Source organism: Streptomyces sp. NPDC005181, assembly GCF_040608395.1.
GTDB lineage: Bacteria > Actinomycetota > Actinomycetes > Streptomycetales > Streptomycetaceae > Streptomyces.
Window position 1 is genome coordinate 111,583 of sequence record NZ_JBEXID010000004.1, and the last position, 56,137, is coordinate 167,719.

Annotated in this window: 50 protein-coding genes and 10 pseudogenes (2 of these 60 running past the window's edge); 17 read left to right on the plus strand and 43 right to left on the minus strand. The window is 69.9% G+C overall.

The features are described 5' to 3' along the window. The 4 genes and pseudogenes from ABZV38_RS04580 to ABZV38_RS04595 form a co-directional block, all read right to left on the minus strand. Nucleotides 1-1,035, minus strand: partial view of a S28 family serine protease gene (locus ABZV38_RS04580; RefSeq protein WP_356324475.1) — the 5' portion only. 306 nt of this gene lie to the left of the window's left edge; only the first 1,035 of its 1,341 coding nucleotides appear in the window; it begins with the start codon at nt 1,033-1,035; its stop codon lies off the left edge, out of view. A 148-nt stretch (nt 1,036-1,183) separates the two neighbouring features. Next, a pseudogene (locus ABZV38_RS04585) lies at nt 1,184-1,519 on the minus strand (pectate lyase); the annotation flags it as partial. Between the two features lies 1 nt (nt 1,520). Next, nucleotides 1,521-2,090, minus strand: a pseudogene (locus ABZV38_RS04590) (family 43 glycosylhydrolase); the annotation flags it as partial. Then, nucleotides 2,087-2,683 (minus strand): annotated as a pseudogene (locus ABZV38_RS04595) (DUF6807 family protein); the annotation flags it as partial. The pseudogenes ABZV38_RS04595 and ABZV38_RS04590, both read right to left, overlap by 4 nt. 171 nt (nt 2,684-2,854) lie before the next feature. Here ABZV38_RS04595 and ABZV38_RS04600 point away from each other — a divergent pair. Further along, nucleotides 2,855-4,517, plus strand: a pseudogene (locus ABZV38_RS04600) (IS200/IS605 family accessory protein TnpB-related protein). Nucleotides 4,518-4,522: 5 nt separating this feature from the next. Here ABZV38_RS04600 and ABZV38_RS04605 read toward each other — a convergent pair. From ABZV38_RS04605 to ABZV38_RS04615, 3 genes and pseudogenes are all read right to left on the minus strand, one after another. After that, a pseudogene (locus ABZV38_RS04605) lies at nt 4,523-4,699 on the minus strand (dihydroxy-acid dehydratase); the annotation flags it as partial. Continuing rightward, nucleotides 4,696-5,598 carry a dihydrodipicolinate synthase family protein gene (locus ABZV38_RS04610; RefSeq protein ID WP_356324655.1) on the minus strand — a complete coding sequence of 301 codons (903 nt, stop codon included), beginning with the start codon at nt 5,596-5,598 and terminating at the stop codon, nt 4,696-4,698. The pseudogene ABZV38_RS04605 and the gene ABZV38_RS04610, both read right to left, overlap by 4 nt. Nucleotides 5,599-5,630: 32 nt before the next feature. Beyond that, nucleotides 5,631-6,290, minus strand: coding sequence for a GntR family transcriptional regulator (locus ABZV38_RS04615; RefSeq protein WP_356324477.1), 660 nt, complete (start codon nt 6,288-6,290; stop codon nt 5,631-5,633). Nucleotides 6,291-6,509: 219 nt separating this feature from the next. On the opposite strand from ABZV38_RS04615, the gene ABZV38_RS04620 reads away from it, so the two are divergent. Continuing rightward, complete coding sequence (locus tag ABZV38_RS04620) at nt 6,510-7,742, plus strand: MFS transporter (protein ID WP_356324479.1); 1,233 nt, start codon at nt 6,510-6,512, stop codon at nt 7,740-7,742. Here ABZV38_RS04620 and ABZV38_RS04625 read toward each other — a convergent pair. Together ABZV38_RS04625 and ABZV38_RS04630 are read right to left on the minus strand one after the other, a co-directional pair. After that, the gene (locus tag ABZV38_RS04625; RefSeq protein ID WP_356324482.1) at nt 7,725-8,906 is read right to left on the minus strand and encodes a hypothetical protein; all 1,182 of its coding nucleotides are present in this window, start codon (nt 8,904-8,906) and stop codon (nt 7,725-7,727) included. The two genes, ABZV38_RS04620 and ABZV38_RS04625, sit on opposite strands and share 18 nt — an antisense overlap. After that, nucleotides 8,903-9,880: a 5-dehydro-4-deoxyglucarate dehydratase gene (locus tag ABZV38_RS04630; protein WP_356324484.1), complete on the minus strand. Its 978-nt coding sequence runs from the start codon at nt 9,878-9,880 to the stop codon at nt 8,903-8,905. The genes ABZV38_RS04625 and ABZV38_RS04630 overlap by 4 nt, the downstream gene beginning before the upstream one ends. A gap of 261 nt (nt 9,881-10,141) precedes the next feature. On the opposite strand from ABZV38_RS04630, the gene ABZV38_RS04635 reads away from it, so the two are divergent. Next, nucleotides 10,142-10,951, plus strand: coding sequence for an NAD(P)-dependent oxidoreductase (locus ABZV38_RS04635; protein ID WP_356324486.1), 810 nt, complete (start codon nt 10,142-10,144; stop codon nt 10,949-10,951). A gap of 141 nt (nt 10,952-11,092) precedes the next feature. Next, nucleotides 11,093-12,301, plus strand: a complete 1,209-nt coding sequence (locus ABZV38_RS04640) for a TerD family protein (RefSeq protein ID WP_356324488.1) — start codon at nt 11,093-11,095, stop codon at nt 12,299-12,301. 121 nt (nt 12,302-12,422) lie between these two features. Here ABZV38_RS04640 and ABZV38_RS04645 read toward each other — a convergent pair whose 3' ends face one another. The 6 genes and pseudogenes from ABZV38_RS04645 to ABZV38_RS04670 form a co-directional block, all read right to left on the minus strand. Next, a complete protein-coding gene (locus tag ABZV38_RS04645; protein WP_014156926.1) occupies nt 12,423-12,653 on the minus strand; it encodes a hypothetical protein in 231 nt (76 codons plus the stop codon). A gap of 78 nt (nt 12,654-12,731) precedes the next feature. After that, nucleotides 12,732-12,912: pseudogene (locus ABZV38_RS04650) on the minus strand (TROVE domain-containing protein); the annotation flags it as partial. Nucleotides 12,913-12,961: 49 nt separating this feature from the next. After that, nucleotides 12,962-13,567: pseudogene (locus ABZV38_RS04655) on the minus strand (transposase); the annotation flags it as partial. 151 nt (nt 13,568-13,718) lie between these two features. Continuing rightward, a complete protein-coding gene (locus tag ABZV38_RS04660; RefSeq protein WP_356324490.1) occupies nt 13,719-15,188 on the minus strand; it encodes an alkaline phosphatase PhoX in 1,470 nt (489 codons plus the stop codon). A 178-nt stretch (nt 15,189-15,366) separates the two neighbouring features. Continuing rightward, nucleotides 15,367-16,824, minus strand: coding sequence for a hypothetical protein (locus ABZV38_RS04665; protein ID WP_356324492.1), 1,458 nt, complete (start codon nt 16,822-16,824; stop codon nt 15,367-15,369). A 310-nt stretch (nt 16,825-17,134) separates the two neighbouring features. Beyond that, a pseudogene (locus ABZV38_RS04670) lies at nt 17,135-17,275 on the minus strand (antibiotic biosynthesis monooxygenase); the annotation flags it as partial. 203 nt (nt 17,276-17,478) lie between these two features. Between ABZV38_RS04670 and ABZV38_RS04675 the strand changes: the two are divergent. Further along, on the plus strand, nt 17,479-17,922 hold the full coding sequence (locus tag ABZV38_RS04675) for a GNAT family N-acetyltransferase (RefSeq protein WP_356324494.1): 444 nt from the start codon (nt 17,479-17,481) through the stop codon (nt 17,920-17,922). A gap of 15 nt (nt 17,923-17,937) precedes the next feature. Here ABZV38_RS04675 and ABZV38_RS04680 read toward each other — a convergent pair whose 3' ends face one another. After that, nucleotides 17,938-18,645, minus strand: a complete 708-nt coding sequence (locus ABZV38_RS04680) for a DUF4232 domain-containing protein (RefSeq protein WP_356324496.1) — start codon at nt 18,643-18,645, stop codon at nt 17,938-17,940. Between the two features lie 146 nt (nt 18,646-18,791). Between ABZV38_RS04680 and dapA the strand changes: the two genes are divergently transcribed. Continuing rightward, nucleotides 18,792-19,676 (plus strand): 4-hydroxy-tetrahydrodipicolinate synthase, encoded by an 885-nt coding sequence (dapA, locus tag ABZV38_RS04685; RefSeq protein WP_356324499.1) that lies wholly within the window; start codon nt 18,792-18,794, stop codon nt 19,674-19,676. On the opposite strand, the gene dapD is transcribed toward dapA, so the two are convergent. Both dapD and ABZV38_RS04695 read right to left on the minus strand, forming a co-directional pair. After that, entirely contained in the window at nt 19,673-20,659 is a 987-nt protein-coding gene (dapD, locus tag ABZV38_RS04690) for a 2,3,4,5-tetrahydropyridine-2,6-dicarboxylate N-succinyltransferase (protein ID WP_356324501.1), read from the minus strand. The genes dapA and dapD overlap by 4 nt on opposite strands. Before the next feature lie 88 nt (nt 20,660-20,747). Further along, nucleotides 20,748-21,995: an MFS transporter gene (locus tag ABZV38_RS04695; RefSeq protein ID WP_356324503.1), complete on the minus strand. Its 1,248-nt coding sequence runs from the start codon at nt 21,993-21,995 to the stop codon at nt 20,748-20,750. Nucleotides 21,996-22,105: 110 nt separating this feature from the next. On the opposite strand from ABZV38_RS04695, the gene ABZV38_RS04700 reads away from it, so the two are divergent. Further along, nucleotides 22,106-22,975 (plus strand): winged helix-turn-helix transcriptional regulator, encoded by an 870-nt coding sequence (locus ABZV38_RS04700; RefSeq protein WP_356324505.1) that lies wholly within the window; start codon nt 22,106-22,108, stop codon nt 22,973-22,975. Nucleotides 22,976-23,068: 93 nt separating this feature from the next. On the opposite strand, the gene ABZV38_RS04705 is transcribed toward ABZV38_RS04700, so the two are convergent. Both ABZV38_RS04705 and ABZV38_RS04710 read right to left on the minus strand, forming a co-directional pair. Continuing rightward, nucleotides 23,069-23,605, minus strand: a complete 537-nt coding sequence (locus tag ABZV38_RS04705; RefSeq protein ID WP_356324507.1) for a TetR family transcriptional regulator — start codon at nt 23,603-23,605, stop codon at nt 23,069-23,071. Beyond that, nucleotides 23,605-23,925: a multidrug efflux SMR transporter gene (locus ABZV38_RS04710; RefSeq protein ID WP_356324509.1), complete on the minus strand. Its 321-nt coding sequence runs from the start codon at nt 23,923-23,925 to the stop codon at nt 23,605-23,607. The genes ABZV38_RS04705 and ABZV38_RS04710 overlap by 1 nt, the downstream gene beginning before the upstream one ends. Before the next feature lie 275 nt (nt 23,926-24,200). Here ABZV38_RS04710 and ABZV38_RS04715 point away from each other — a divergent pair, with 275 nt between their 5' ends. Then, nucleotides 24,201-25,223, plus strand: coding sequence for a hypothetical protein (locus tag ABZV38_RS04715; protein WP_356324511.1), 1,023 nt, complete (start codon nt 24,201-24,203; stop codon nt 25,221-25,223). 55 nt (nt 25,224-25,278) lie between these two features. Here ABZV38_RS04715 and ABZV38_RS04720 read toward each other — a convergent pair whose 3' ends face one another. The 10 genes from ABZV38_RS04720 to ABZV38_RS04765 all read right to left on the minus strand — a co-directional run bounded on the left by ABZV38_RS04720 (nt 25,279) and on the right by ABZV38_RS04765 (nt 33,788). Beyond that, on the minus strand, nt 25,279-25,644 hold the full coding sequence (locus ABZV38_RS04720) for a VOC family protein (RefSeq protein WP_356324513.1): 366 nt from the start codon (nt 25,642-25,644) through the stop codon (nt 25,279-25,281). A gap of 65 nt (nt 25,645-25,709) precedes the next feature. Further along, nucleotides 25,710-27,104: a DUF3616 domain-containing protein gene (locus ABZV38_RS04725; RefSeq protein ID WP_356324515.1), complete on the minus strand. Its 1,395-nt coding sequence runs from the start codon at nt 27,102-27,104 to the stop codon at nt 25,710-25,712. 141 nt (nt 27,105-27,245) lie between these two features. Then, nucleotides 27,246-27,584, minus strand: a complete 339-nt coding sequence (locus tag ABZV38_RS04730; protein WP_030974666.1) for a metal-sulfur cluster assembly factor — start codon at nt 27,582-27,584, stop codon at nt 27,246-27,248. Then, the gene (gene sufU / locus ABZV38_RS04735; protein WP_356324518.1) at nt 27,581-28,036 is read right to left on the minus strand and encodes a Fe-S cluster assembly sulfur transfer protein SufU; all 456 of its coding nucleotides are present in this window, start codon (nt 28,034-28,036) and stop codon (nt 27,581-27,583) included. Before sufU ends, ABZV38_RS04730 begins: the two co-directional genes overlap by 4 nt. 10 nt (nt 28,037-28,046) lie before the next feature. After that, nucleotides 28,047-29,303 (minus strand): cysteine desulfurase, encoded by a 1,257-nt coding sequence (locus ABZV38_RS04740; protein WP_356324520.1) that lies wholly within the window; start codon nt 29,301-29,303, stop codon nt 28,047-28,049. After that, complete coding sequence (sufC, locus tag ABZV38_RS04745; RefSeq protein ID WP_356324522.1) at nt 29,300-30,064, minus strand: Fe-S cluster assembly ATPase SufC; 765 nt, start codon at nt 30,062-30,064, stop codon at nt 29,300-29,302. The genes ABZV38_RS04740 and sufC overlap by 4 nt, the downstream gene beginning before the upstream one ends. A gap of 7 nt (nt 30,065-30,071) precedes the next feature. Beyond that, a complete protein-coding gene (locus ABZV38_RS04750; protein WP_030919832.1) occupies nt 30,072-30,389 on the minus strand; it encodes a bifunctional 3-phenylpropionate/cinnamic acid dioxygenase ferredoxin subunit in 318 nt (105 codons plus the stop codon). Next, a complete protein-coding gene (gene sufD, locus ABZV38_RS04755; protein WP_356324525.1) occupies nt 30,389-31,570 on the minus strand; it encodes a Fe-S cluster assembly protein SufD in 1,182 nt (393 codons plus the stop codon). The genes ABZV38_RS04750 and sufD overlap by 1 nt, the downstream gene beginning before the upstream one ends. Nucleotides 31,571-31,629: 59 nt before the next feature. Further along, nucleotides 31,630-33,051 carry a Fe-S cluster assembly protein SufB gene (gene sufB / locus ABZV38_RS04760; protein WP_356324527.1) on the minus strand — a complete coding sequence of 474 codons (1,422 nt, stop codon included), beginning with the start codon at nt 33,049-33,051 and terminating at the stop codon, nt 31,630-31,632. Continuing rightward, complete coding sequence (locus ABZV38_RS04765) at nt 33,048-33,788, minus strand: metalloregulator ArsR/SmtB family transcription factor (protein ID WP_356324529.1); 741 nt, start codon at nt 33,786-33,788, stop codon at nt 33,048-33,050. The genes sufB and ABZV38_RS04765 overlap by 4 nt, the downstream gene beginning before the upstream one ends. A 136-nt stretch (nt 33,789-33,924) precedes the next feature. Here ABZV38_RS04765 and ABZV38_RS04770 point away from each other — a divergent pair, with 136 nt between their 5' ends. The 3 genes from ABZV38_RS04770 to ABZV38_RS04780 all read left to right on the plus strand — a co-directional run bounded on the left by ABZV38_RS04770 (nt 33,925) and on the right by ABZV38_RS04780 (nt 36,708). Next, entirely contained in the window at nt 33,925-34,851 is a 927-nt protein-coding gene (locus ABZV38_RS04770; protein ID WP_356324531.1) for an ABC transporter ATP-binding protein, read from the plus strand. Beyond that, nucleotides 34,848-35,615: an ABC transporter permease gene (locus ABZV38_RS04775; protein ID WP_356324533.1), complete on the plus strand. Its 768-nt coding sequence runs from the start codon at nt 34,848-34,850 to the stop codon at nt 35,613-35,615. The genes ABZV38_RS04770 and ABZV38_RS04775 overlap by 4 nt, the downstream gene beginning before the upstream one ends. A gap of 79 nt (nt 35,616-35,694) precedes the next feature. Then, nucleotides 35,695-36,708, plus strand: coding sequence for a COX15/CtaA family protein (locus tag ABZV38_RS04780; RefSeq protein ID WP_356324535.1), 1,014 nt, complete (start codon nt 35,695-35,697; stop codon nt 36,706-36,708). A gap of 2 nt (nt 36,709-36,710) precedes the next feature. Here the strand turns inward: ABZV38_RS04780 and ABZV38_RS04785 are convergent. The 3 genes and pseudogenes from ABZV38_RS04785 to ABZV38_RS04795 form a co-directional block, all read right to left on the minus strand. Continuing rightward, nucleotides 36,711-36,958 (minus strand): annotated as a pseudogene (locus ABZV38_RS04785) (amidohydrolase); the annotation flags it as partial. 120 nt (nt 36,959-37,078) lie between these two features. Continuing rightward, nucleotides 37,079-37,438 (minus strand): hypothetical protein, encoded by a 360-nt coding sequence (locus ABZV38_RS04790; protein WP_356324537.1) that lies wholly within the window; start codon nt 37,436-37,438, stop codon nt 37,079-37,081. Nucleotides 37,439-37,533: 95 nt separating this feature from the next. Beyond that, nucleotides 37,534-38,487, minus strand: a complete 954-nt coding sequence (locus tag ABZV38_RS04795; RefSeq protein ID WP_356324539.1) for a heme o synthase — start codon at nt 38,485-38,487, stop codon at nt 37,534-37,536. A gap of 400 nt (nt 38,488-38,887) precedes the next feature. On the opposite strand from ABZV38_RS04795, the gene tkt reads away from it, so the two are divergent. From tkt to ABZV38_RS04825, 6 genes and pseudogenes are all read left to right on the plus strand, one after another. Further along, the gene (tkt, locus tag ABZV38_RS04800; RefSeq protein ID WP_356324540.1) at nt 38,888-40,990 is read left to right on the plus strand and encodes a transketolase; all 2,103 of its coding nucleotides are present in this window, start codon (nt 38,888-38,890) and stop codon (nt 40,988-40,990) included. Nucleotides 40,991-41,024: 34 nt separating this feature from the next. Continuing rightward, a complete protein-coding gene (gene tal / locus ABZV38_RS04805) occupies nt 41,025-42,143 on the plus strand; it encodes a transaldolase (RefSeq protein WP_356324543.1) in 1,119 nt (372 codons plus the stop codon). A gap of 5 nt (nt 42,144-42,148) precedes the next feature. Continuing rightward, nucleotides 42,149-43,681 carry a glucose-6-phosphate dehydrogenase gene (gene zwf / locus ABZV38_RS04810; RefSeq protein ID WP_356324545.1) on the plus strand — a complete coding sequence of 511 codons (1,533 nt, stop codon included), beginning with the start codon at nt 42,149-42,151 and terminating at the stop codon, nt 43,679-43,681. Further along, a complete protein-coding gene (gene opcA / locus ABZV38_RS04815; protein ID WP_356324547.1) occupies nt 43,678-44,700 on the plus strand; it encodes a glucose-6-phosphate dehydrogenase assembly protein OpcA in 1,023 nt (340 codons plus the stop codon). Before zwf ends, opcA begins: the two co-directional genes overlap by 4 nt. Next, complete coding sequence (pgl, locus tag ABZV38_RS04820; RefSeq protein WP_356324549.1) at nt 44,697-45,479, plus strand: 6-phosphogluconolactonase; 783 nt, start codon at nt 44,697-44,699, stop codon at nt 45,477-45,479. Before opcA ends, pgl begins: the two co-directional genes overlap by 4 nt. An 80-nt stretch (nt 45,480-45,559) precedes the next feature. After that, a pseudogene (locus ABZV38_RS04825) lies at nt 45,560-45,920 on the plus strand (VOC family protein). Nucleotides 45,921-46,182: 262 nt separating this feature from the next. Here the strand turns inward: ABZV38_RS04825 and pgi are convergent. From pgi to uvrC, 10 genes are all read right to left on the minus strand, one after another. Continuing rightward, a complete protein-coding gene (gene pgi, locus ABZV38_RS04830; protein ID WP_356324551.1) occupies nt 46,183-47,859 on the minus strand; it encodes a glucose-6-phosphate isomerase in 1,677 nt (558 codons plus the stop codon). A gap of 155 nt (nt 47,860-48,014) precedes the next feature. Continuing rightward, nucleotides 48,015-48,350: an RNA polymerase-binding protein RbpA gene (locus tag ABZV38_RS04835; protein ID WP_078852825.1), complete on the minus strand. Its 336-nt coding sequence runs from the start codon at nt 48,348-48,350 to the stop codon at nt 48,015-48,017. A gap of 109 nt (nt 48,351-48,459) precedes the next feature. Continuing rightward, nucleotides 48,460-48,696, minus strand: coding sequence for a preprotein translocase subunit SecG (gene secG, locus ABZV38_RS04840; RefSeq protein ID WP_356324553.1), 237 nt, complete (start codon nt 48,694-48,696; stop codon nt 48,460-48,462). A gap of 123 nt (nt 48,697-48,819) precedes the next feature. After that, a complete protein-coding gene (tpiA, locus tag ABZV38_RS04845) occupies nt 48,820-49,596 on the minus strand; it encodes a triose-phosphate isomerase (protein ID WP_356324555.1) in 777 nt (258 codons plus the stop codon). A 6-nt stretch (nt 49,597-49,602) separates the two neighbouring features. Further along, a complete protein-coding gene (locus ABZV38_RS04850) occupies nt 49,603-50,814 on the minus strand; it encodes a phosphoglycerate kinase (protein ID WP_356324557.1) in 1,212 nt (403 codons plus the stop codon). Nucleotides 50,815-50,922: 108 nt separating this feature from the next. After that, nucleotides 50,923-51,930, minus strand: coding sequence for a type I glyceraldehyde-3-phosphate dehydrogenase (gene gap, locus ABZV38_RS04855; protein ID WP_356324559.1), 1,008 nt, complete (start codon nt 51,928-51,930; stop codon nt 50,923-50,925). A gap of 261 nt (nt 51,931-52,191) precedes the next feature. Next, complete coding sequence (whiA, locus tag ABZV38_RS04860) at nt 52,192-53,181, minus strand: DNA-binding protein WhiA (RefSeq protein WP_030919772.1); 990 nt, start codon at nt 53,179-53,181, stop codon at nt 52,192-52,194. Continuing rightward, nucleotides 53,172-54,209, minus strand: a complete 1,038-nt coding sequence (yvcK, locus tag ABZV38_RS04865; RefSeq protein WP_356324561.1) for a uridine diphosphate-N-acetylglucosamine-binding protein YvcK — start codon at nt 54,207-54,209, stop codon at nt 53,172-53,174. The genes whiA and yvcK overlap by 10 nt, the downstream gene beginning before the upstream one ends. Further along, nucleotides 54,206-55,210: an RNase adapter RapZ gene (rapZ, locus tag ABZV38_RS04870; RefSeq protein ID WP_356324563.1), complete on the minus strand. Its 1,005-nt coding sequence runs from the start codon at nt 55,208-55,210 to the stop codon at nt 54,206-54,208. Before rapZ ends, yvcK begins: the two co-directional genes overlap by 4 nt. Then, on the minus strand, nt 55,207-56,137 hold the 3' end of the coding sequence (gene uvrC, locus ABZV38_RS04875) for an excinuclease ABC subunit UvrC (protein ID WP_356324565.1). Its footprint extends 1,106 nt past the window's final position; 931 of the gene's 2,037 nt are visible here — the last part of the coding sequence; its start codon lies off the right edge, out of view; it ends in the stop codon at nt 55,207-55,209. The genes rapZ and uvrC overlap by 4 nt, the downstream gene beginning before the upstream one ends.

Genomic DNA, 56,137 nt, shown 5'->3' on the forward strand with positions numbered 1-56,137 from the left:
ATGCTTGAACTTCAGGTCGGCCCAGCCGAGTTGGGCGGCTGCCTGCCGGTAGTAGGGTCCGCTGCCCTCGGCGCCGTTGCCCTGGTCGGCGTACGGGCTCAGTCCGTGCCCCAGCGACCAGGTGTACAGCTCGTCGTCCGTGGCGGTCTTCGCGTCGGGGATCGTCGGGCAGTCGGTGTACGTACCGCTCTGCCAGAAGTTCCACACCTGGTCCAGCACGGAGAACTCGTAGGCCCGGTCGGCCGATCCGAGGTAGTGGAAGGTGAGGCCCTGCTCCTTGGCGGTGGCCTCGAAGCGCGGCAGCATCTGCTCGCGGCGGACCAGCATCTCGCGCTGTACGGCGTTCAGGGCGGCCCGGCATTCGGGCGTGCCGACGGTCATGAAGAACTTCTCGTAGCCGCTGTCGTCGTTGTTGTTCGCGTCGTTCGGTGCGACGTACGCGACGACGGCGTCCAGGTCTTCCGGGTAGAAGCGCTCGTGGTACACCTGCGTCATCCCGCCCTTCGACGCCCCCGTGCCCAGCCATTTGGCGCCGTAGACCGTCTTCAGGGCCTGGACGACGGCGTGTTCGTCGCTCGCCTCCTGCCAGACGTTCAGGTCGCTCCAGTCGACCGTCGCGGGGCGGGACTGACTGAAGTAGCGGTGCTCGATGCTGACCTGGTTGGCGCCGAGCAGCGTGGTGATCTCACGGGTGGAGGTGGCGAGCGAGTAGCCGCCCGTGTAGAGCACCATCGGCGCGGTCTCGGACTTGTGCCAGAGCGTGAAGCGCTGCTCGAACGTGCCGCGGGCCGGGTGCCGGTGGTCGATCGGCTGGGTCAGGGTGAGCGTGTAGTAGGGGAAGCCCTCCTTGGTGGTCTGCGAGACGACCGTGACACCCGGTATGCGGTCCAGCCGCTCACGTATGTCCGTGACTTCGGCCGACGCCCCGGCGGCCGAAGAGGTGGTGCCGGCCGCGGTGGCGGCCGTGCCGGTGAGCAGGCTGGTGGCGGCTACGAGACCGGTGCAGAACAGGGCGGGAAGCAGTTTGTGGCGCAACGCGGAGTCCCCTCGTGCAGGTGTGGTGCGATGGACACGACGGCGGCATGGTAATCGCTTTCCGTGTCGTGCGACCGCTCCTGCCGAGGGGATCCGTGTACTGCCTCGTCGAGTTGACTGATCGTAAGCCCACGTAAGCTCCGTGCCGTCAGCAGGCCTTTCCGGCTCCGGCGCCGTGGTCGACGATGGCCGGGACTGCGCGCGGGTTGTCGATCCTGGTGCGCAGGACCGGGGTCCAGCCGGCGCCCGGGGTGAGCTGCTCCGCGGGAACTCCCGCGTTGTGGACGGCGATCAGGTCGGTTCTGCGGCCGTTGACGTAGTTGTCCTCGGCCGTGATCGGGGACTCCTTCCACTTCTTCAGGATGGTCGCCGGGTCGACCTGCGACGCGAGGGTGAAGGCGTTGTGCTCGGCGACGATCCGGGACTCCATGCCCACGCCGTAGCTGTAGCCGTAGGCGGCACCCGCGGCGACGACGAAGTGGTGACCAGCCGGGGATCAGATCGGCGTCGATCAGGGTCTTGCCCTCGTCGAGGAGTTCGCGTCCGTCGGGGCTCATCCGGTGGCCGGTGATCCGGTTCTTGATACCGGAGCGCGACTTCGCCCAGGCGTGCACGAGGTAGGCCTCGCCGGTCTCCTCGTCCCACAGCGGGCAGGGGTCGATCAATCCCTTTCCCGCCTTGACGAGATGCGGGGTGTTCCACAGGCCGCGCACCGACTCGGCGTTGATCTGCTGGATGCCGTGGTCGGGATCGCCCCAGAAAATCCAGAACCGGCCGGCGTGGTGCCGGATGGACGGCGCCCACACCCCGCAGTCGTGGCGCGGTACGGCGAAGTCGGCGGCGGGTTCGAGGCGGTCGAGGGCATGACCTACGAGTGACCAGTTGACCAGGTCGCGGGAGTGCAGCAGAGGCAGTCCGGGGACCCGGCCGAAGCTGGACGCGGTGAGGTAGTAGTCGTCGCCGACCCGGACGACGTCGAGGTCGGACCAGTCGGCGTTCAGGACCGGGTTGCGGTAGGTGCCGTCGCCGAGGTCGGCGGTCCAGGGACGGCTCACGCGGTCACCGCCCGGCGGACGTACGCGGCCGCCGTCTCCCGGTCGAGCCGGCCGTCGGCGATGACGGTGATCACGCGGCGGACGACGGTGGCACCGGCCGGGGCCGGCAGCCGCTCTGCGGCGGCGAGGGAGGAGCCGACGCCCGGGTACTGGGTGGTCCGGACGAACCACGGGTCGCGCCGGTCTCGTCGGTCGCGCCGGCGAAGAACTCCGGTGCGGTGCGGCGGTACGAGAAGTGCGGCGCGGCCCGCGAGGTGGTCGACGAGGTTCTCCAGGAGATCGGTCCGCCCGTGCACGGCCTCCTCGGGGCCGTGTCCGGCACGCTGGATCAGGACCCGGTCCTGCTTGTACCAGAAGGTGATCCGGCCGCGGTCGCCGTGGACGATGACGTAGGGCTCGCCGGCCTGTTCGGCGCACAGGGTGACGGCGGCGGTGACGGGCAGCCCGCGCGTGGTGGTGATGCGTACGCAGGAGGTGTCGTCGGCCTCGATGTCATGGGCGCGGAACAGCTCGGTCTCGATGGACACCACGTCGTCGGCTGTCCCGCTGCCGGCGAGTTCGAGTGCGGTGGCGACGGCGTGGGCGAGGGGGTTGTGAGCTGCTGTCGGATTGCTGAGCTGAAGTGAGTGGTGGTGAGCGGGAGTGAGTTCTGTCGGTGGGTTTGTGGGGGTGGGAACGGGGGTTCTGGGGTCGAATGGGTGACCTTGGTGGCTGTTGCTCGTTGGGCTGGGTGGCAGGGGTGCGGCCTTGAGGGGGGTGATGTGGTGGGTGGTGTGCGGGAGTTGGCCGTGTCCTTCGTGGTGCCCGCGCCTGCCGGGGTGGCGATACGGGACCGTCTCAAACACCTGACCGTCGAGGACGAGAGGGTGCTGCGTGCGGTCGGTGAGCATCAGGGTGCGCTTGCTTCCCGTGATCTCAAGGCCCGCTGTGCAGATGGTCTGGAGCACGGTGCGGACACGTGGGCGGCGCGTAAGCGGGACCTGACCGGGGTGTCGTCGTCGCGGATCGCGGGTGCGATCACCAAGGCCACGCACGATCAGTGGGCGCTGGCTCGCCGTTGCCAGGCGGCGCACATCCGCAAGCTGGATGCCGGGATCAAGACGTTGCGGCACCGCCTGTCCCTCCCGCTCGGGGCGCCCGGAACGAAGCGGACCGCGGGCGGCTACCAGTCGAAGAACGAGTGGTTCCGCAAATCCCGCCGCCTCGCGATGCTAGAAGCGCGGCACGCTGCTGCTGTCGCTGACTGGCAGGCCGGACGGGTGCGGGTAGTGCGGGGCGGTAAACGTCTCCTCAACACCCGCCACAACCTCACCCAGGCCGGTCTCACCGAGGAGCAGTGGCGGGAGCGGTGGGAGGCGGGACGCTGGTTTCTTGCTGCTGATGGTGAGTCGGGGAAGCGGTTCGGGAACGAGACGATCCGCGTCACCCCGGACGGCGAAGTGTCCATCAAGCTGCCCGTTCCGCTCGCGCATCTGGCCAATGCCCGGTACGGCCGGTACACCCTCACCGATCGGGTTCGCGCACCGGGGTGCGGAGTGGGCCGACCGCATCGAAGCGAACCGGGCGGTGGCCTACCGCATCCATCTCGACGTGGAGCGCGGCCGCTGGTACCTGACCGCATCCTGGCAACGCCCCGTCGTGCGGACCATCCCGTTGGAGACCGCCCGCGCCCGGGGGATGATCGGCGTCGACACCAACGCCGATCACTTCGCCGCCTACCGGCTCGACCGGCACGGCAACCCGGTCGGTGAGCCGCACCGCTTCGGCTTCGACCTGTCCGGAGCCGCCGGCCACCGCGACGCACAGATCCGCCACGCGCTGACCCGGTTGATCAGCTGGGCGGTGCGGGTCGGTGTCGCCGCGGTCGGCATCGAAGACCTCGACTTCACGCCTGAGAAGACCCGCGAGAAGCACGGCCGCCGCAAGCGGTTCCGGCAGCTCATCTCCGGTATGCCGACCGGCAAGCTCAAGGCCCGGCTGGTATCGATGGCCGCCGAACAGGGTCTTGCGATCGTTGCGGTCGACCCGGCCTACACCAGCATGTGGGGTGCCCAGCACTGGCAGAAGCCGCTGACCACCCCACGCCGAAGGATGTCCCGTCACGATGCCGCGGGTATCGCGATCGGACGACGCGCCCTCGGGCACCCGATCCGGGATGGGGTATCCCCTGCTCGAACGGAGTTGAGAGCTTGGGGAAGGACGGCACCGCCCCCACACGACCGGAGTGATCGTGCGGGGCATCGGACCGCCCAGGCCGGACCAGGTGACCGGGGGCGTGAGGGAACCCGTCCACCCGCAACGGACCGGCCCCCTGGAGGGCCAGCGCCGAGCGGGAAGCGAAAGCGGGGGACCAGCGCATCCAAAACCGTTCGGGATGCGCCCAATACGCAGCAGTGGGTCCAGGACTCACTCATGCGCACTGGCTAGGAACGGTTGATGTCGGACCAGGTGTTGAGGATCGCGACGACCGGCTTGCCGAGGTGTTCCTCGGGGAGGTAGCCGAGCTGGCGGGTGCGGGCCCGGTGGCTGAACGACCTCAGCCCGTCCGTCCCGTACCACTGGTGGCTGCGCAGTTCCTCGGAGCCGATCCTTCCGTCCTGGCCCGTCATATCGACCACCCGGCAACCTCGTCGGCGACCTCGGCGCGCCGCTCCTCGGGCAGCGCCCGGCTGGGCGGGCGGACATCGCGGCGGCAGAGGCCGAGCGAGGCGAGGGCCTCCTTGACGACCGTCACGTTGTTGGCGGACTGGTGGTCGGCGCGCAGTTCCTCGAACCGGCGGATCTGCTCCCAGACCTTCATCGCCGACGGGTGGTCGCCGGCCCGCAGTGCCTCCAGCATGGCGAGCGAGACGCCTGGGGCGACATTGACGAGTCCGGAGGTGAAGCCGCTGGCCCCGGCGGAGAAGTAGGCGGGGGCGTACAGCTCGGCGAGACCGGCGATCCAGACGAACCGGTCCAGGCCCGCGTCCCGGGCGAAGGCGGCGAACCGCGCGGCGTCCGGGAGTGCGTACTTCACGCCGATGACATTGGGGCAGCTGTCGGCGAGCGCGGCGAGGTGCTCCCCGTCGAGCTGCGGGTTACGGATGTACGGCACGACGCCGAGCCCGGGGACGGCTTCGGCGATCGCCCGGTGATAGTCGACCCAGCCGTCCTGTGAGACATACGGATGCACGGGCTGATGGACCATCACCATCTCGGCGCCGGCGTCGCGTGCGTGCTCGGCGGCGGCCACCGCGGTCGGCACATCGTGCCCGACGCCGACCAGGACCGTGGCGCGTCCGCCCACCTCGTCGATGGTCAGTTCGGTGACGGTGCGCCGCTCCTCGGGGGTGAGCGCGTAGAACTCCCCGGTGTTGCCGTTCGGGGTGAGGATGCGTACGCCGCCGTCGAGGAGCCGCCGCAGCAGTCCGCGGTGAGCCGCCACGTCGATGGTCCCGTCCTCGGCGAACGGGGTCACCGGGATCGCCACGACATCTGCGAGGGCCGCCTTCAGCGGTGTGAGGTCCATGCGGACAGGCCTTTCGTCGGTGAGCTGGTGGTTCACGCCCCGCCCTCCTCGGTCTGTGCTTCCTCGGGGAAGGCGCGGCGGACGAACGACCCGATGTGGTCGTGCAGGGCGCCGGCCGCGGCGTCCGCGTCGTCGGCGAGCGCGAGCCGCAGGATCTCCCGGTGCTCGGCCGCCTCCCGCTCCCAGGACGGGATGGTCGCCCAGGCGACGGTCGACACGAGTGCGGCCTGGTCGCGGACCTCGTCGAGCATCCGGGCCAGCAGCGGGTTGCCGCAGGGCAGGTACAGCGCCCGGTGGAAGTCCCGGTTGGCGAGCGACCGGTCGGCCGTGTCACCGGCCGAGTCGGCCCGCTCCAGGGCTTCCTGGGCCTCGTCGAGCGAGGCCCTGCGGGTGATGGAGCGGCGCAGCGCCTCCGGCTCGAGGAGCAGTCGCACGTCGTACACCTCGCGGGCCATCGCCGCGTCGACCAGCCGCACGGTGGCGCCCTTGTACTGGCTCATGACGACGAGTCCGGTACCGGCGAGGGTCTTGAGCGCCTCGCGCACCGGGGTCTTGGAGACCCCGAACTGTGCGGCGAGTTCGGTCTCGACGAGGGCCTGCCCCGGTCTCAGCTGCGCCGTGAGGATCGCGTGCTTGATCGCCTCCAGCACGTACTGGGTGCGGGACGGAATCGGGGTGGGCGCAAAGGTCATGAGTGAAGGGCTCCCGCATCTCGCGTATCGCGTCTCATATATGACGTACGAAGTACGACGCGTTGAAGCTAGAGGCGGTCCAAATGTTTCGTCAACGCTTCTGACGGAAGAACTTCCGGCAACTCGGTGTAAGGCATCTGCCCGATGTCCGGATACGTCCTTAGTCGCCAGCATGAGTCCCCCACACACGTGCAGTTCGACGAGGTTTCGGGGAGTGCCATGGCAGGGTCGGCGGCGGGCAGGGTGCTGCGGGATCGCAACGCCGGTCTGTATCTGACGGCAGTCGTCGTCACGAGGTTCGGGACGTCCGCGATGTGGCTCACGGCGGGGATCTGGGTCAAGTCCCTGACCGGGTCGGACAGCCTGGCGGCGCTCGCCGTGTTCGCCATGTGGCTTCCCTCGCTGGCCGGGCCCGCGCTCGGCGCCCTCGCCGACCGGGTACGCCGCAGACCCCTGCTGATCCGGGCGAACCTCGCCATGGCGGGGCTGCTCACCGTCCTGCTCACGGTCGATTCGGCGGAGCGGATCTGGATCCTCTTCGCCGTCCTCGTGCTCTACGGGGTGAGCGGTGTCGTGCTGGACGCGGCCGAGGCGGCGCTCGTCGCGCACACCGTCGACGCCGGGCTGCTCGGCGACTTCAACGGGCTCCGGATGATCGCGACCGAGGGCATGAAGCTCCTCGCGCCGCTGACCGGCGCCGGCTTGTACGCCCGGTTCGGGGGCGGCGCGGTGGCGCTGCTCGATGCGGTGTCGTTCGCACTGGCCGCGGGGGTCTGCGCGCTGCTGCGGGTGAGCGAACCGGCCCGGCCGGACCGCACGGACCGGCGTGGCGAACTGGCCGCGGGGATCCGGCAGGTGTGGCACTCGCCGGTGCTGCGGCCACTGGTGCTGGCGGGTTCGGCGACGATGCTCTGTGCCGGGCTCAGCGGGGCGGCGGTCTACGCCCTCGTGGACGAGGGGCTCGGGCACTCCCCCACGTACGCGGGTGTGCTGTACGCGGTGCAGGGCGCCGGGTCCGTCGCGATCGGGCTGCTGACCGGTCCGTTGCTGCGGCGGCTGCCGGAGCGGGTGTTCACCGCGGCCGGGATCGCGCTGTTCGCGGTGGCGGTGGGGGTGCGGGCGCTGCCGTACGACGCGGTGGCGCTGGCCGCGAGCGCCGCGATCGGGGCGGGGCTGCCGTGCGTGCTGATCGCCGCGATGACGGCGGTGCAGCGGGAGACGCCGGACGCCGTGCTGGGCCGTACGACGGCGACCGCCAACGCGCTGATGATGGTGCCGAACGCGGTGGCGTTGGCGCTCGGCGCGGGGCTGATCGCGGTGCTGGACATCCGGGTGCTGCTGCCGCTGATCGGGGCGGCGGGGCTGCTGACCGCGGCCCTGCTGGTCACAGATCGGTGGGGCCGGCCGACGGCCGCCCCCACCGATCCGGTGCCGTCATCGACCGAGGCGTGACAGCGCTTCGGCTACCGTCCTCAGGTCCGGGTCAGAAGCCAGCCCGGCGTGGTACAGGCGCAGTTGGTTCGCGCCGAGCGAGGCCGCGTGCGCGGCGTCGCGTTCCAGCGTGGCGGGGCTGCCGCCCATGCCGCCGACCACGGTGAAGTTGGCGGCGACCACCCGGTCGGACCGGCCCGCGAACGGTCCGAGGACCGACTCGCGCGCCGCGTCACCGCCGGTGCAGGGCAGCACCACCCCTTCGGCCACGGAGAGGATGTGCTGCGGATCGACGCCCACGTTCGCACCGGAGCGGTACAAGGCGGGGTCGGCGTGCAGCAGCACCTGGAAGTTCTCCGCGGCCGCCGCCCGCACAGCGGCGACCACGGACTCCTGAAGCGTGCGGGCGGCCTGGCCGCGGAACTCCAGGGTGGCGGCGGCGAGATCGGCGCCGAGGAGTTTCTCGACGCCGGACCAGCCGGCCTCCGACGATCCGGACCCTGCCCAGACCGGCTCCAGGGCCGCGCACACGGCCCGGCTCAACTCATCTGCCTCCACGTCGTGTTCGCCGTATCCGGTCCGGCAGCCGGGACAGAAGCAGAGCGACATCAGGTACTGCGCCGCGTCCCCGAGGCCGACGCCCGCGATCTTGTCGTGGGCGTGCAGATGCGCGAAGCCGTACCAGCCGCAGGACTCCAGTTCGGTGCCGTGCGTACCGCCGCGCACCGCCGCTTCGCCCGCCAGCTCCACCAGGTACGCGCGGACCGCGGGCTGTGCGATGCAGGGCGCCCACGGGTAGCGGTCGCCGTACGCGTTGACCACCGAGGTCTCCGGATGGTCGGCGCCCAGCCGGGAGTTGTGCGCGAGCACCACCCAGCTGTGCACCTCCAGACCCGCGTCCGTCAGCGCCTGCGCGGCCTCGTCGTACGGATCGTCCGAGGCCACCCAGGACTGCGCGTACGGGCGCAGTGCGCGCCCCGCCCACCGGCCGGCGTCCGCCGGGTACAGCACCGCGGCGTGTTCGGCGGTGACGATCCGGCGGCCGGGGTGACGCGGGGTCAGTGCCCGGGTCGAGTGGTAGGCGGCGGCGAGCGTCACCTGCCCGACACCGAGGTCCGCGACGCGGGCGGCCGCGTCCGGGTCCCCGATGATGTCCCACGGGTACAGGAAGGCGGAGGCCTTCACGCTGCGGGCCCCTCGGGTGCGGTCCTGGCCTGTCCGTACTTCTCCAGCAGGGCGCGGCCGCGCTCGATGATCCCGGCCAGCTCCCCGATGTGCGCGGCGGGCGGCTCGGTGAGCGGGGTACGGACCTCGCCGACCTCCAGGCCCTCCAACCGGACCGCAGCCTTGACCAGCGAGACGGCGTAGCCGCGGCCCTTGGCACGCAGTTCGACGAGCGGCCGGTAGAACTGGTCGAGCAGCGCGTTGGCGAACTCGTCGTCACCGGAGTCCAGCGCCCGGTAGAAGGCGAGGGCGATGTCCGGCGCGAAGGCGAACACGGCGGAGGAGTAGAGCGTGACGCCGATGCCACGGTAGGCGAGCCCGGTGAGCTCGGCGGTGGGCAGCCCGTTGAAGTACAGGAAGTCCTGGCCGGGCAGCTCGGTGCGGACGGCGCTGACAATGCGCTGCATCAGGTCGAGGTCGCCGTAGCCGTCCTTGAGACCGATGATCCCGGGCGTCCTGGCCAGGGCGACGACGGTCTCCGGGGTGAAGACGGCGTTGTCGCGCTGGTAGACGATCGTCTCCAGAGAGGTGGCCGCGGCCAGCGCCGTGTAGTGGGCGAGCAGCCCTTCCTGATCGGCGAAGACCAGGTACGGCGGCATGGCGAGGAGCCCGTCCGCGCCCGCTTCCTCGGCGAGCTTCGCGTACTGGATCGCGAGCGCCGTGCCGTACCCGGCGCCCGCGACGACGGGCACCTCCCCGGCGGTCTCCTCGACCGCCGCGGCGACGACGAGACGGAACTCCTCCGGCGTCAGCGCGTGGAACTCGCCCGTGCCGCAGCAGGCGAAGACGGCGGCCGCACCGGCATCGATGCCGCTGCGCACATGCGCGCGGAAGGCATCGAGGTCCACGGCGCCGTCCGGCCCATAGGCGGTCACGGGGAAGAAGAGCGGCCCGGCGACATGGGTGAGTCGGGCGGCAAGGGGGGCTGAGGTCACGGGCGCTCCCTGAGCGGATTCAGGCGTGCACAATTCTGATCGGTGTCCATATTCATGAACGCCACCAAGTTAAGGCAGCCGCGCGGGGCAGGTCAAGACGAGTACCTGCACCATGGAGGAGCGTCGGGACGGAGCCGGCACCCCTGCACCCGAGGTGCGCACCACTTGACGCGCCACACCCTCACTTCTTAGTTTGTCCATGCATGTGAATGTCGTCCATGGATTTGATGTGTCGCGCGTATGTACCGAGGAGATCAGCGAATGCCCGCTCCCCGCACCGTCCTGCTCACCGGCGCCGCCGGCGGCCTCGGCACCCTGATGCGCGGCCTGCTGCCCGCGTACGGCTACGAGCTCCGCCTCTTCGACGTCACCCCCATCGAGGGTGAGCCGGACGCGATCACGGCCGACCTCGGCGACAAGGGGGCGCTGCGCGAGGCCGTGCGCGGCGTCGACGCGATCATCCACCTCGCGGGCATCTCACTGGAAGCCTCCTTCGACAAGATCCTGCGGTCCAACATCGAGGGGACGTACAACCTCTACGAGGCCGCGCGCGAGGAGGGCGTCCGGCGCATCGTGTTCGCCTCCTCCAACCACGCCCTCGGCTACACCCCGCGCCCCCTCCCCGGCGACCCGCTGATCCCGATCGGCACACCGCGCCGCCCCGACACCTTCTACGGCCTCTCCAAGTCGTTCGGCGAGGACCTCGCCCAGCTCTACTGGGACAAGCACGCCCTGGAGACCGTCTCCGTGCGCATCGGCTCCTGCTTCATGGAACCGACGTCCGTACGGATGCTGTCGGTCTGGATGAGCCCCGGCGACGGCGCCCGGCTCTTCCACGCGGCGCTCACCGCCGACGAGGTAGGCCACACGGTGGTCTACGGCTCCTCCGACAACACCCGCCTGTGGTGGGACCTGACCACGGCCCGGTCGCTCGGGTACGAGCCGCAGGACGACTCCGAGCAGTACGCGGAGAGGCTCGTCGCGGACCAGGGTGAACTCGACCCGGACAACCCGGACCACGCCCACCTCGGCGGCCACTTCGTCACCGATCCGCCGACCTGGCCGTACTGACGGGACACGTACCGGCCCGACCAGGCGCATGCCGACCGGGGCGCGTCCCGGCTCGGCGCGTCCTGACGGGGCGCGCCCGAGGTATCCGAAGGCGGCCGAAGGTAAGGGAACGGCAAAGCGGGGTCGTTCGTTACCCCGAGCATGACCGCTATGACCCCCGGCTCGAACATCCCTCTCTCCGCCGCCCGCGTGGCGGTGGACGTCGCCGCCCCGGTGCGGCTCGACGTCTCGGGCCTGCTGCTCACCGCCGACGGCAAGGTGCGTTCCGACGACGACTTCATCTTCTACAACCAGCCCACCGGCCCCGGCGTGACCTACCGCTCCGGCGGCGGCACCGCGCCGGACGCGATCGTGGTGGACACCGCCGCAGTGCCACCCGGCATCGAGAAGATCGTTGTCACGGCGAGCCCGGACGCGGCGGGCCAGACATTCCAGGGCATCGAGCCCACCGCCACCGTGCGCAACGCGGACGACGGCAGTGTGCTCGCCACCTTCACCCCGCCCGGTCTCGGCGCCGAGACGGCGCTCGTGGTCATCGAGGTCTATCTGCGCAATGGCGCCTGGAAGGCCCGAGCGGTCGGCCAGGGCTACGCCAATGGGCTGTCGGGCATCGCCACGGACTTCGGCGTCTCGGTCGAGGAGCCCGCCGCGCCGCCCGCCCCGGTCGCACCCCCGATGCCCGCCGCCCCTGTGGACGCGCGGATCGCCGCTCCCCCCGCCCCGGCCGCTCCGCCGGCCCCGCCCGTCGCCGCTCCGGCGCCCGCCGGTACCGGCAAGATCAACCTCGACAAGGGCCGGGTCAACCTCCAGAAGAACCAGACAGTGTCCCTGGTCAAGGGCGGCCGCCCGCTGCTCTCCCAGGTCAAGATGGGTCTGGGCTGGGAGCCCGCGTTCCGCGGCAAGGACATCGACCTCGACGCCTCGGTGATCGCCTACGGCCCCAACCGGAACCACCTGGACAGCTGCTACTTCGGCAAGCTCTCCATCCTGAACGGCGCGATCAAGCACTCCGGCGACAACCTCACGGGCGAGGGCGCGGGGGACGACGAGGTGATCGTCGTGGACCTCGGCCGGATCCCCCCGGAGGCGACGGGGCTGGTCTTCACGGTCAACTCGTTCACCGGCCAGAAGTTCACCGAGGTCGCCAAGGCCTACTGCCGGCTGATCGACGCGGCCTCCGGCGAGGAGCTGGTCCGCTTCGACCTGACCGGCGCCGAACCGCAGACCGGCGTGATGATGGCGAAGCTGGTCAAGCAGTTCTCCGGCGAGTGGGAGATGACAGCCATGGGCGACTTCGTGAAGTCGCGCACCGTCCGCGGCATGGTCAAGCCCGCAGCCCAGGCGCTGTAGAAGGCCGCTCCGTACACTCCTGGAGCCCGGCTCCTGAAATGGCTTCCGGGGCACCTGCTGGATCTGCAGGTGCCCCGGAAGGGGAGTGCGGGACGGACGCTTCGTACGCTCGTCGTCCCTCTCAGAGCTTGGTCAGCTTGGAGTACGGGCTCAGGATCCTCCCCTGTCGCCCCGAGAAGTCGATGAGCACTGCGTCGTTGTCGCCCTCGACAGCAAGGACTCGACCGAGTCCGAACTGGTCGTGCGACACCCTGTCGCCCACATCGAAGCATTCGACCGGTGGGGCCGCCTGGGCCGGGCGGTTGAAGGGACTGGAAGGCAGGTGACGCCGGGATCCGGCTGACTGTTTCATTACCTTGAGTATGCGCCTCCGGGGCGCCCGACGCCATGCCCGACCGCTTCTGGGCGCCCACTGATGCCGTATTCGTAATCAGCTTTTCCAGGGCCAGTCGGCGTCCCGCCCCGCCTCCAGCAGGGGCACCATGCGGAATGCGACGTCTGAAAGCCCCCCCGAAGGTGTGGCGGTTCTCGCTTCCGGACGGGGCGTGCCCGACCCGGTATCCGGCCAGATTCCAGGTGTACACGGGCACACTCGCCGGGACGGCCTCGGTGGCCGGTGGCATCCCCGTAGTACTTGAATGGTCCCCTCCCTTCAGAGGGGGTGCAGGTGTATATGCGCTCACCCAGCGGCAGTGCGTGCTTGGCTCTCGCTCCACAGTGCGCGCAGTCCATCGTGGTGTGCGCGGGGTGTACCAGGTGTACCGTCCGTCCGTGCTTGCGGCCCATCTCGATCAAGGCCGCCTTGGTGGCGCCGATGGCGGCGTCGGTGGCCTTGCGGGCCATGGTGGTCTTGGCGAGGAACTTCGGCTTGAAGTCCTCCACAGCCAGGGCGTCGTGGTCTGTCACAACCTTCTTGGCCCACTTGCGGCCGGTGTCCTGCCGCTGCCGGGCGACCTTCTTGTATGCCTTGGCGCGGAGCTTCTTCGCTTCGCGGTAGCCCTTCGATCCAGACTGTCCCTTGCCGGGTTTGCGGCGGGCCATCATCCGGTCGTATCGGGTCAACTTCTCCTTGGCTTTCCTGCCGTGCCCGGCGTGCGGGAGGTCGTGGCCTTCGCTGGTGGTGGTCGCCGTTTCCTTCACGCCCCAGTCGATGCCGATCACGCGGCCGGTGGCGGGCAGCGGCTCGGCTTGGGCGGGAACGACGAACGAGCAGTACCAGTGCCCGACACTGTCCTGATACACACGCACCGAGGAGGGGCAGCTGGGAGTTCCCGGCCGTGTCCGGGCGGGACTCGAACCCGCGACATCCCCATGAAAGTGGAAGTAGGTCCTGCCTGCGCACCTGGGCACAGACAGGACCTTGGAAGACCGGCCTCCGGACGCGCGACGGGTTTTCCCGCGGTGTCCGGACGGTACGTCAGTGCCGGTTCGGCTGGCGCTTCCACGGGCCGGTGATGGCGAGCATGATGCCGGGCGTCTGGATGTTGGCGAACAGCGTCTTCCCGTCGGGCGAGAAGGTGACACCGGTGAACTCGCTGTACTCCGGCTCCTCGGCCGTGCCCGCGTTCAGCTCGTTGCGCGCGATCGGGTAAGTGCGGCCGCTCTCCGTCGCCCCGAAGAGGTGCTGGACGCCCTCGCCGTCCTCGGCGATGACCAGACCGCCGTACGGCGAGACGGTGATGTTGTCCGGGCCGTCGAAGGCACCGTCCTTCGACGGGTCGGCGTTCACGCCGAGGAGCACCTTCAGCGTCAGCGTGCGGCGCTTCGGGTCGTAGAACCAGACCTGGCCGTCGTGCTGGACGGGGCTCTCCCCACGGGCGAACGAGGAGACGATGTAGACGCCGCCGTCGCCCCACCACATGCCTTCGAGCTTGCGGGCGCGGGTGACGTCCTGGTCGCCGAACTGCTTGCGCACGGAGACGGTCTTGGCGTCCCGGTCGACGACGTCGACCCAGTCCACGCCGTACACCGTGCCGATCTTCGTGGCGCGGGACAGGTCGTCGACGAACTTGCCGCTCCTGTCGAAGCACTTGGTGGCCTGGAGGACACCGGCGTCGTCGGCGAGCGTGCGCAGCTTGCCGCGGCCGTGCTTGAAGTCGTGCGGCGGAACCCAGCGGTAGAGCAGCCCGTTGGGGCCGGCCGCGTCCTCGGTCAGGTAGGCGTGGCCGAGCTTGGGGTCGATGACGACAGCCTCGTGGGCGTACCGGCCGAACGCCTTGATCGGGCGCGGGTCGCGGTTGGCGCGCTCGTCGTACGGGTCGACCTCGAAGACGTAGCCGTGGTCCTTGAGCAGACCGTTCTTGCCGGCCTTGTCCTCGGTCTCCTCGCAGGTGAGCCAGGTGCCCCACGGGGAGGCGCCACCGGCGCAGTTGGTGGACGTACCGGCGATACCGACCCACTCGGCGGTGCGGCCGTCGCGGCGGGTCTCGACGACGGTGCAGCCACCGGCGGCGATCGGGTCGTAGACGAGGCCCTCGGCGAGCGGGACGGGGTGCTCCCAGCCGGCCCGGGTGCCGCTCAGCTCGTGGTTGTTGACGAGCAGGGTGACGCCGCGCGGGCCCTCGAAGGTGGCCGTGCCGTCGTGGTTGGAGGGGGTGTACTCGCCGGACTCCAGCTTGGTGACACCGCTGTGGGTGATGATGCGGTACGAGAATCCGGCGGGCAGCGCGATGATGCCCTTCGGATCGGAGACCAGCGGCCCGTAGCCGGGCTCGTCGCTGTGACCGTGTCCGTGGTCATTACCGTGGTGGTCGTCGTGGCCGTGGCCGGACTCCTGCGCGGCGAGGGCACCAGGGGCGGTAGCCAGGGCGGCGACGGTACCGGTCAGGGCGATGCCGGCGCCGGTGAGGGCGGACTGCTTGGTGAATTCCCTGCGCGTGAAGGGCATCACGAAACTCCTGGAGCTGCTGGGACGGGTGTTTGCGGACTCACGCTCCCGCCCCTGCACGAACACCAGTTGAACTGAGGGCGACTTCAAGCGGCATCCTTTCTGTGAACCTTCACAGAGTCCCTACCGCCGCCCTCGCTCGGCTGCCCGACTCGACAGCCCGGCCCGGCCGCCCCGCTCAGCCGCCCGAGCGCGACCGCGCCTTGAACGCCGCCTTCCGCGCTTCCTTCGCCTTCTTCTTGTCGCTGTGCAGCCGCCCCATCGCCTCCAGGACGTCCGCCGTCGCCGGGTGCGCCACCCGCCACGCCTCGTCGAAGAAACCGCTGTGCTGGCCGGAGAGTCCCTCGACCAGCCCCTGGAGCTCGTCCAGATCGCCGTCCGCCTCCAGCTGGGCGGCGATCGTGTCGATGGCGAGCCAGAAGATCATCGACTCCGGCGGCGGAGGCACGTCCGTCGCGCCGCGCTCGGCGAGCCAGACCCGGGCGAGGCCGCCCAGTTCCGCGTCGTCGAGCACCGCACGGACCGCGGGCTCCGCCTCCGCGCCGACCAGGGCGAGCGCCTGCTGACAATGGAGCCGGCGTAGCGGAGCCTGCTGGTCCGCGCCGCGTGCCGCGTCCAGCAGTTCGGCCGCGGCCCCGTCCGGGCCGCGTCGGGCGAGCCACAGCTCGACCTCGCTGCGCGCCGCCGCCTCCGGGTAGTACGCGATGCCGCCGAGGAGCGTGTCCGCGCCCTTGTCCGCGAGATCGCCGATCGCCGGGGCGTCGATGCCGGCCTCCAGCATCCGCGCCCGGATGCCGTACAGACCGAGGGGGGTCAGCCGCACCATGCCGTACCGGCTGACGTCCTCGTCGTCGGCCGGCGGCTGGGCCTCCTCGCCCTCTTCGACGAGCAGTGCCTCGTCCACCGGCCGGTAGGCGACGATCCCGATCGGCTCGAGAAGCCGGAACTGGTCGTCGAGGCGCATCATCGCCTCCGACACCTGTTCCAGGACATCGTCGGTGGGCTCGCCCATGTCATCGGGCACGATCATCGACGCGGCGAGTGCGGGCAGCGGTACGGGTGCCTCGCCCTCCCTGCCGTCGCCGACCGTGAGCAGATACAGGTTGCCGAGCACGCCGTCGAGGAATTCGGCTTCCGCCTCCGGGTCCCAGTCCAGGGAGTCGAAGTCGATCGAGCCGTCCTCGCCGACGAGATCGGCGAAGTCGTCCAGGACGGGTGCGGTGGCGTCGGCGTGCACGGCCTCCAGGCCGTCGAGCCAGATCGTGAGGACGTCCTGCGGGGAGCCGCCGGTCAGCAGCCCCAGGTTCTCCCCCGCGCTGACGGTCCCCTCGGCATCGTCTCCGTCGTCCTCCCCCTCCGGGTCGTGGACGTCGAGGAGCCCCGTGTCGACTGCGAGCCGCCACGCCTCACTGGCCTCCGCGGCACCGTCCTCGTCCGCTGCCAGCCCCAGGCGTTCGGCCGCCGCGGGCAGCTGCGCCTCGACGAGCTCGCCGCCGGCGCCGACCCGGGTCGCGGGTCCGGCCCAGCGGGCGAGCCGGACGGCGCGGGCGAGCAGCGGTGCGGCCAGCGCGTCCCGTGCCAGCTCCGCCTCGGTGTGCAGCCGTACCGGCGGCAGGGTGGGGCGCTCTGCGGACATCAGGTGGTTCTCCTCGGACGTACGGGGGTACGGGCTCGGACCGACCCGCAGGGGGAAGCGGTCCCAGGCCGACCAAGCGTAGACGTATTTCGCTCCATGCCACCCGGTTCATACGAAGGACAGCGGCCGGGCACTCGACGGAACTCGACAACTGCCCTGCACAGCCAAGGAATCGACGGGTATGGGCACCCCCCCTCAGCCACCTTCCACGCCCCCGGAGCCCGTGCTGCCCCCGCACCGTCCGCCCGTACCACCGCCGCCTCGATCCACGGGTGCTGCTCTTCCGTCCGTGGCTCCCGGCCCTCGGCCGCTACGCGCCCGCCCGCAGACTGAGCGCGGGCGTGTAGCGGTGCACGCCACCGCCGGTCACCCCCGGGTACGACTGCACCCGCTCCCAGTACGGCGTCTTCGACCCGATGCCGTCGCCGGGAGCGGCGAGCGCCTCGATGTGCGCCACTCGAACTGCACGCTCATGACGGCCCTCCTCACCGGGGCACCCCTGCGGTGCGCCGCTGACGACCACCCTGATACGTCAAGCGCGCTTGAGGTCAATCAACGGTTTCGCGGGCGCCCTGTGCCGTAGGCCGGGCGGCCGAGCGACCGCACCGGTATCCGGTTCGTGAGCGCTCAGGAGCCCGTGCCAGACTCCGGTGGGTGATCCTTCGCACCGCCACCCGCGCCGACCTGCCCGCCGTCCTCGCGCTCCTCGCCGACGAGGACCGGGTCGTCGACCCGGCCTCGGTCGTGGTCGACGAGGCGTACGAGAAGGCCTTCGCCGATATCGAAGGCGATCCGCGCAACGAGATGCTCGTGCTGGCGGACGGCGACACGGTGCTGGGCTGCCTGCAGGCCACCTACATACCGGGGCTCGGCAAGCGCGGCAAGGAGCGGGCGCTGATCGAGGCGGTGCGGATCCGGGCCGACCGGCGGGGCGGTGGCCTGGGGCGGGAGCTGATGAAGCAGGCCGTCGACCGGGCCCGGCTGCGGGGGTGCGCGCTGGTACAGCTGACCAGCGGCAAGCGGCGTACGGACGCGCACCGGTTCTACGAGTCGCTGGGCTTCGCCCGCAGCCACGAAGGTTTCAAGCTCGCCCTCTGAGCCGCCCTGCCGGCTCTACTGGGGCGACGCGGCACGCCAGGCGGTCATGTTCAGCTCGTCGAGCAGCCGTACGTCGCTTCCCTCCAGCGGGAACGTGCGCGCCTCCAGCCCCGGTGCCGGTGCGATCTCCAGCGCGTCACCCTCGACGAGGTCGCCGCCGGTCGGGGTGGAGACCCAGGCGAGCAGCGAGCGCAGCGTCTCCCCCGGCTTCAGCATGACCTCTTTCGGACCCGGGTCGGTCCCCATGTACGAGGAGCCCGGGTTCACCTTGACGGGCAGCGGTTCGCCCTCGTCGTCCAGGGCCCGGACGGACGGGTAGCCGTCGACCCGGTACGGCTTCCTGCCGCAGTTGGTGAGGGTCAGCCCCACGGCGCGGTGGCCCAGCGCCGCCTGCACCTCGCCCATGTCCACGACGCCGCCGGAGGACGGACAGCCGGCCCGGGTGGCGCTGCTCGGGGCGGGCTGGGGGCTGTGCGCGTCTCCTGCGGCGGGTGGCCGCACCGGGGGCGGGGCGGTGGACAGGTCGCCCGGCTGCAACGTGTCCGCATGCACCCGGCCGGGTGTGCGCGAGACGCTCGGCGTCGGCCCCGGCTCCCCCTCGCCCGCCGGCACAAGAAATCCGGCGCATCCCGACAGCGACAGGGCCAGCGCCCCTGCCACGCACACGGCCGCCACCGCGCCGCGCGTCCCGTTCCCCGTACCCGCCGGTCCCCGCACGCTCATGCACCCGCCCCCGATCGGCCTGCCGCATAGGCGTTCGATCATGCCAGAGCGCGGACCTGGCCGCGACCACTGTTGAGCGCTCCTTCCCCTTCACCCCAAGAAAAACTAAGTAGACCTTTACGGTCCCGCCATCCGACACTTCGGACATGACAGCATCCGCAGCCCCCTTCGGCCGCGCTCTCTGCGCCATGATCACGCCGTTCACCGCCGACGGTGACCTGGACCTCGACACGGCCGGGAAGCATGCCGCCGACCTCGTCGCCGACGGCTGCGACGGCCTGGTCCTCAGCGGCACCACCGGCGAGTCCCCGACCACCACCGACGCAGAGAAGACCGCACTGCTGCGCGCGGTCCGGGAGGCCGTCGGCGACGGCGTGCCGCTCGTCGCGGGGGTCGGCAGTGCGGACACCCGGCACACCGTGGAGCTGGCGCAACAGGCCGAGCAGTCGGGCGCGGACGGACTGCTGGTTGTGACGCCGTACTACAGCAGGCCCCCTCAGGCCGCCGTCGAGGCGCACTTCCGGCGCGTCGCCGACGCGACCGGCGTTCCGCTGATGCTGTACGACATCCCCGGCCGCACCGGCACCCGGATCGAGCCGGCAACCCTGCCGCGGCTGGCCGAGCACCCGCGCATCGTGGCGGTGAAGGACTGCGCGTACGACCTGCTCGGCTCGACGAAGGTGATCGGCGCGACCTCGCTCGCGTACTACTCGGGCTGTGAGGAGCTCAACCTGCCGTTGTACGCGGTGGGCGCGGTGGGCTATGTCAGCACGGTCGCCAATGTGGCACCCCGGCAACTGCGGGCGGTCCTCGACGCGTTCGACGCCGGGGACACCGCGGAGGCCGCCCGGCTCAATCGGCTGACGCTGCCGCTGGCCGAGCTGATGATGGCGTCGGGTCTGCCCGGCACCGTGACGGCCAAGGCGCTGCTCGGCGCGGGCCCGGTCCGGGAACCGCTGCAGCCCGCCGGACGCGAGGCGGCCGACGGGCTGCGGCGGGCATACGAGGAACTCCTCGCCGTTACAAGCTAGTTGTGGCTGTGCAGGACATCGTTGAGGCCGTCCCACACCGCGTTGTTCGGGCGGGCCTCGACGGCGCCGGTGACCGAGTTTCGGCGGAAGAGGATGTTCGAGGCACCGGAGAGCTCGCGCGCCTTGACGATCTGGCCGTCCGGCAGCGTGATGCGCGTACCGGCGGTGACATAGAGGCCGGCCTCGACGACGCACTCGTCGCCGAGCGCGATCCCGACGCCGGCCTCGGCGCCGATCAGGCAGCGCTCACCGATGACGATGCGCTCCTTGCCGCCGCCGGAGAGCGTGCCCATCGTGGAGGCGCCGCCGCCGATGTCGGAGCCGTCACCGACGACGACGCCCGCGGAGATGCGGCCCTCGACCATCGACGTGCCGAGCGTGCCGGCGTTGAAGTTGACGAAGCCCTCGTGCATGACGGTCGTACCGGCGGCGAGGTGTGCGCCGAGCCTGACCCGGTCGGCGTCGGCGATCCGGACACCCTTCGGTGCGACGTAGTCCGTCATCCGGGGGAACTTGTCGACCGAGGTGACCTGGAGGTGCAGGCCGTCGGCGCGGGCGTTCAGCCGCACCTTCTCCAGTTCGTCGACGGCGACCGGACCGAGCGACGTCCAGGCGACGTTGGCGAGGAGGCCGAAGACACCGTCCAGGTTCTGGCCGTGCGGCTGGACGAGGCGGTGCGAGAGGAGGTGCAGACGCAGGTACGCGTCGTGCGCATCGAGCGGCTTGTCGTCGAGCGAGGCGATGACCGTACGGACGGCGACGATCTCGACACCACGGCGGGCGTCCACGCCGATGGCCTTGGCCGCGCCCTCACCGAGCAGGTTCACGGCGAGGTCGGGGGTGAGCCGTTCGGTTCCGACCGGGCCGGGCCCGGCGGTGAGCGCGGGGGCAGGGAACCAGGTGTCGAGAACGGAACCGTCGCCGGCGATGGTGGCGAGGCCGGCGGCGACGGCGCCGGTGGTGCGAGAAGTCGTGTCGGTCATGACACGAAACCTAACCGGCGAGGCCCCGCCGGAGCCAACCGGTCTCGTCGGATGGTCGCCGCACGCCCGCCGGCCCCGGACGATCCGGTCACCCGGACTGCGCCTGCCGTACGGGTGGCGCCCGCCCGGCAGGCGCATCGCGTACCGGCCCCTGCACGGACCCCGGCCCGGGCCCCCTCAGTCGCCGCGCCGTCAGCACCGCAAGGCCCGCGCCGCCCGCCAGCACCGCACAGGCCGGCCAGAGCAGCCCCGGCGCGGTGGTGTAGAGCGCGCCGCCGAGCGGTGGCGCCAGCACCTGCCCGCTGATGGAGGCGCCTGCATACAGGCTCTGGAAGCGGCCCTGCGCATGGGCGGGCGCCTGGTCGGCGACGTAGGCCGTGGCGGTGGTCTTGTAGAGGATCTCGCCCGCGGTCACCGACGCCATCATGGTCACGGCGAACGGCACCCCGGCCCCCGGGATCAGTAGCGCAAACCCCAGCCCCACCAGCACCAGCCCGGTGCCGACGATGCTCAGCGGCGCCCGTCGGCGCAGCGCGTGAGTCACGGGGAGTTCGAGGCAGAGGATGACGCCGCCGTTGATCGCGAGCAGCCAGCCGTAGAACTGGGTGCTGCGGCCGTGATCGGCGAGGAAGACGGGCAGGGTCGAGTACTGCTGCCGGTAGACGAGGTCGACGCAGAGGATCGCGGCGAGCAGTACCGGCACGGCGGGCCTGGCCCGCAGCTCCCGCCAGAGCCCGGGTGCGTCGGGGTGGTGGGCCGGCCGGGTGTGCACGGTGCCGCGCGCCGGGAGCACCTTCGATGCGTACACGGCGAAGAGCAGCGTCCCGAGGCCGTCGACGACGAACAGCCATGCGTACGAGAAGTGGGCGGCGATCAGCCCGCCGAGCGGCGGGCCGACGGTGAAGCCCGCGTTGCCGGCGGCGCGCATCACAGCGAAGCTCTGGCGCCGGCCGCCCTCGGGGACGGAGACGGCGACGAGTGCGGAGTTGGCGGCGCGTACGACGCCGGCCGCGTACTGCGCGAGCGGCAGCACCCCGTACATCGCCGCGACCGGCAGGACCGGCAGGGTGACGAGCGCCGCGCCGCTCACCAGCGCGCCCGCGAGGAGCATCCGGCGGTGGCCGTGGTGGTCGCCGAACCAGCCGCCGGTGAAGTTCCCCGCGACCAGACCGATGCCGCCGATCCCCGCGATGACTCCGGCCTGCGGGACGGTCAGTCCGCGCGGTCCGGTCAGATAGACGAAGAGATAGATGAAGGTGAAGCTGACGACTCCATTGAGGAAGGCGCCGAAGGCCAGCAGCCGCACTGTCCGCGGCACGCTCCGCAGCATCCCCATCCGCAGCACCCTCCGAGTGAGTTCCTTTTGGGAACGGACTATGACAGCATGCTTTCCACAGGTCAATCCAGCCATGGCCGACCCGGGAAAGAACGGAAGAAGACCAAGCAATGCCGCAGCGCACCAGCCTGGCCGACGCCGACTGCGCGATCGCCCAGGCCCTCGATGTCGTCGGCGACTGGTGGACCCTGCTGATCGTGCGCGACACCGCGCGCGGGGTGCACCGCTTCGACGCGCTCCAGCACGAGCTGGGCATGTCCCGCAAGGTGCTCACCGAGCGGCTGCGGCTGCTGGTCGACGCCGGCGTGCTGTCCCGGGATCCCTACCAGGACCGCCCGGTCCGGTACGAGTACCGGCTCACCCCGCGCGGCCGCGCGCTGCTGCCGGCGTTGATCGCGCTCCAGGACTGGGGCGACACCTGGGTGATGGGAGACGGAGAGACGATGGCGACGGCCACGGAGACCTCCAAGGAGGCGGCGCGGGTGCACGCCCTGGTGGGCACCCGCCTGCCGGAGCTGCAACTTCTCGACTACGACGGCGTGTTGCGCGACCCCGTTGCCGACACCCCGTACACCGTCCTGTACTGCTTCCCCGGCGCGTACGCCCGCCGGGACGCCTACCCGCCGGGCTGGGCCGAGATCCCGGGCACCATCGGCTGCACCCTCGAATCCTGCACGTACCGCGACCAGTTGGCCGAGTTCACCGCGGCGGGCGCGAGTGTGCACGGGGTCTCCGCCCAGCGCCCGGACGAACAGCGGGCGTTCGCGGATGCGGAGGGACTGCGCTTCCCGCTGCTGTCCGACGCGGAGCTGGAGCTGACGGCAGCGCTGCGCCTGCCGACGTTCCGGGTCGCGGGGGTCAGCCGGCTGAAGCGGCTGACGCTGGTGGTGGACCGGGACCGGACGGTCCGCGAGGCGCTGTATCCGATCACGGACATCGAGGCGAGCGTCCGGGCGGCACTCACGGCGGTCGGCGGCTGAACCGGCCGGTCGCCCCGGTCGGCCGATGAGCGATGCGCCGATGCCCACCCGGCCCGGAACTGCCCTGCCCGGCCCCCGGGCGACCGGCCCGGGTCAGCCGATGAGCCGGGCCAGCATCTCCCGCGCGTACGCCGCGTCGTACGTCCCGCCCGTCAGCAGCACCTGCAGGCAGATCCCGTCCATCAGTGCGATCAGCGCCCGCGCGGTGGCTGGGTCGGTGCGTCCGGCGAGCAGCTCGGCAGTGCCGTCCGTCCACTCGGCGGCGACGGGCCGCAGCGCGGGCCGGCGCAGCGCCGCGAGATACAGCTCGTACTCCAGCTCCAGTCGCCCGCGCCCGCCGGAGAACCACTCCCCCAGCAGCCGGGCCAGCTCCTCGGCGAGGTCCGCGTCCGGCGCGAGGAGCGCCTCGCTCTCCCGCATGGCGCGGGCGAAGTTCTCGTTCGACCGGTGCAGTGCGGCGATCAGCAGCTCGTCGAGCGAGGCGAAGTGATACGTCGTCGAGCCGAGCGGCACATCGGCCTCGGCGGCGACGGAGCGGTGGCTGAGCCCCGCGATGCCCTTGGCGCCGACCACCCGGATCGCCGCGTCGATGATGCGGCCTCGGCGCTCGGGGTCGTAACGGCGGGCCATCAGTGGGCTCCGCCCAGGTTGAGCACCACCACACCGGCGATGACCAGGGCGATGCCCGCCACCTTGACCGGGTTGCCGGACTCACCCATGAACAGGACCCCTATGACGGCGACCGCGGCCGTGCCGATCCCGGCCCAGATGGCGTAGGCGGTACCCATGGAGAGTGTCTTCAGGGTCTGTGCGAGCAGCGAGAAGGCCAGCAGATAGCCGGCGACGGTGATGAGCGAGGGCCACAGCCGGGTGAAGCCCTCGCTGTACTTCATGGCCGTCGTCCCGGCCACCTCCGCCGCGATGGCCGCGGCCAGCAGTCCGTATCCCATGCGTACGAGTGTACGCATCGTTGCGTACATCTGTACACAACGGTCGGCCGGACCCGGGACCCCCGGCTCGCGGCGGTTGGTGCCACCGGCCGGGATCCGCTCCCGGGTCCGGACCGCTACGGTGTCCCGACCAGCACACGGAATCGACAACAGACAACGGAGCAGCAGTGGCGCAGGACGCAGGGTGGGGCGGCGGTGTGCCCGGGGGCGGCGCACCGTACGGAGGAGCGCCGTACGGGGGGCCTCCCGGGCCACCGGGATGGGGTGGCGGATGGATGCCGCCGCCGAAGCCCGGGGTGATACCGCTCCGGCCCCTCAGCCTCGGGGACATACTCGGCGGAGCCTTCTCCACGATGGGCCGCTACTGGAAGCAGCTGTTCGGCGTGGGCGCGACCGTGTACGGCGGGGCGCTGGTCATGCTCGGGGTGGCGGTCACGATCGCGTACTCCGCGGTCAGTGACCCTCTGCGCCGGGTCATCGAACTCTCCTCGGAGGAGAGCCCGCGCACGGAGGACATCGTGCCGCTGGTGATCGCCTTCGGCGCCGTCTGGCTGGTGGCCATCCTGGCGCTGATCATCGGCACGGCGATGATGTACGCCACGGTTCCGGCGGTTCTGCAGGACGCGGTGCTGGGCCGGCCGACCACATTCGGCATCATCTGGCGCCGGGCCTGGGCGCGGGTCCCGGCCGTGATCGGCACGGTCTTCCTGACCTCCCTGGTCGCGGCGATCCCGGTGGTGCTCGTGATGGTCGCCTTCATCGCCATGATGATCGCCTTCATCACCCTGGACGGCGGATCCGGTGGCGGGGTGGCGATCGCGGTGGGCGTCCTGGGGGCTCTGGCCACCGCCCCGCTGGCGACCTGGCTCTGGGTGAAGTTCTCACTGGCCCCCGCGGCCGCGGTCTTCGAGGGGCAGCGCCCGGTCGCCGCCCTGCGCCGCTCGTCGCAGCTGGTGCGCGGCGACTGGTGGCGGATCTTCGGCATCTCGCTGCTGGCCTTCGTCATGGCGGCCGTGGCGAGCTACATCATCCAGATTCCGTTCTCGGTCCTCGGTATGTTCCCCGGCATGATCGGCATGGAGAGCCTGGGCTCCGACCCGAATCCGACGGCGGTCGTTGTCGCCATGAGCGGCTACCTGGTGGCGACGCTGCTGGGCCAGCTGGTCGGCCAGCTCGTCTCGGCGACGTTCCCGCAGCTGGTGACCGGGCTGCTCTACGTCGACCGCCGGATGCGCAACGAGAACCTGGGCCCGGTGCTCGCCGAAGCCGCTGCCGTACCCCCACAGTTCGGCCCGTGAGCGCGGGCCGGGCCCGTGAACACGGGCCCGGCCCGGGTTCGGGTACAGGCGGCTCTCAGTCGATGAGCGAGTTCTTCGGACTCAGCACACAGAATTCGTTCCCCTCGGGGTCCGCCAGCACCACCCAGCTCGCATCGGCGCCCTGGCCGATGTCCAGCCGGGTGGCCCCGAGGCCGATGATCCGCGCGACCTCCACGGCCAGGTCGTCGGGGGCGAGATCGATGTGCAGCCGGTTCTTGACCGCCTTCTCCCCCGGTACGGGGACGAAGGTGATGCCGGGCACTGCGTTCTTGTGGGCGCCGATGACGATTTCGTCGTCGGCTTCGAAGAGCACCTTCCAGTCGAGCACCCGGCACCAGAACCGGGCCTGCGACGGCAGATCGTGGGCGTCGACGACAATGGAGTAAAAGGAAACGGCCATGACCGCCAGTCTGCCCGGCGGTCATGGCCGTTCGCCATGAAATAACGCGAAGCCGCGCCCGTACGTCAGCTGCTGACGGTGAACCAGACGGACCGGGACTTCTTCCACTCGGCGTGGTCGAGGTCCTTCGCCTCCGTGCCGTCCCCGTACAGATCGGCAGAGCCGGCGTCCGTGATCAGCTGCGCCCGCGCGCCGGGCACCGTCAGGTCCGGCACGTCGACGACGGCCTCCCAGCCGCCCGGGTCCGCGGTCGGCAGATCGGCCCGCTTGACCGGCGCGTGTCCGGCGACACCGTCCCACGAGTAGAGCGCGTAGGGGTCGGAGTTGTCGTCGGCGGCCCAGGAGCCGGCCACGATCAGATACTGGTCGGCGGCGTTCTTCCGGATGTCCCGGATGCTGAGCCCGCCGAGGTCCAGCTCGATCGGCGTGCCGATGGCCGCCTTCGCCCCGCTCCCGGCCACCTTGTCGAAGTTGGTGACGGGCACGATCAGCGCCTTGCCGCCCTCCTTCGGCGGGACGAGCGGCGCCCGGAAGCCGAGGTACGCCGTGGTGGCCGAGCCGGGTGCGAACTCCAGACCCTCGATGTTGAACCCGTCGATCTGCTTGGGCACGTGACCGCTCGCCGTACCGGCGGCGAAGCCGTACCGGTTACCGTTCGCCTTGTCCCAGGCGACGAGGTCGTCCCGGAGCTTCTTGTACGAGCCGCCGACCGTCAGCTGGGTGGCGGCGCCCGACCCGGTCACCGTCGTGGTGAAGACGGTGTTGCGGTCGGACTTGTACTCGCCGTCCTTGTTGTTGCCGAGCGAACCGGTCCAGTAGACGGTGTTCCCGACCCGGGTCGCGCCCTCGATGTCGATCTCCTTGTCCGCCCCGAGCGCCGAGCCGACGTCCCAGCTCCTCACGGGCGCACCGGATGCCGAACGGCTGTACAGTCGCAGCGTGTTGGACTCGTCGTCGGCCACCACCGCATAACCGCCGCCGACATCGACGGCGGCCGAGGCGTCCGAGGACCCGGTGAGGTAGCGCGTGTCGGCGGAGTTCTGCACAGCGGCGGACGCGGCGTAGTGCAGCGTCTTGGTGGCGGTCTTGCCGCCGAGCCCGGTGACCTTGATCGTGAGGTCCGTGTAGCCCCGCGTGTGCGCGGCGACCGAGAGCTGCCGGGTGGCGCCGGCCCCTGTCACGGTCACATCACCGGTTCCGGCGACGGACGACTTGGAGCTGGCGGACGCCGCCACGCCGAGCGCGGTGACATCGGCGCCGCTCTGCGCGACGGTGACGGTGATCACGGGGTCGCCGGTCGCTCCGACGGCGCCGGAGAGGTAGGCAGCCGACAGAGTGATCGTCGGGGTCCCGTAACTCACGGCGTGCGCGGGGGTGTTGACCCCCAGGGCGGTCAGCACAAGAACGCCGGTCGCGGCGGCGGCCGCCCGGCGATTCCGGAGCGAAAGCTGATGCAGCACAGGGTGCCTCTCGTCGGCGTGATGTCGAGGAGTAGGGTCCGGTTCCCGCGCCAACGGCGGACCCACACCGTGCGTCCAGCAGACGAACAACGCCGAACGGCCCCCGGCAGAAGCCGGGGGCCGTTCGGCCATGCACATGGCTCAGACGTTGAAGCCGAGCGCGCGCAGCTGCTCGCGCCCGTCGTCCGTGATCTTGTCCGGGCCCCACGGCGGCATCCAGACCCAGTTGATCCGCAGCTCACTGACGATGCCGTCGGTCGCGGACTTCGCCTGGTCCTCGATGACATCGGTCAGCGGGCAGGCCGCGGACGTCAGCGTCATGTCGAGGGTGGCGATGTTGGCGTCGTCGATGTGAATGCCGTAGATCAGGCCCAGGTTGACGACGTCGATGCCCAGCTCGGGGTCGACGACGTCGTACAGGGCCTCGCGGACCTCCTCCTCGGAGGCCGGCTTGGTGGTGAGAGTCTCGTTGTCGCTCATGCCGTCTTCCCTTCGGACAGCGCCTGCGCCGTCGCATCCTTCCACGCCATCCAGCTCAGCAGCGCGCACTTGACCCGGGCCGGGTACTTCGAGACACCGGCGAACGCGACCGCGTCCTCCAGCACCTCCTCCATCGCGTCGTCCGGCTCCAGCTGGCCCTTCGAGTGCATCAGCTCCAGGAAGGTCTCCTGGATCTTCTGCGCGTCGCCCAGCTCCTTGCCGACCAGCAGCTCGTTCAGCACGGAGGCGGAGGCCTGGCTGATGGAGCAGCCCTGACCCTCGTACGACACATCGGTGATGGTCTCGCCGTCGTACTTCACCCGGAGTGTGATCTCGTCGCCGCACGTCGGGTTGACGTGGTGCACCTCGGCGTCGCCGTCCCGCAGGCCGCGCCCATGGGGGTGCTTGTAGTGGTCCAGGATCACTTCCTGGTACATCGAATCAAGCTTCACCAGTCAACCCTCAGCCGAAGAAGTTCCGTACGTGCTCCAGACCGTCCACCAGGGCGTCGACCTCGGCAGGCGTGGAGTACAGATAGAACGACGCTCGCGTCGTCGCAGGAATTCCGTACCGCAGGCAGACCGGCCGCGCGCAGTGGTGTCCGACCCGGACCGCGATGCCCTGCTCGTCGAGTACCTGGCCCACGTCGTGCGGGTGGATGTCGCCGAGCGTGAACGAGATCGTGGCGCCGCGGTCCTCCGCGGTGGCCGGACCGATGATCCTGAGGTCCGGGACCTCCAGGAGACGCTTCACCGCGTACTCGGTGATCGCGTGCTCGTGCTGGAAGATCTTGTCCATGCCGATCGCCGAGAGGTAGTCCACGGCCGCGCCGAGGCCGACGGCCTGCGCGATCGGGGGCGTACCCGCCTCGAACTTGTGCGGCGCCGGGGCGTACGTCGACGAGTGCATCGACACGGTCTCGATCATCTCGCCACCACCGAGGAACGGCGGCAGGTCCTCCAGCAGCTCGTGGCGGCCCCAGAGCACACCGATGCCGGTCGGGCCGACCATCTTGTGACCGGTGAAGGCCACGAAGTCGGCCTGCAGCGCCTGCACGTCGAGCACCATGTGCGGGGCGGCCTGCGAGGCGTCGATGCAGACCAGCGCGCCGACCTGCTGGGCGCGGCGGATGATCTTCTCGACCGGGTTGATCGTGCCCATGATGTTGGAGACCAGCGTGAAGGAGACGATCTTCGTCTTCTCCGTGATGATCTCGTCGATGTTGGACAGGTCGAGGCGGCCGTCGTCGGTGATGCCGAACCACTTCAGCTTCGCGCCGGTGCGCTGCGAGAGCAGCTGCCACGGCACGATGTTGGAGTGGTGCTCCATCTCCGTGGTGACGATCTCGGTCTCGTGGTCCACCCGGTAGGGCTCGTCGGCCCAGCCGAGCATGTTGGCCACGAGGTTGAGCGACTCGGAGGCGTTCTTGGTGAAGATCACCTCGTTGCGGCTCGGCGCGTTGATGAACGCGGCGACCTTGTCACGGGCGCCTTCATACAGCGCCGTGGCCTCCTCCGCGATCGTGTACACACCGCGGTGGACGTTGGCGTTGTGCCGCTCGTAGTACTCATTGAGAGCGTCGAGCACCTGGCGCGGCTTCTGCGAAGTCGCCGCACTGTCCAGATAAACGATCTTCTTCCCGTCATGGACCGTACGATCCAGCAGGGGGAAGTCCTTGCGGATCGCCTCGGTGTCGAGGAGGCCCGGCAGCTGTGTCACGCGGAAGCGCCACCCTTCACATATGCCTCGTAGCCCTCGTTCTCCAGCTTGTCGGCGAGCTCGGCGCCGCCGGACTCGGCAATACGGCCGTTGGCGAAGACGTGCACGAAGTCGGGCTTGATGTAACGGAGGATCCGCGTGTAGTGCGTGATCAGCAGCGTGCCGACCTCGCCGCTCTCGCGGACCCGGTTGACGCCCTCGGAGACGACGCGCAGGGCGTCGACGTCCAGGCCGGAGTCGGTCTCGTCGAGGATCGCGACCTTCGGCTTGAGGAGCTCCAGCTGAAGGATCTCGTGGCGCTTCTTCTCACCGCCGGAGAAGCCCTCGTTGACGTTGCGCTCGGCGAACGCCGGGTCCATCTGGAGGTCGGCCATCGTCTCCTTGACCTCCTTCACCCAGGTACGCAGCTTGGGCGCCTCGCCGCGGACGGCGGTGGCGGAGGTACGCAGGAAGTTGGAGACCGAGACACCCGGGATCTCGACCGGGTACTGCATGGCCAGGAAGAGGCCGGCGCGGGCGCGCTCGTCGACGGTCATCGCCAGGACGTCCTCGCCGTCCAGGGTCACCGTACCGCTGGTGATCGTGTACTTGGGGTGACCCGCGAGGGAGTACGCGAGGGTCGACTTGCCGGACCCGTTGGGGCCCATGATGGCGTGGGTCTCGCCCTGCTTCACGATCAGGTCGACGCCCTTGAGGATCTCCTTCGTGGCGTGGTCGGCCTCGACGGAGACGTGCAGGTCGCGGATTTCAAGCGTTGCCATGGGTGACTCAGGACTCCTGGGTGACGGAGACGAGCACATCGTCCCCTTCGATCTTGACGGGGTATACGGGGACGGGGCGCGTCGCGGGAAGGCCGGACGGCTTGCCGGTGCGCAGGTCGAAGCTGGAGCCGTGCAGCCAGCACTCGATCATGCAGTCCTCGACCTCTCCCTCGGACAGTGAGACGTTCGCGTGCGAACAGATGTCGTTGATCGCGAACACCTCGCCCTCGGTGCGGACCAGGGACACCGGCGTACCGTCGAGCTCCACCCGCTTCGGGGTGTCCTCCTCCAGCTCGCTCAGCGCACAGACTTTGACGAAGGCCATCAGACGGAAGCCTTCAGCTCGGCCTCGATCTTGTCGAGCAGACGGGCCTCGACGTCCGGCAGACCGATCTGCTGGACGAGTTCGGCGAAGAAGCCGCGCACGACGAGTCGGCGGGCCTCCTCGGCCGGGATGCCGCGGGACATCAGGTAGAAGAGCTGCTCGTCGTCGAAGCGGCCGGTCGCGGAGGCGTGACCGGCGCCGACGATCTCGCCGGTCTCGATCTCCAGGTTCGGCACGGAGTCGACCCGCGCCCCGTCCGTGAGAACCAGGTTGCGGTTCATCTCGTACGTGTCGGTGCCCTCGGCCTTGGCCTGGATGAGGACGTCACCGATCCATACGGCGTGCGCGTCCTGACCCTGAAGCGCGCCCTTGTAGACGGCGTTGGACTTGCAGTGCGGGGTGTTGTGGTCGACCAGGAGGCGGTGCTCCTGGTGCTGGCCCTTGTCTGTGAAGTACAGACCGAAGAGCTCGGCCTCGCCGCCGGTGCCCGCGTAGGAGACCCGCGGGTGCAGCCTGACCAGGTCGCCGCCGAAGGTGACGACGATCGACTTGAAGGTGGCGTCCCGGCCGATCAGCGCGTTGTGCTGGGCGGCGTGGACGGCGGTGTCGTCCCAGTCCTGGACGGAGACGACCGTGAGCTTCGCGCCGTCACCGAGGACGTACTCGACGTTGCCCGCGACGATCGCGTCGCCGGTGTGGTCGATGACGATGACCGCCTCGGCGAAGGCTCCCAGCTCGACGACCTGGTGGGCGTAGGCCACACCGCCCTCGCCGTGCACGGCCATCCGGATCGGCTCGGGAAGCACGGCCTCCTTGGCGACCGTGATGACCGAGGCCTGCTCGAAGGACGAGTACGCCTGGGCGGCGACGCGGTCCACCGGGGTGCCGGCCCGGCCGAGCCGGGCGTCGTCACGGCCGACGGTCTCGACGGTGACGCCCTCGGGGGCCTCCACCACAAACTTGACGGCGCCACCGGTCGCGACGGCCGTGCCGTCGTGCAGCCCGCGCAGCCGCTCCAGCGGCGTGAACCGCCACTCCTCCTCGCGGCCGTGCGGGACCGGGAAGTCCGCTACGTCGAAGGACGGGGGCGCGCTCATGCGCGTGGCGACGGTCGACTCGGCGGCCACCGCGATGGACCCGGTGGTGGTGGACCCCGCCGGAATGTTCTGAGCCTCAGCCATGGCTGTCGTAGTGCTCGCTTTCTCTGTCAAAAGTCGGGGGATTCGGTCGTCAGGCTGTGCTAGCCGACCGAACCCTCCATCTGCAGCTCGATCAGCCGGTTGAGTTCAAGCGCGTACTCCATGGGCAGCTCGCGCGCGATCGGCTCGACGAAGCCACGCACGATCATGGCCATGGCCTCGAACTCGGTCAGACCGCGGCTCATCAGGTAGAAGAGCTGGTCCTCGGAGACCTTGGAGACGGTGGCCTCGTGGCCCATGGACACGTCGTCCTCGCGGACGTCCACGTACGGGTATGTGTCGGAGCGGGAGATCGTGTCGACCAGGAGCGCGTCGCACAGCACGTTGGACTTGGAGCCCGCGGCGCCCTCGCCGATCTCGACCAGACCGCGGTACGAGGTACGGCCGCCGCCTCGCGCCACCGACTTGGAGACGATGTTGGAGGAGGTGTTCGGCGCCATGTGGACCATCTTGGATCCGGCGTCCTGGTGCTGGCCCTCGCCCGCGAAGGCGATGGAGAGCGTCTCGCCCTTGGCGTGCTCGCCCATCAGGTAGACGGCCGGGTACTTCATGGTGACCTTGGAGCCGATGTTGCCGTCGACCCACTCCATGGTCGCGCCCTCGTATGCCACGGCGCGCTTGGTGACCAGGTTGTAGACGTTGTTCGACCAGTTCTGGATCGTCGTGTAGCGGCAGCGGCCGCCCTTCTTCACGATGATCTCGACGACGGCGGAGTGCAGCGAGTCCGAGGAGTAGATCGGTGCGGTGCAGCCCTCGACGTAGTGGACGTAGGCGTCCTCGTCGACGATGATCAGCGTCCGCTCGAACTGGCCCATGTTCTCCGTGTTGATGCGGAAGTAGGCCTGCAGCGGGATGTCGACGCGGACACCCTTCGGCACGTAGATGAACGAGCCGCCGGACCACACGGCCGAGTTCAGCGAGGCGAACTTGTTGTCGCCGACCGGGATGACGGTGCCGAAGTACTCCTTGAAGAGCTCCGGGTGCTCCTTCAGCGCGGTGTCCGTGTCGAGGAAGATGACGCCCTGCTCCTCCAGGTCCTCACGGATCTGGTGGTAGACGACCTCGGACTCGTACTGCGCGGCGACACCGGCGACCAGGCGCTGCTTCTCCGCCTCCGGGATGCCGAGCTTGTCGTACGTGTTCTTGATGTCCTCGGGCAGGTCCTCCCAGGACTCCGCCTGCTTCTCGGTGGACCGCACGAAGTACTTGATGTTGTCGAAGTCGATGCCCGACAGGTCCGAGCCCCAGTTCGGCATGGGCTTCTTGTCGAACAGACGCAGGCCCTTGAGGCGGAGCTTCAGCATCCACCCGGGCTCGTTCTTCTTGGCCGAGATGTCGCGTACGACAGCCTCGGAGAGGCCACGCTTGGCCGCCGCGCCTGCCGCGTCGGAGTCGGCCCAGCCGAATTCGTACGTACCCAGACCCTCGAGCTCAGGGTGGGCAGTCTCCGTGGGGAGCGTCATGCGGGGTTCCTCCCGGCCGTGTTTGCAGATGCTGATGTGGTGGTCTGTGCGGTTGCGGGTCCGCCACGCGGTACGAACGTCGTGCACACCCCGTCGCCGTGGGCGATGGTGGCCAGACGCTGCACATGGGTCCCGAGCAGGCTGGAGAAGATCTCCGTCTCCGCCTCGCACAGCTGCGGGAACTGCTCGGCGACATGTGCGACCGGGCAGTGGTGCTGGCACAGCTGCTCGCCCTGCTGAGGGCCCGGCGCACTTCGCGCCGTAGCAGCGTACCCGTCGGCGGACAAGGCCCTGGCCAGCGCCTCTGTGCGCCGCTCGGGGTCCGCCGCGTCCATCGCCTTGCGGTAGACCACCGCCTGCGCGGCGGCCCTGGCGCGGACGAAGGCGACGACCGCTTCGTCGCCCGAGGTCTCGGCGATCCAGCGGAGAGCGTCGGCGGCAAGCTTGTCGTACGACTGGTCGAAGGCGTCCCGGCCACAGTCGGTCAGAGCGAACACCTTGGCCGGGCGGCCGCGAGTCCGCGCCCCGTACACCCGCTGTTCGCGGGCCTCGACGACAGCGTCGGAGACGAGGGCGTCGAGATGGCGGCGGACGGCGGCCTGGGTCAGCCCGAGGCGCTTCGCCAGGTCGGCGACGGTGGACGGGCCATGGTCCAGGATGGAGCGCGCGACCCGGTTGCGCGTCGAGCGCTCGCCGGTCGCGAGTTCCTCCTGCGGAGCCTCGCCCTGGTATTTCACAACGCCATTGTTGCGTAATTCCTCCGGCCCTGACAACCACGGTCCGAAACGATCAATGGTGGAGTTCGTCACTTAGGGTTACCTAATCCGGCCCCGGGGGACTCGCCCGCCGGACCGCTGCCTAGACTTACCGGCCATGAAGAACGAGCCGGTCGTGCAGATCCGTGGCCTGGTGAAGCGGTACGGCACCAAAACCGCGGTGGACGGCCTCGACCTGGGCGTACGCACCGGTGCGGTCACCGCCGTCCTCGGCCCCAACGGCGCCGGCAAGACCACCACGATCGAGACCTGCGAGGGCTACCGCCGGCCCGACGCGGGCACCGTGCGCGTCCTCGGCCTCGACCCGGTCGCCGACGCGGCCGCGCTCCGGCCCCGGATCGGCGTGATGCTGCAGTCGGGTGGTGTGCACTCCGGAGCACGCGCCGACGAGATGCTCCGCCACATGGCGAAACTCCACGCCCACCCGCTCGACGTCGACGCCCTGATCGAGCGCCTCGGCCTCGGCAGCTGCGGCCGTACGACCTACCGGCGGCTGTCCGGCGGCCAGCAGCAGCGGCTCGCCCTGGCGATGGCCGTCGTCGGCCGCCCCGAGCTGGTGTTCCTGGACGAGCCGACCGCGGGCCTCGATCCGCAGGCCCGCCGCTCCACCTGGGATCTCGTACGGGAGCTGCGCTCCGACGGAGTGTCGGTGGTCCTCACCACCCACTTCATGGACGAGGCCGCGGAGCTCGCCGACGATGTCGCCATCGTCGACGCGGGCCGGGTCATCGCCCAGGGCAGCCCGGAGACGCTCTGCCGCGGCGGCGCCGAGAACACCCTGCGCTTCACCGGCCGCCCGGGCCTCGACCTCGGTTCGCTGCTGAAGGCGCTGCCCGACGGCACGCAGGCGGCCGAGCTCATCACCGGCGCGTACCGCATCACCGGCCAGGTCGATCCGCAGCTGCTGGCCACCGTCACCTCCTGGTGCGCACAGCACGGCGTGATGCCGGACGGCATCGCCGTCGAGCGCCACACCCTGGAGGACGTCTTCCTGGAACTGACCGGCAAGGAGCTGCGCGCATGAGCGCCGGTACGTACGCCCCGCGGCCCGGTGCCGCCCCACTGCCCCGCATGATCGGCACGCAGGCCGCGCTGGAGACGCGGATGCTGCTGCGCAACGGCGAGCAGCTGCTCCTGACAGTGATCATTCCGACGCTGCTGCTGGTGCTGTTCAGCGCGGTCGACATCGTGGACACCGGCGCGGGCAGGTCCGTCGACTTCCTGGCGCCCGGCATTCTCGCGCTCGCCGTCATGTCCACCGCCTTCACCGGCCAGGCGATCGGCACCGGTTTCGAGCGGCGCTACGGCGTGCTCAAGCGGCTCGGCGCCTCACCGCTGCCCCGCTGGGGCCTGATGACCGCCAAGACCCTCTCCGTGCTGGTCACCGAGGTGCTGCAGGTCGTGCTGCTGACGGCGATCGCGTTCGCGCTGGGCTGGTCGCCGCACGGCAGCCCGTTCGCCGTCCTGCTGCTCCTCGTGCTCGGCACCGCGGCCTTCTCCGGGCTCGGACTGCTGATGGCCGGGACGTTGAAGGCGGAGGCGACGCTCGCCGCCGCCAATCTGGTCTTCCTGCTGCTGCTGGTCGGCGGCGGGGTCATCGTGCCGCTGGACAAGTTCCCGGACGCGGTGCAGTCGGCGCTCGGGCTGCTGCCGATCGCGGCCCTGTCGGACGGCCTGCGGGACGTGCTCCAGCACGGCGCCTCGACGCCGTGGCGGGATCTCGGGATCCTCGCGGTCTGGGCGGTGCTCGGGCTGGGCGCGGCGGCGAAGTTCTTCCGCTGGGAATGACCGCGGGCGGACCGCTCCGTCCCGACGGTTCGGGGTAACTCGTCCCCCTCGTGAAACCTTGCACAAGCCGCCGCTTACGATGGTGCGCGTGCCCAAGCTGACCCGAGCCGAAGTCGCTCAAGCCGCGCGGAACCCGCTTCTCTGCATCGCCGGACGCTGGACTCCGTCCCCCCGGACGGTCCGCCGCGCGGCGATGTCGGCCGTCGTGATGGCCGTGCTCATCGTGGTGACCGGCGGCGCTGTCCGGCTCACCGGCTCCGGTCTCGGCTGCCCGACCTGGCCCAAGTGCACCGACGAGTCCCTGACGACGACCAGCGCGATGGGCTTCCACGGCGCCATCGAGTTCGGCAACCGGATGCTCACCTACGTCCTGTGCGCGGCGGTCGGCTGGACGATCATCGCCGCCCGCTCGGCGAAGCCGTGGCGGCGCAGCGTCACCCGGCTCGGCTGGGCGCAGTTCTGGGTGGTCATGGGCAATGCGGTGCTCGGCGGCATCGTGGTGCTGGTCGGCCTCAACCCGTACACCGTCGCGGCGCACTTCCTGCTCTCCACCGCACTGCTCACGGTCGCTGTGGTGACCTGGCAGCGGGTCCGTGAGGGCGACGCCGAGCCCCGTCCGCTGGTGGGCAGGGCAGTCTCGCAGCTGACCTGGCTGCTGACGGCCGCGGCCGGTCTGCTGATCGCGGTCGGCACGGTCGTCACGGGTGCCGGACGGCACGCGGGCGACTCCAGCGATGTCCACCGCATCCCGCTCGACTGGAAGATGATCGCGCAGCTGCACGCCGATCTCGCATGGGTCGTGGTGGCGCTGACGGTGGCGCTCTGGTTCGTACTGAAGGCCGTCGGCGCGCGGGTCGGGCCGCAGCGCCGCACCCGCGATCTCTTCCTGGTGCTGATGGCGCAGGGCGTGATCGGTTACGTCCAGTACTTCACCGACACCCCGGAGATCCTGGTCGGGCTGCACATGCTCGGCTCGTGCCTGGTGTGGATCGCAGTCCTGCGGGTCCTGCTGTCGCTGCGCGAGCGCCCCTCGGCCGTCGCCCCTGTCCCCGGCCCCGCCGTCGAAACTCCGGAGCCCGCAGCCGCCGGCTGAGCGAGTTCCCGGCGGCGGGCCAGATAGCCGGCCGGCGGGCAGTGGGGTTCGAGGCCCAGCAGCGGCGGGCACCAGCGGCGCACGGCGAGGCCGGTCTGGGTGTCGAAGAAAGTGGTGCCGGGGGCGGGCCGCCCGCCGGCCGCGACGGCCGTCGCGGCCGGGCCTCGAAGGTGCCGAGACCCAGCTCGGTGCGGAGCACCCCGTGGCCGTGCTGGTCGACCAGATCCGCCACGGGCAGTATGTCGGTCATCCGGGGCTCCCTGCGGCAACGTGTGTGTACACGTCCTAACGGGTGACCCCGGTGTCAGGTGTTGCTCCCGCACCACCGGGATGCGCCCCGCGCGCCCTTCGAGTGCGCCCGGGCGACCGGTCAGGCCTTGTTGGACGGGCCGCCGACCTGGATCCCGGCCATCCGCGTCCACTCGTACGGGCCGGTGCGGACCTTGGCGGCGAACTCGCCGTCGAAGGACTCGTGCATGGTGATACCGGCCTTCGCGGTGGCGCTCTCGGCGACCGCGTACGACGGGGCGACCAGGTCGCCCCAGCCGCCGTCCTCGCCGACCAGGACGATGCGGGTGCCCATCTGCCCGATGTAGGCGAGCTGCCCCTCGGCGCCGCCGTGCGCCTTGGCGAAGGCGCCGATCTGCTTGGCGAGCCTGGCTGCCTTGCGCTCCGCGCGGGCGGCCTGCTTGCTGTCGTCAACCTGCTGGGTCTCTGCCGTCTCTGCCATGCAACGGATGCTACCGATGGGTAGATCAACTGGCGACGGGCGGGCGACGTGGCATGGGCCACGTCGCCCGCCCGTCGGCAGGAGCAGAAGCGGAACTACCGCAGGAAGGGGTCCACCGCGACAGCGACGAACAGCAGCGAAACATAGGTGATCGACCAGTGGAACAGTCGCATCTCCTTCAGCTTCGCTCCGGACACCCCGGCCTTGGCCCGGTTCTGCAGGCCGTGTGCCTCCCAGAGCCAGAACCCGCCGGTCAGCAGCGCCACCGAGGTGTAGAACCAGCCGGTGTAGCCGAGTGGGGTCAGCAGCAGCGAGACGGCCACCATCACCCAGCTGTAGAGGACGATCTGGCGGGCCACCACCCGATTGGAGGCGATGACCGGAAGCATCGGAACGCCGACCCGGGCGTAGTCGTCCTTCACCTTCATCGACAGCGGCCAGTAGTGCGGCGGCGTCCAGAAGAAGATGACGGCGAAGAGGATGACGGCGGCCCACGACATGGAGTTCGTCACGGCGGACCAGCCGATGAGCACCGGCATGCAGCCCGCGATGCCGCCCCAGACGATGTTCTGCGAGGTGCGGCGCTTCAGCAGCATCGTGTAGACGACGACGTAGAAGAGCAGCGCGCCGAGCGACAGCGCGGCGGACAGCCAGTTGACCAGCAGTCCGAACCAGACCGTCGAGATCACTGCGAGGGCGATGCCGAAGGCCAGGCACTCGCGCGGGCTCACCATGCCGGTCACCAGCGGGCGTTGTGACGTACGGTCCATCAACGCGTCGATGTCGCGGTCGATGTACATGTTGAGCGCGTTGGCACCGCCCGCGGAGAGAAATCCGCCGATGGTGGTGGTGAGTACGAGCCACAGGTCGGGCACACCTTGAGCGGCCAGGAACATCACCGGAACAGTGGTGATCAGCAACAGCTCGATGATCCGCGGCTTGGTCAGCGCCACGAATGCCTTGATACGGGCCCCGAACGGGCGATGGCCCCCTGGGCTCGGAGTCAAGGCGACCCCTGCGGGTCGGGACTCGACGGCCGTCACGCACACCCCTGACAGAGAAATCCCAGCAAGCTCCGGGCATGAAGGCCCAGTGAAGACTTGCGCGAACCAGACCACTGTAGACGTTGGGGACAGGCCGTTCTTCGCGGGGGTGGCGTCGTGTTGGAGTGGCGCGGAAGTGCCGCACCGGAGCAGTGCAGAAGTGCCGTTCGGAAGAGGCGCATAAGTATGGAGTGGCGCTCATCGGAGTAACGCAGAAGTAGCCGGTCGCGCTCATCGGAGTAGCGCAGAAGTGAGCCGTCCCGCTCATACGGGAGGCGAACTCCGCGGGTGGCCTGCACCCTGGAAAGCACCCGGAAATTGCGGCTTCTGTCGGGGGTAGGCTCGACAATGTCCGGTGCGGTCACAGTCACCGGTTTACAACAGTGGAGAGGAGCCCTGACTCAGGGTGAGCACCAAGCCGACCACCACAGACCTCCAGTGGACCGAATTGGACCAGCGGGCCGTGGACACTGTCCGCGTCCTTGCCGCCGACGCCGTACAGAAGGTCGGAAACGGCCACCCGGGTACGGCGATGAGCCTGGCTCCCGCCGCGTACACCCTCTTCCAGAAGGTGATGCGGCACGACCCCGCCGACGCGCAGTGGACGGGCCGCGACCGGTTCGTGCTCTCTGCGGGCCACACCAGCCTGACCCTGTACATCCAGCTCTACCTGGCCGGCTACGGCCTGGAGCTCGATGACCTCAAGGCGTTCCGTACCTGGGGTTCGAAGACCCCCGGGCACCCGGAGTACGGCCACACCACCGGCGTCGAGACGACGACGGGCCCGCTGGGCCAGGGTGTCGCCAACGCCGTGGGCATGGCCATGGCCGCCCGCTACGAGCGCGGTCTGTTCGACCCGGAGGCGGCTCCCGGCACCTCCCCGTTCGACCACATGGTCTGGGTCATCGCCGGTGACGGCTGCCTGCAGGAGGGCATCTCCGCGGAGGCGTCCTCGCTGGCCGGGCACCAGAAGCTCGGCAACCTGGTCCTGCTCTGGGACGACAACCACATCTCCATCGAGGGCGACACGGAGACCGCGGTCTCCGAGGACACCCTGAAGCGGTACGAGGCGTACGGCTGGCACGTCCAGCGCGTCGCCCAGCTGCCCAGCGGCGACCTGGACCCGGTGGGTCTGTACAACGCACTGCAGGCGGCCAAGGCCGAGACCGAGCGCCCGTCGTTCATCGCGGCCCGCTCGATCATCGCCTGGCCGGCCCCGCACGCCCAGAACACCGAGGCCTCGCACGGCTCGGCGCTCGGCGACGACGAGGTCGCCGCAACCAAGAAGGTCCTGGGCTTCGACCCGGAGAAGACCTTCGAGGTCTCCGACGAGGTTATCTCGCACACCCGTGAGGCGCTGGACCGGGGCCGCGAGGCCAAGGCCGCGTGGGAGAAGACCTTCGCCGCGTGGCGCACCGCCAACCCGGAGCGCGCCGCCGAGTTCGACCGGATCGCGGCGGGCGAGCTGCCCGCGGGCTGGGAGGACAAGCTTCCCGTCTTCGAGCCGGGCAAGGCGGTCGCCACCCGCGCCGCCTCCGGCAAGGTGCTCCAGGCGCTCGGCGAGATCATCCCCGAGCTGTGGGGCGGCTCCGCCGACCTCGCGGGCTCGAACAACACCACGATCGACAAGACGTCGTCGTTCCTCCCGGCGGGCAACCCGCTGCCGGGCGCGGACCCGTACGGCCGAACGATCCACTTCGGTATCCGCGAGCACGCCATGGCCGCGACCATGAACGGCATCGCACTGCACGGCAACACCCGCATCTACGGCGGCACCTTCCTGGTGTTCTCCGACTACATGCGCAACGCCGTGCGTCTGTCCGCGCTGATGCACCTGCCGGTGACGCACGTGTGGACGCACGACTCGATCGGTCTCGGCGAGGACGGCCCGACCCACCAGCCGGTGGAGCACCTGGCCTCGCTGCGCGCCATCCCGGGCCTGAACGTCGTTCGCCCGGCCGACGCCAACGAGACCTCCATCGCCTGGCGCGAGATCATGCGCCGCTACACCAAGGTGTTCGGCAAGGGAGCCCCGCACGGTCTGGCGCTGACCCGCCAGGGCGTGCCGACGTACGAGGCGAACGAGGACGCGGCCAAGGGCGGCTACGTGCTCTTCGACTCCGAAGGGACCGACGGGCAGAGCGCGGAGCCGCAGGTCCTCCTGATCGGCACCGGTTCCGAGGTGCACCTCGCCGTCGAGGCGCGCGAGGAGCTGCAGGCGGCCGGCATCCCGACCCGGGTCGTGTCGATGCCGTCGGTCGAGTGGTTCGAGGAGCAGGACCAGGCGTACAAGGACAGCGTTCTGCCGCCGTCCGTGAAGGCCCGCGTCGCCGTCGAGGCGGGCATCGGCCTGACCTGGCACCGGTACGTCGGTGACGCCGGCCGGATCGTCTCGCTGGAGCACTTCGGTGCCTCGGCCGATGCCAAGGTCCTCTTCCGCGAGTTCGGCTTCACCGGCGAGCACGTGGCCGCCGCAGCGCGGGAATCTCTCGCCGACGTCACGCGCTGACGCCGTTATACGACTAGTAGGAGATGCAATTCTCATGACAGACGCACTCAAGCGCCTCTCCGACGAGGGCGTGGCGATCTGGCTCGATGACCTGTCGCGCAAGCGGATCACCTCCGGCAACCTCGCCGAACTGATCGACCAGCAGCACGTCGTGGGCGTCACCACCAACCCGTCGATCTTCCAGAAGGCGATCTCGCACGGCGACGGTTACGAGCAGCAGCTCACCGACCTCGCCACGCGCAAGGTCACGGTCGACGAGGCCATCCGCATGATCACGACGGCGGACGTCCGTGACGCCGCCGACATCCTGCGTCCGGTCTTCGACGCCACGGACGGCCAGGACGGCCGGGTCTCCATCGAGGTCGACCCGCGGCTGGCCCACCACACCGACGCCACGATCGCCGAGGCCAAGCAGCTCGCCTGGCTGGTGGACCGGCCGAACACGCTTATCAAGATCCCCGCGACGAAGGCCGGTCTGCCGGCGATCACCGAGGTCATCGGCAAGGGCATCAGCGTCAACGTCACGCTGATCTTCTCGCTGGAGCGCTACCGCGCGGTCATGGACGCCTACTTGGCGGGCCTGGAGAAGGCGAAGGCCGCGGGCCTGGACCTCTCCAAGATCCACTCGGTGGCTTCGTTCTTCGTGTCCCGCGTGGACTCCGAGATCGACAAGCGACTCGATGCGCTGGGCACCGACGAGGCCAAGGCGCTCAAGGGCAAGGCGGCGCTCGCCAACGCCCGGCTGGCTTACCAGGCGTACGAGGAGGTCTTCTCCTCCGACCGCTGGGCCGCCCTGGACAAGGCGCGGGCCAACAAGCAGCGTCCGCTGTGGGCCTCCACCGGCGTGAAGGACCCCGCGTACAAGGACACGCTGTACGTCGTCGACCTGGTCGCCCCCGGCACGGTGAACACCATGCCCGAGGCCACCCTGGAGGCCACGGCCGACCACGGGGAGATCACCGGCGACACCATCGCCGGCACCTACGCGCAGGCGCAGGCCGAGCTCGACGCCATCGGGAAGCTCGGAATCTCCTACGACGACGTCGTGCAGCTCCTCGAGGACGAGGGCGTCGAGAAGTTCGAGGCGTCCTGGATCGATCTGCTCAACTCCACCGAGGCGGAACTCAAGCGCCTCGCCCCTTCGGAGGGCTGACCACTTTGTCTGGTGTTCCCGGAGCCAACCCGCTCCGTGACGCCCAGGACCGCCGGCTCCCGCGTATCGCGGGGCCGTCGGGCCTGGTCATCTTTGGCGTCACGGGCGATTTGTCCCGCAAAAAGCTGATGCCCGCCATCTACGACCTGGCCAACCGCGGCCTGTTGCCGCCGGGCTTCTCGCTCGTCGGCTTCGCGCGCCGTGAGTGGCACGACGAGGACTTCGCGCAGGAGGTCCACGACGCCGTCAAGCAGCACGCGCGTACGCAGTTCCGTGAGGAGGTCTGGCAGCAGCTCATCCAGGGGATGCGCTTCGTCCAGGGCAACTTCGACGACGACGCGGCCTTCGAGACCCTCAAGACCACCATCCAGGAGCTCGACAAGGAGCAGGGCACGGGCGGCAACTTCGCCTTCTACCTGTCCGTGCCGCCGAAGTTCTTCCCGAAGGTCGTCCAGCAGCTCAAGAAGCACGGGCTGGCGGACCAGAAGGAGGGCTCCTGGCGGCGCGCCGTCATCGAGAAGCCGTTCGGCCACGACCTCGCCAGCGCGCAGGAGCTCAACCAGCTCGTGCACGATGTGTTCCCGCCCAACGAGGTCTTCCGCATCGACCACTACCTGGGCAAGGAGACGGTCCAGAACATCCTGGCGCTGCGCTTCGCCAACACGATGTTCGAGCCGATCTGGAACCGGTCGTACGTCGACCATGTCCAGATCACGATGGCCGAGGACATCGGCATCGGCGGCCGGGCCGGCTACTACGACGGCATCGGGGCAGCCCGTGACGTCATCCAGAACCACCTGCTCCAGCTGCTGGCGCTGACGGCGATGGAGGAGCCCGGCTCCTTCCACCCGAAGGCCCTGGTCACCGAGAAGCTCAAGGTGCTCACGGCGGTGGAGCTGCCGGAGGATCTGGGCAAGCACACCGTGCGCGGCCAGTACGCGAACGCGTGGCAGGGCGGCGAGGAAGCGCTCGGCTACCTCGAGGAGGACGGTATCGACCCCAAGTCGAAGACCGACACCTATGCCGCGATCAAGCTGACGATCAACAACCGCCGCTGGGCGGGCGTGCCATTCTACCTCCGGACCGGAAAGCGGCTCGGCCGCCGGGTCACCGAGATCGCGGTCGTCTTCAAGCGCGCGCCGTATCTGCCCTTCGAGTCCAGTGCGACGGAGGAGCTGGGCGGCAATGCTCTGGTCATCCGGGTACAGCCGGACGAGGGCGTCACGGTGCGGTTCGGCTCCAAGGTCCCCGGCACCTCGATGGAGGTCCGGGACGTCACGATGGACTTCGCCTACGGCGAGTCCTTCACGGAGTCCAGCCCGGAGGCGTACGAGCGGCTCATCCTCGATGTGCTGCTGGGCGACGCCAACCTCTTCCCCCGCCACCAGGAGGTCGAACTCTCCTGGAACATCCTCGACCCGATCGAGGAATACTGGGACAAGCACGGCAAGCCCGCGCAGTACGGTGCGGGCACCTGGGGTCCGGCCGAGGCGGACGAGATGCTCGCACGAGACGGACGGAGCTGGCGTCGGCCATGAAGATCGATCTCACGGAAACCACTTCCAGCAAGATCAACCAGGCGCTGGTGTCGGCCCGGCGTGCCGCCGGCTCCCCGGCCGTCGGCATGGTGCTGACCCTGGTGATCGTCACCGACGAGGAGAACGCGTACGACGCTCTGAAGGCGGCCGGCGACTCCTCGCGCGAGCACCCCTCGCGCATCATCGCGGTGATCAAGCGGGTCAGCCGTTCGCCGCGCAGCCGGCGCGACGCACGGCTCGACGCCGAGGTGCGGGTCGGTTCCGACTCGAGTTCCGGCGAGACCATCGTGCTGCGACTGCACGGTGAACTTGCCAACCACGCCCAGTCGGTGGTCCTGCCACTGCTGCTGCCGGACGCCCCGGTCGTGGTGTGGTGGCCCGAGGACGCGCCCGAGGACCCGGCCAATGATCCACTGGGCGCACTCGCCCAGCGCCGGATCACGGACGCATATTCGGCGGAGCAACCGAGCGCCGAACTCGCGGTGCGCGCCCAGTCGTACACCCCGGGCGACACCGATCTGTCCTGGACCCGCATCACGCCGTGGCGCTCGATGCTCGCGGCCGCACTCGACCAGAAGCCCGTCGAGGTCGTCTCGGCGACGGTCGAGGGCGAGTCCGAGAACCCGAGCTGTGAGCTGCTCGCCATGTGGCTCGCGGACCGGCTGGGCGTGCCGGTGGAGCGCACGCAGTCCGCCGGTCCCGGTCTGACGGCCGTACGGATGCAGACCAAGGACGGCACCATCGTCCTGGACCGGCCCGACGGTTCGCTGGCCACGCTCTCCATGGAGGGGCAGCCGGACCGCGCGGTGGCGCTCAAGCGACGGGAGACCGCCGAACTGCTCGCCGAGGAACTGCGGCGTCTCGACCCGGACAACATCTACGCGTCCGCGGTGAAGTTCGGCGTGGACCGGCTCGGCGGCGCGGCGGAGCCTAAGGCCGCCGAGCCGGAGAAGCCCGCCACCGCCACCGCACCGGCAGCCGCGAAGAAGACTGCGGCGAAGAAGGCGACAGCGAAGTGAGTGCCCCTCAACTTGTCGTGCACCGCGACAAGGATCTGATGGCGCAGGCCGCCGCGGCCCGGCTGATCACGAAGATCGTGGACGCCCAGGCCGCGCGCGGTCACGCCTCGGTGGTGCTCACCGGCGGACGCAACGGAAACGGCCTGCTGGCCGCTCTCGCCGAGGCGCCCGCCCGGGACGCGATCGACTGGTCGCGGCTCGAACTGTGGTGGGGCGACGAGCGGTTCCTGCCGGAGGGCGATTCGGAGCGCAATGTCACGCAGGCCCGCAAGGCCCTGCTGGACTCGGTGCCGCTGGACCCGTCCCGGGTCCATGCGATGCCCGCGTCGGACGGCCCCTGCGGCAACGACGCCGATGACGCAGCGGCCGCGTACGCCGACGAACTGGCCGCCGCGGCCCGTCCGGAGGACCACGGCCCGGTACCGACGTTCGATGTGCTGATGCTGGGCGTGGGCCCGGACACGCATGTCGCGTCACTCTTCCCGGAGCTGCCCGCGGTACGGGAGACCGAGCGCACCGTCGTCGGTGTGCACGGCGCTCCCAAGCCGCCACCCACCCGGGTCTCGCTGACGCTGCCCGCGATCCGGGCGGCGCGCGAGGTGTGGCTGCTCGCGGCGGGCGAGGACAAGGCGGAGGCCGCGGAGATCGCGCTGTCGGGTGCCGGGGAGATCCAGGCCCCGGCGGCGGGCGCGTACGGACGCAGCCGGACCCTGTGGCTGCTGGACGCGGCGGCGGCCTCGCGGCTGCCGCGCGCGCTGTATCCGCCGGCCTCTCCCTGAGCGGTCGTCAGTACTGCTGTACATCGGGCCCGGTCCGCTCTCAGGAGCGGACCGGGCCTTCGCCGTGAAAGGCTCCGGCCATGGTGCGTATCGGAACCGTGGTGATGGGTGCGTCGGACGTCCGTAGGGCGGCCGCCTTCTGGACGGCGGCGCTCAGCTATGTGGAGCGCGAACCGGCGACGGACGACTGGGTGGTGCTGGTACCGGCCGACGGGCAGGGCATCGGACTGTCCCTGGGGCTGAGCGAGTCCCCCCCTGCAGGAGGTCCCCCGGGTCCATCTGGATCTGTACACCGAGGAACAGGACGCCGAGGTGGAGCGGCTGCTCACGCTCGGGGCGGCCCGGGTCGACTGGCAGCTGTATCCGCAGGACCCGGACTTCGTGGTGCTCGCGGACACCGAGGGCAACCGCTTCTGCGTCATCGACACGACACACGGCTGACCGGACCGCACGGCCCGGCGGGGTGCGCGCCAGAAAGGGCTCCGGCGGCCCTGGTGCGGCTTCGGAGGCCAGATCGAGGCCTCGGGCGTCGGGGGTTTCGTCGGCACCGTACGGGCCGGCGACGGGGGAAGGGGGCGGCGCACGCCGCGCCGGGACTGCCGCGGTCGACAGCCACTGGGCCGCCACCGGGCGACGGCACTCGGATCCGGCGTGCTGTTCCACGGCCGGAGCCGTACCGCCCTCTCCCCCGTAGTCATCCGGCTCAGCGACCCCTGCGTGTGCGGTACGCGGCGACCAGCGCGGCGGTCGAGCTGTCCAGCTGCTCGGCGCCCCCCGCCGCGGCACCGGCTGATGTCGCGGTGCCGGTCAGCACCGGTTCGATCTTCTTCGCGAGGACCTTGCCGAGCTCGACGCCCCACTGGTCGAACGAGTCGATGTTCCAGATGGCGCCCTGGACGAAGACCTTGTGCTCGTACAGCGCGATCAGCTGGCCGAGGACGGACGGCGTCAGCCGGTCGGCCAGGATCGTGGTCGTGGGGTGGTTTCCCCGGAACGTCTTGTGCGGCACGAGCTCCTCGGCGACGCCCTCCGCACGGACCTCGTCCGGCGTCTTGCCGAAGGCGAGCGCCTGGGTCTGGGCGAAGAAGTTGGCCATCAGCAGATCGTGCTGGGCGACCAGCCCGGGCAGCAGATCGGCGACCGGCTCGACGAAGCCGATGAAGTCGGCCGGGATGACCTTGGTGCCCTGGTGGATCAGCTGGTAGTAGGCGTGCTGCCCGTTGGTGCCGGGCGTACCCCAGACGACCGGACCGGTCTGCCACTCGACCGGATGGCCGTCCCGGTCCACGGACTTGCCGTTGGACTCCATGTCCAGCTGCTGCAAGTAGGCGGTGAACTTGGACAGATAGTGGCTGTACGGCAGCACGGCGTGCGCCTGGGCGTCGAAGAACGCGCCGTACCAGACGCCCAGCAGGCCGAGCAGCAGCGGGGCGTTGGCCTCCGGAGGGGCGGTGCGGAAGTGTTCGTCGACGAGGTGGAAGCCGTCGAGCATCTCGCGGAACCGGCCCGGGCCGATGGCGATCATCAGCGAGAGGCCGATGGCGGAGTCGTACGAGTAACGGCCGCCGACCCAGTCCCAGAACTCGAACATGTTGGCGGTGTCGATGCCGAAGTCCGCGACCTTCTCGGCGTTCGTCGACAGTGCCACAAAGTGCCTCGCGACGGCGTCCTGGTCGGCGCGCAGACCGGTCAGCAGCCAGTCACGGGCGGAGGTGGCATTGGTGATGGTCTCGATCGTGGTGAACGTCTTCGACGCGATGATGAAGAGCGTCTCGGCCGGGTCGAGGTCGCGGACGGCCTCGTGCAGGTCGGCGCCGTCGACGTTGGACACGAAGCGGACGGTGAGCGAGCGGTCCGTGAAGGAGCGCAGCACCTCGTACGCCATGGCGGGGCCGAGGTCGGAACCACCGATGCCGATGTTGACGACGTTCTTGATCCGCTTGCCGGTGTGACCGGTCCACTCCCCCGACCTGACGCGGTCGGCGAAAGCCGCCATCTTGTCGAGCACGGCGTGCACGGCGGGCACCACGTTCTCGCCGTCGACCTCGACGACCGCGTCGCGCGGGGCGCGCAGCGCGGTATGCAGGACGGCGCGGTCCTCGGTGGTGTTGATCTTCTCGCCACGGAACATGGCGTCCCGCAGCTCGGCGACTCCGGTGGCGTCGGCGAGCTCGCGCAGCAGCCGGAGCGTCTCGTCGGTGACCAGGTGCTTGGAGTAGTCGAGATACAGATCGCCGACCCGGAGCGCATATCCGGTGCCGCGCTCGGCATCGTCCGCGAACAGCTGCCGCAGATGGGTCTCACCGAGCTGCTCACGGTGCTTGCCGAGAGCGGTCCATTCGGGCGTCTGATTGAGCTTGGTTCGGCTTTGTGCGTTCATCCCGGATATCAGCCCACTTCTTCTCGTGCTTGCACATGCCCCGCTGCCCTTCCAACTTAATTGATCAGGGAGGCGGACGAGGCGACAGAGAGCTGCGGCGCCGACAAATGCACTCCGGCCGGCCACCCTGGGGGTGACCGGCCGGTGAACAACTCTTAGATCTCGCCTCGGAGTTTTGCGAGGGCCTCGGCGAGGATGGCCTCCCCGTCCGCATCGCTGCGCCGCTCACGTACATACGCGAGGTGCGTCTTGTACGGTTCGGTGCGCGGCGGGTCCGGCGGATTGTCCCGGTCCTGGCCGGCCGGGAAACCACAGCGCGGGCAGTCCCAAGTCTCCGGTGTCTGCGCGTCACTGGCGAAGCTCGGCTGCGTCTCGTGCCCGTTCGAGCACCAGAAGGAGATGCGGAGGCGCGGCGCGGACTCGCCCCGCTCGGCCTCCCCCATCGGCCCCGCTCCGACCCGGCTTCCCCGGATCGCGTTGCCACTTGCCACGGTCGTAACTCCCTGCGTGATGGTGCTCGAAGATGCCCCAGTCTACGTAAGGCCCAACGCGCGTCCAGTGAAAGGAGTTACACCCTCACCGGGAATCGCGGACGGCGGGTCAGTTGTCCAGCTTCATCAGCAGACCAAGCACGATAATGCACGCGAACCATCCCAGACCGACCACCACGGTGATCCGGTCGAGGTTTCGCTCGGCGACCGACGAGCCGCCGACGGACGACTGCATACCGCCACCGAACATGTCGGAGAGGCCGCCGCCCTTTCCCTTGTGCATCAGCACCAGCATCATCAGCAGCAGGCTGAAGACGATCAGGGCGATCGAGAACCCCATAACCACGGCTGGTCCCTACTTTCCGGAATTCCCTTGGACTGCTCTAACGGATCTGACGGACAACGGGGACCGGGAGGACGCACCTCCTCGGCCCCCGCAAGGGTACGACGGATCCGCGCTACCGCATACTCACTGGTCGCGGAAGCGGACGATCTTGACGAATTCGTCCGCGTCGAGAGCGGCGCCACCGATCAGCGCACCGTCGATGTCGGGCTTTGCCATGATCTCCGCAACATTCCCGGACTTCACCGAGCCGCCGTACTGGATGCGGACCGCGTCGGCCAGCTCCTGGGAATACAGCTCGGCGAGCCGGCCGCGGATGGCCCCGCAGACCTCCTGGGCGTCGTCGGCGCCGCAGACCTTGCCGGTCCCGATGGCCCAGACCGGCTCGTACGCGATCACGATGGTCTCGGCCTGCTCGGCCGGGATGTCCTTGAGCGCGCCGTCCACCTGCGTGAGGGTGTGCGCGACGTGGCGGCCCTCCTCGCGGACCGACTCCTCCTCGCCGACGCACAGGATCGGGGTGAGGCCGTGCTTGTACGCGGCCTTGATCTTGGCGTTGACGATCTCGTCGGTCTCGTGGTGGTACTGGCGGCGCTCGGAGTGGCCGATGGCCACATAGGTGCACTTCAGCTTGGCGAGCATGGGGCCGGAGATCTCACCGGTGTACGCGCCGGGGTCGTGCGCCGAGACGTCCTGGGCGCCGTACTTGATCTTCAGTTTGTCGCCGTCGACCAGCGTCTGCACCGAGCGCAGGTCGGTGAAGGGCGGCAGGACGGCGACCTCGACGGCGTCGTAGTCCTTGTCGGCCAGAGCGAAGGCGAGCTTCTGGACATGCGCGATGGCCTCAAGGTGGTTGAGGTTCATCTTCCAGTTGCCCGCCATCAGCGGGGTACGGGTGCTCATGAAAGGTCAGTCCTCCAGTGCGGCGAGGCCGGGAAGCGTCTTGCCCTCGAGGTATTCGAGGCTGGCGCCGCCACCGGTCGAGATGTGGCCGAATGCATTCTCGTCGAAGCCCAGGATGCGGACGGCCGCGGCGGAGTCGCCACCGCCGACGACGCTGAAGCCCTCGGAGTCGACGAGGGCCTGGGCGACGGCCCGGGTGCCCTCGGCGTAGTCGGGGTGCTCGAAGACGCCCATCGGGCCGTTCCAGAAGACGGTGACGGCGTCTGCGAGCTTCGAGGCGTACAGCTTGTTGGTCTCGGGTCCGTTGTCCAGACCCATCACGCCAGCCGGGATGGCATCCGCGGCCACGGTGGTGTGGTGGCTCGGGGCCTTGGTCTTGAGGTCGGGGAACTGCTCGGAGACCACGACGTCGACGGGGAGCACGAACTCCACGCCCTTCTCCTCGGCCCGCTTCAGATACTCCAGCACCGCCGGGATCTGGTCCTCCTGCAGGAGGGAGCTTCCGACCTCGTGACCCTGGGCCTTGAGGAAGGTGTACGCCATGCCGCCGCCGATGAGGATGCGGTCGGCCCGCTCCAGGAGGTGGTCGATGACGCCGAGCTTGTCGGAGACCTTGGAGCCGCCCAGCACGACGGCGTAGGGGCGCGCGACGTCCTCGGTGAGCTTCTTCAGGACGCCGACCTCGGTGGCAATCAGGTCGCCCGCGGCGTGCGGCAGCCGGGCCGGGAGGTCGAAGACCGAGGCGTGCTTGCGGTGGACGGCTCCGAAGCCGTCGCCCACGTACACATCGGCGAGTTCGGCGAGCTGATCGGCGAACGCGCCGCGCTCGGCGTCGTCCTTCGACGTCTCGCCGGGATTGAAGCGGAGATTCTCGATGACGGCGACCTTGCCGTCGGTGAGCGCGGCTACCGTGGCGCGGGCGGACTCGCCGACCGTGTCGGTCGCGAAGGCCACGTCGGCGCCGATCAGCTCGCCGAGCCGGGCGGCGGCGGGGGCCAGGGAGAAGGCCGGGTCCGGGGCGCCCTTGGGGCGGCCCAGGTGCGAGGCGACGATGACCCGGGCCCCGGCCGCGGCAAGCTTCTCCACGGTCGGCTGGACGGCGCGGATGCGGCCGTCGTCGGTGATGGTCGTGCCGCTCAGCGGCACGTTGAGGTCGGCGCGGACGAATACGCGCTTGCCGGTGACCCCTTCGGCGAGAAGTTCGTCGATGGTCTTCATCTTGCTGGACTCCTTGGAGGACGAGGAAGCATGCAACGGGGCTCGAACGGCGCTTCGTTGCGCTGTTCGAGCCCCGTGCTCACATCGAGGTGCCTGCCGATTCGACGGTCAGAGCTGGCTGCCGACGAACACGGTCAGGTCGACGAGGCGGTTGGAGTAGCCCCACTCGTTGTCGTACCAGCCGATGACCTTGACCTGCGTGCCCTCTGCCATGGTCAGCAGGGAGTCGAAGGTGCAGGAGGCCGGGTCCGAGACGATGTCCGAGGACACGATCGGGTCCTCGGTGTAGAACAGCTTGCCCTTGAGCGGGCCCTCCTCGGCGGCCTTCTGGAAGGCGGCGTTGACCTCGTCGCGGGTGACCTCACGCTCCAGCGTGATGACCAGGTCGGTGACCGAACCGGTCGGGACCGGGACGCGCATCGCGATGCCGTCGAGCTTGCCCCTGAGCTGCGGGAGCACCAGAGCGGTGGCCTTGGCGGCACCGGTCGTGGTCGGGATGATGTTCTCCGCCGCGGCGCGGGCGCGACGCAGGTCGGAGTGCGGGAAGTCCAGGATGCGCTGGTCGTTCGTGTACGCGTGGACCGTCGTCATGAGGCCCTTGACGATGCCGAAGTTCTCGTCGAGAACCTTGGCCATCGGCGCGACGCAGTTGGTCGTGCAGGAGGCGTTGGAGATGACGTGGTGGTTGGCCGCGTCGTACTTCTCCTCGTTGACGCCCATCACGACGGTGATGTCCTCGCCCTTGGCCGGAGCCGAGATGAGGACCTTCTTGGCGCCGCCCGCGATGTGCTTCTCGGCGTCGGCCTTCTTGGTGAAGATGCCGGTCGACTCGATGACGATGTCGACGCCCAGCTCACCCCAGGGGATGTCGGCCGGGTTGCGCTCGGAGAGCACCTTGATGGTGTGACCGTCGACAGTGATGCTGTCGGCGGTGTGGCTGACCTCTGCCTTCAGACGACCCAGAATGGTGTCGTACTTCAGCAGGTGAGCCGTGGTCGCAGTGTCACCCAGGTCGTTGACAGCCACGATCTCGATGTCCGCACCCTGCTCCAGCAGCGCGCGGAAGTAGTTACGACCGATGCGGCCAAAGCCGTTGATGCCTACGCGGATCGTCACGAACCGATCTCCTCGTTAGGTACGCCGGGTTTCGACGCCGGCGAGTTGTATGGGATGTCCCCGACCGCCTCCGACCCTACCTCTCCGTGGGCCCTGGAGTGACATCGAGCGGGCCCGGAAGCGCGGCGGAGGCCCGTACTCCTCGGTAGGAGTACGGGCCTCCGGTTACTCGGCCGCACAGGCAGTGATGATTACGGAGCGTCAACGTCCGCGGCGACGGGGCGCGTTCCGCTTTCGGCCGGGTTTCGCCGTCGTTTCACGTCAGCCCACCAGGCCGTCGGCGAGCTCCTCGCTGAGCGTGGACTCCGTCCCCGGGATACCGAGGTCCTGGGCCCGCTTGTCAGCCATGGCCAGCAGCCGGCGGATCCGGCCGGCGACCGCGTCCTTGGTCAGCGGCGGGTCGGCGAGCGCACCCAGCTCCTCCAGAGAGGCCTGCTTGTGCTCCATGCGCAGCCGTCCGGCCGCCGCAAGGTGCTCGGGTACCTCCTCGCCCAGGATCTCCAGGGCGCGCCCCACCCGGGCGCCTGCGGCCACCGCGGCCCGTGCGGAGCGGCGCAGGTTGGCGTCGTCGAAGTTGGCGAGCCGGTTGGCCGTGGCCCGGACCTCGCGGCGCATCCGCCGCTCCTCCCAGGCCAGCACCGACTCATGGGCGCCGAGCCGGGTGAGCAGGGCGCCGATCGCGTCGCCGTCGCGGACGACCACCCGGTCCACACCGCGCACCTCACGGGCCTTCGCCGCGATGGAGAGCCTGCGGGCCGCTCCGACCAGTGCGAGCGCCGCCTCCGGACCCGGGCAGGTCACCTCCAGCGAGGAGGACCGGCCCGGCTCGGTGAGCGAGCCATGGGCCAGGAAGGCACCGCGCCAGGCGGCCTCGGCGTCGCAGGTGGCCCCCGAGACCACCTGCGGCGGCAGCCCGCGGATGGGCCGGCCGCGGCCGTCCACCAGCCCGGTCTGGCGGGCCAACTGGTCGCCGCCCGCCACCACTCGTACGACATAGCGGGAGCCGCGCCGCAGCCCGCCGGGGGCCATCACGATCAGCTCGGAGCTGTGCCCGAAAATTTCGAGAATGTCCCGCTTCAGCCGGCGCGCCGCCATTGCGGTGTCCAGCTCCGCCTCGATCACAATCCGGCCGCTCACCAGGTGCAGCCCGCCCGCGAACCGAAGAATCGCCGAAACCTCTGCCTTCCTGCAGCAGGTCCGGGTCACGGGAAGCCGAGAGATTTCGTCCTTCACCGCTGGCGTCATCGCCATGGGCCGATCCTTCCATGCATCCGAAAAATACGGTCGTACGCGGCAGCCAACAGCTCCGGATCATGAATCGGAACGCCGTCGGGTGAGGCCACCGGCGCCAGCTCGACCGCGGCGCCGAGCCGCTTGGCGGCATCGGCGAGGGACTCGCGATCGGGCACGGCGGCTTCGTCGGCCAGCACCACGTCCAGGGCGAGTTTAGGGGCGTGTCGTCCCAAAACCTCCAAATGACGCTGCGGAGAGAAGCCATCAGTTTCGCCGGGCTGTGGTGCCAGGTTGAGCGAGAGGACCTTACGGGCCCTCGTCGTGACGAGCGCGTCGAGCAGTTCCGGTACGAGCAGATGCGGGATCACCGAGGAGAACCAGGATCCCGGGCCGAGCACCACCCAGTCCGCGTCGAGGACCGCCTCGACCGCCTCCGGGACGGCCGGCGGGTCGTTCGGGACGAGGTGCACGGACTGCACCTCACCGGGGGTCAGCGCCACCGTCGCCTGGCCGCGCACCGTGTCCACGTCGTCCGGTCGGGCCGGGTCATGGCCCCGTACGAGCGCCTGGAGCTCCAGCGGCACGGCGGACATGGGCAGCACCCGGCCGTGCGCGCCGAGGAGCTTGCCGACCAGGTCCAGGGCCTGTACATGGTCGCCGAGCTGCTCCCAGAGGGCGACGATCAGTAGATTGCCGACTGCGTGCTCGTGCAGATCGCCCTTGGACTGGAAGCGGTGCTGGATGACCTGCGCCCAGGTCTGGCCCCAGTCGTCGTCGCCGCAGAGCGCGGCCAGCGCCTTGCGGAGGTCGCCGGGCGGCAGGACGCCGAGCTCCTCACGGAGCCGGCCGCTGGAGCCGCCGTCGTCGGCGACGGTGACCACGGCGGTGAGATCGCCGGTGATCCGGCGCAGTGCGGCGAGCGACGCGGACAGGCCCATGCCTCCGCCGAGCGCGACGACCTTGGGCTGCTGGGCGCCGCGCTTGCGGGCCGAGAGCGCGGAGGTGGCTCTGCGCAGCCGCCGCAGGCGCAGATTGCGGCTGGTCACTCGCGCCCCATGTCCCGGTGGACGAGGACGGTCTCGATCCCTTCGGCGGCGAGCCGGGCGGCCAGCTTCTCGGACATCGCGACGGAGCGGTGCTTGCCGCCCGTGCAGCCGACGGCGATCGTGACATAGCGCTTGCCCTCGCGGCGGTAGCCCGCGGCCACCAGCTGGAGCAGCTCGGTGTACTGGTTGAGGAACTCCTTGGCGCCCGGCTGGTTGAAGACGTACGCCGACACCTCCTCGTTGAGACCGGTGAACGGGCGCAGCTCGGGGACCCAGTGCGGGTTGGGCAGGAAGCGGCAGTCCGCCACCAGGTCCGCGTCGACCGGCAGGCCGTACTTGAAGCCGAACGACATCACCGTGGCGCGCAGCTCCGGCTCCTCGTCGCCGGCGAACTGGGCGTCCATCTTGGCGCGCAGCTCGTGCACATTGAGGCTGGAGGTGTCGATCACCAGGTCGGCGTCGCCGCGCAGCTCGCGCAGCAGGTCGCGCTCGGCGGCGATGCCGTCGACGATGCGACCGTCGCCCTGGAGGGGGTGCGGCCGCCGGACCGATTCGAAGCGGCGGACCAGGGCGTCGTCGGAGGACTCCAGGAAGACGATCCGCCGGGTGACGTGCTTGGCCGCGAGGTCGGCGAGGGACTCCCGGAGGTTGTCGAAGAAGCGGCGGCCGCGCACGTCGACGACGACGGCGATCCGGGCCACATTGCCCTGGGACCGGGCGCCGAGCTCCACCATGGTGGGGATCAGGGCGGGCGGCAGGTTGTCGACGACGAACCAGCCGAGGTCCTCCAGACACTTGGCGGCGGTGGATCGTCCGGCGCCAGACATGCCGGAGATGATCACCAGCTCGGGGATGGCCGCGGCGGCATCGCCCGTCTCGGTCGTGGTGCCCGTACTCACGTGTCCTGCTCCGTCTGCTCGGTCCGTGCTGTCGTGCACGCGGTCTGTGCCGTCGTGCACGCGCTCCTGCTCGTGTTCGTGTTCCTGCTCGTGCTCAGTCATGTCGCGCTGCCCCCGTCGTCCTCTTCAATGATCTCTCCTGTCGCCGTATTCACGGCGGGCGCGGCCGGGATGGTCGAGGCGAGGGCGACAGCCACTGATTCCGCCGTCCTGCGGCCTATCCCCGGAACCTCGCAGATCTCGTCGATTGTCGCCTGCTTCAGCTTCTTCACGGAGCCGAAATGCTTGATCAACGCCTGTTTCCGGGTCTCGCCGAGGCCGGCGACGGCGTCCAGGGGACTGGAGCGGATGCGCTTGGCCCGCTTGGCGCGCTGATAGGTGATCGCGAAGCGGTGGGCCTCGTCACGGACGCGCTGCAGGAGGTAGAGGCCCTCGCTGGAGCGGGGCAGGACCACGGGGTCGTCGTCATCGGGCAGCCAGACCTCTTCGAGACGCTTGGCGAGGCCGCAGACGGCGATGTCGTCGATCCCCAGCTCGTCGAGGGCCCGCTTGGCCGCGGCGACCTGCGGCTGGCCGCCGTCCACCACGACGAGCTGCGGCGGGTAGGCGAACCGCTTGGGGCGGCCGTCGTCCTCGCGGGGCTCGTTGCCGAAGGGGTCGCCGTCCGCGGCGGCGGCCTCCGGGGCCGGTACGGCTCCGGAGGGTGCCGGGCTCTCCTCCCACTCCCCCGTCCGCTCCTTCTCCTGGAGGTAGCGCCTGAAACGGCGGCCGATCACCTCGTGCATCGAGCGGACGTCGTCCTGCCCCTCGAAGCCCTTGATCTGGAAGCGGCGGTACTCACTCTTGCGGGCCAGGCCGTCCTCGAAGACGACCATGGACGCGACCACGTCGTCGCCCTGGAGATGGGAGATGTCGAAGCATTCGATGCGCAGCGGAGCCGTATCGAGGCCGAGCGCCTCGGCGATCTCCTCCAGGGCACGGGAGCGGGTCGTCAGATCGGAGGCGCGCTTGGTCTTGTGCAGCCCCAGG

Excerpts from the sequence above, each read along its gene's own strand:
- sufD (WP_356324525.1), bottom strand. The coding sequence starts at position 31,570 with ATGGCTGAGGCTCAGAACATTCCGGCGGGGTCCACCACCACCGGGTCC.
- ABZV38_RS04850 (WP_356324557.1), bottom strand. The coding sequence starts at position 50,814 with ATGAAGACCATCGACGAACTTCTCGCCGAAGGGGTCACCGGCAAGCGC.
- ABZV38_RS04730 (WP_030974666.1), bottom strand. The coding sequence starts at position 27,584 with ATGAGCGACAACGAGACTCTCACCACCAAGCCGGCCTCCGAGGAGGAG.
- pgi (WP_356324551.1), bottom strand. The coding sequence starts at position 47,859 with ATGAACGCACAAAGCCGAACCAAGCTCAATCAGACGCCCGAATGGACC.
- ABZV38_RS04715 (WP_356324511.1), top strand. The coding sequence starts at position 24,201 with ATGCCGCCGCCGAAGCCCGGGGTGATACCGCTCCGGCCCCTCAGCCTC.
- ABZV38_RS04720 (WP_356324513.1), bottom strand. The coding sequence starts at position 25,644 with ATGGCCGTTTCCTTTTACTCCATTGTCGTCGACGCCCACGATCTGCCG.
- ABZV38_RS04790 (WP_356324537.1), bottom strand. The coding sequence starts at position 37,438 with ATGGCAGAGACGGCAGAGACCCAGCAGGTTGACGACAGCAAGCAGGCC.
- ABZV38_RS04635 (WP_356324486.1), top strand. The coding sequence starts at position 10,142 with ATGCCCGCTCCCCGCACCGTCCTGCTCACCGGCGCCGCCGGCGGCCTC.
- rapZ (WP_356324563.1), bottom strand. The coding sequence starts at position 55,210 with ATGACTGAGCACGAGCAGGAACACGAACACGAGCAGGAGCGCGTGCAC.
- ABZV38_RS04680 (WP_356324496.1), bottom strand. The coding sequence starts at position 18,645 with ATGAGCGTGCGGGGACCGGCGGGTACGGGGAACGGGACGCGCGGCGCG.
- ABZV38_RS04640 (WP_356324488.1), top strand. The coding sequence starts at position 11,093 with ATGACCGCTATGACCCCCGGCTCGAACATCCCTCTCTCCGCCGCCCGC.
- opcA (WP_356324547.1), top strand. The coding sequence starts at position 43,678 with ATGAAGATCGATCTCACGGAAACCACTTCCAGCAAGATCAACCAGGCG.
- ABZV38_RS04665 (WP_356324492.1), bottom strand. The coding sequence starts at position 16,824 with ATGTCCGCAGAGCGCCCCACCCTGCCGCCGGTACGGCTGCACACCGAG.
- ABZV38_RS04780 (WP_356324535.1), top strand. The coding sequence starts at position 35,695 with ATGGTGCGCGTGCCCAAGCTGACCCGAGCCGAAGTCGCTCAAGCCGCG.
- tal (WP_356324543.1), top strand. The coding sequence starts at position 41,025 with ATGACAGACGCACTCAAGCGCCTCTCCGACGAGGGCGTGGCGATCTGG.
- sufB (WP_356324527.1), bottom strand. The coding sequence starts at position 33,051 with ATGACGCTCCCCACGGAGACTGCCCACCCTGAGCTCGAGGGTCTGGGT.
- ABZV38_RS04700 (WP_356324505.1), top strand. The coding sequence starts at position 22,106 with ATGCCGCAGCGCACCAGCCTGGCCGACGCCGACTGCGCGATCGCCCAG.
- sufC (WP_356324522.1), bottom strand. The coding sequence starts at position 30,064 with ATGGCAACGCTTGAAATCCGCGACCTGCACGTCTCCGTCGAGGCCGAC.
- ABZV38_RS04620 (WP_356324479.1), top strand. The coding sequence starts at position 6,510 with ATGGCAGGGTCGGCGGCGGGCAGGGTGCTGCGGGATCGCAACGCCGGT.
- dapD (WP_356324501.1), bottom strand. The coding sequence starts at position 20,659 with ATGACCGACACGACTTCTCGCACCACCGGCGCCGTCGCCGCCGGCCTC.
- ABZV38_RS04750 (WP_030919832.1), bottom strand. The coding sequence starts at position 30,389 with ATGGCCTTCGTCAAAGTCTGTGCGCTGAGCGAGCTGGAGGAGGACACC.
- ABZV38_RS04660 (WP_356324490.1), bottom strand. The coding sequence starts at position 15,188 with ATGCCCTTCACGCGCAGGGAATTCACCAAGCAGTCCGCCCTCACCGGC.
- whiA (WP_030919772.1), bottom strand. The coding sequence starts at position 53,181 with ATGGCGATGACGCCAGCGGTGAAGGACGAAATCTCTCGGCTTCCCGTG.
- ABZV38_RS04610 (WP_356324655.1), bottom strand. The coding sequence starts at position 5,598 with ATGGACCTCACACCGCTGAAGGCGGCCCTCGCAGATGTCGTGGCGATC.
- ABZV38_RS04705 (WP_356324507.1), bottom strand. The coding sequence starts at position 23,605 with ATGGCCCGCCGTTACGACCCCGAGCGCCGAGGCCGCATCATCGACGCG.
- ABZV38_RS04770 (WP_356324531.1), top strand. The coding sequence starts at position 33,925 with ATGAAGAACGAGCCGGTCGTGCAGATCCGTGGCCTGGTGAAGCGGTAC.
- ABZV38_RS04645 (WP_014156926.1), bottom strand. The coding sequence starts at position 12,653 with ATGAAACAGTCAGCCGGATCCCGGCGTCACCTGCCTTCCAGTCCCTTC.
- ABZV38_RS04615 (WP_356324477.1), bottom strand. The coding sequence starts at position 6,290 with ATGACCTTTGCGCCCACCCCGATTCCGTCCCGCACCCAGTACGTGCTG.
- ABZV38_RS04695 (WP_356324503.1), bottom strand. The coding sequence starts at position 21,995 with ATGGGGATGCTGCGGAGCGTGCCGCGGACAGTGCGGCTGCTGGCCTTC.
- ABZV38_RS04710 (WP_356324509.1), bottom strand. The coding sequence starts at position 23,925 with ATGGGATACGGACTGCTGGCCGCGGCCATCGCGGCGGAGGTGGCCGGG.
- tpiA (WP_356324555.1), bottom strand. The coding sequence starts at position 49,596 with ATGAGCACCCGTACCCCGCTGATGGCGGGCAACTGGAAGATGAACCTC.
- ABZV38_RS04775 (WP_356324533.1), top strand. The coding sequence starts at position 34,848 with ATGAGCGCCGGTACGTACGCCCCGCGGCCCGGTGCCGCCCCACTGCCC.
- dapA (WP_356324499.1), top strand. The coding sequence starts at position 18,792 with ATGACAGCATCCGCAGCCCCCTTCGGCCGCGCTCTCTGCGCCATGATC.